General features: G+C 46.8%; 53 protein-coding genes and 1 rRNA gene (1 of these 54 running past the window's edge). 18 read left to right on the forward strand and 36 right to left on the reverse strand.

The annotated features are described in order from the left end of the window. Positions 1 to 101: 101 nt before the first annotated feature. Positions 102 to 218: ribosomal RNA gene (rrf, locus tag AACR11_RS08275) — 5S ribosomal RNA — on the forward strand. A gap of 340 nt (positions 219 to 558) precedes the next feature. Here the strand turns inward: rrf and AACR11_RS08280 are convergent. From AACR11_RS08280 to AACR11_RS08325, 10 genes are all read right to left on the reverse strand, one after another. Next, positions 559 to 1,548 (reverse strand): sensor domain-containing diguanylate cyclase, encoded by a 990-nt coding sequence (locus tag AACR11_RS08280; RefSeq protein ID WP_029789533.1) that lies wholly within the window; start codon positions 1,546 to 1,548, stop codon positions 559 to 561. A gap of 227 nt (positions 1,549 to 1,775) precedes the next feature. Continuing rightward, on the reverse strand, positions 1,776 to 2,072 hold the full coding sequence (gene fis, locus AACR11_RS08285) for a DNA-binding transcriptional regulator Fis (RefSeq protein ID WP_000462885.1): 297 nt from the start codon (positions 2,070 to 2,072) through the stop codon (positions 1,776 to 1,778). Positions 2,073 to 2,095: 23 nt separating this feature from the next. Next, positions 2,096 to 3,064 carry a tRNA dihydrouridine synthase DusB gene (dusB, locus tag AACR11_RS08290; protein WP_005448258.1) on the reverse strand — a complete coding sequence of 323 codons (969 nt, stop codon included), beginning with the start codon at positions 3,062 to 3,064 and terminating at the stop codon, positions 2,096 to 2,098. A gap of 139 nt (positions 3,065 to 3,203) precedes the next feature. Further along, entirely contained in the window at positions 3,204 to 4,091 is an 888-nt protein-coding gene (gene prmA / locus AACR11_RS08295) for a 50S ribosomal protein L11 methyltransferase (RefSeq protein ID WP_029789530.1), read from the reverse strand. Between the two features lie 130 nt (positions 4,092 to 4,221). After that, the gene (gene accC, locus AACR11_RS08300; protein ID WP_005440401.1) at positions 4,222 to 5,565 is read right to left on the reverse strand and encodes an acetyl-CoA carboxylase biotin carboxylase subunit; all 1,344 of its coding nucleotides are present in this window, start codon (positions 5,563 to 5,565) and stop codon (positions 4,222 to 4,224) included. Positions 5,566 to 5,579: 14 nt separating this feature from the next. Beyond that, positions 5,580 to 6,047 (reverse strand): acetyl-CoA carboxylase biotin carboxyl carrier protein, encoded by a 468-nt coding sequence (accB, locus tag AACR11_RS08305; RefSeq protein ID WP_009698908.1) that lies wholly within the window; start codon positions 6,045 to 6,047, stop codon positions 5,580 to 5,582. Positions 6,048 to 6,107: 60 nt separating this feature from the next. Then, positions 6,108 to 6,557 carry a type II 3-dehydroquinate dehydratase gene (gene aroQ / locus AACR11_RS08310; RefSeq protein ID WP_005448261.1) on the reverse strand — a complete coding sequence of 150 codons (450 nt, stop codon included), beginning with the start codon at positions 6,555 to 6,557 and terminating at the stop codon, positions 6,108 to 6,110. Between the two features lie 307 nt (positions 6,558 to 6,864). Continuing rightward, positions 6,865 to 8,817, reverse strand: a complete 1,953-nt coding sequence (acs, locus tag AACR11_RS08315; protein WP_029789529.1) for an acetate--CoA ligase — start codon at positions 8,815 to 8,817, stop codon at positions 6,865 to 6,867. Positions 8,818 to 9,035: 218 nt separating this feature from the next. Next, entirely contained in the window at positions 9,036 to 9,668 is a 633-nt protein-coding gene (locus AACR11_RS08320; RefSeq protein WP_005440406.1) for a 3'-5' exonuclease, read from the reverse strand. 35 nt (positions 9,669 to 9,703) lie between these two features. Continuing rightward, positions 9,704 to 11,530: a DUF294 nucleotidyltransferase-like domain-containing protein gene (locus AACR11_RS08325; RefSeq protein ID WP_029789528.1), complete on the reverse strand. Its 1,827-nt coding sequence runs from the start codon at positions 11,528 to 11,530 to the stop codon at positions 9,704 to 9,706. Positions 11,531 to 11,771: 241 nt separating this feature from the next. On the opposite strand from AACR11_RS08325, the gene AACR11_RS08330 reads away from it, so the two are divergent. After that, entirely contained in the window at positions 11,772 to 12,962 is a 1,191-nt protein-coding gene (locus AACR11_RS08330) for a 3-phenylpropionate MFS transporter (RefSeq protein ID WP_029789527.1), read from the forward strand. Positions 12,963 to 13,106: 144 nt separating this feature from the next. Beyond that, complete coding sequence (locus AACR11_RS08335; RefSeq protein WP_009698905.1) at positions 13,107 to 16,538, forward strand: hybrid sensor histidine kinase/response regulator; 3,432 nt, start codon at positions 13,107 to 13,109, stop codon at positions 16,536 to 16,538. A gap of 56 nt (positions 16,539 to 16,594) precedes the next feature. On the opposite strand, the gene AACR11_RS08340 is transcribed toward AACR11_RS08335, so the two are convergent. From AACR11_RS08340 to aspA, 10 genes are all read right to left on the reverse strand, one after another. Then, on the reverse strand, positions 16,595 to 17,980 hold the full coding sequence (locus AACR11_RS08340) for a class II fumarate hydratase (protein WP_029789526.1): 1,386 nt from the start codon (positions 17,978 to 17,980) through the stop codon (positions 16,595 to 16,597). A 16-nt stretch (positions 17,981 to 17,996) separates the two neighbouring features. Beyond that, entirely contained in the window at positions 17,997 to 18,377 is a 381-nt protein-coding gene (locus tag AACR11_RS08345) for a hypothetical protein (protein WP_029789525.1), read from the reverse strand. Positions 18,378 to 18,592: 215 nt separating this feature from the next. Then, a complete protein-coding gene (locus AACR11_RS08350; protein WP_005448269.1) occupies positions 18,593 to 19,078 on the reverse strand; it encodes a hypothetical protein in 486 nt (161 codons plus the stop codon). Positions 19,079 to 19,177: 99 nt separating this feature from the next. Next, positions 19,178 to 20,905: a sodium:solute symporter family protein gene (locus AACR11_RS08355; protein WP_005448271.1), complete on the reverse strand. Its 1,728-nt coding sequence runs from the start codon at positions 20,903 to 20,905 to the stop codon at positions 19,178 to 19,180. 12 nt (positions 20,906 to 20,917) lie between these two features. Next, positions 20,918 to 21,181, reverse strand: a complete 264-nt coding sequence (locus AACR11_RS08360) for a DUF4212 domain-containing protein (protein ID WP_005448273.1) — start codon at positions 21,179 to 21,181, stop codon at positions 20,918 to 20,920. Between the two features lie 200 nt (positions 21,182 to 21,381). Next, the gene (locus AACR11_RS08365; protein ID WP_005448274.1) at positions 21,382 to 22,008 is read right to left on the reverse strand and encodes a MarC family protein; all 627 of its coding nucleotides are present in this window, start codon (positions 22,006 to 22,008) and stop codon (positions 21,382 to 21,384) included. Between the two features lie 129 nt (positions 22,009 to 22,137). Further along, entirely contained in the window at positions 22,138 to 22,773 is a 636-nt protein-coding gene (locus AACR11_RS08370) for a response regulator (protein ID WP_005448275.1), read from the reverse strand. Between the two features lie 195 nt (positions 22,774 to 22,968). Further along, a complete protein-coding gene (locus AACR11_RS08375; protein WP_029789524.1) occupies positions 22,969 to 24,804 on the reverse strand; it encodes a protein-disulfide reductase DsbD in 1,836 nt (611 codons plus the stop codon). A gap of 161 nt (positions 24,805 to 24,965) precedes the next feature. Beyond that, on the reverse strand, positions 24,966 to 26,273 hold the full coding sequence (locus tag AACR11_RS08380; protein ID WP_017190954.1) for an anaerobic C4-dicarboxylate transporter: 1,308 nt from the start codon (positions 26,271 to 26,273) through the stop codon (positions 24,966 to 24,968). 178 nt (positions 26,274 to 26,451) lie between these two features. Beyond that, positions 26,452 to 27,903: an aspartate ammonia-lyase gene (gene aspA, locus AACR11_RS08385; RefSeq protein WP_005428778.1), complete on the reverse strand. Its 1,452-nt coding sequence runs from the start codon at positions 27,901 to 27,903 to the stop codon at positions 26,452 to 26,454. A gap of 424 nt (positions 27,904 to 28,327) precedes the next feature. Here aspA and AACR11_RS08390 point away from each other — a divergent pair, with 424 nt between their 5' ends. Then, positions 28,328 to 28,846 (forward strand): FxsA family protein, encoded by a 519-nt coding sequence (locus tag AACR11_RS08390; protein WP_029789522.1) that lies wholly within the window; start codon positions 28,328 to 28,330, stop codon positions 28,844 to 28,846. A gap of 70 nt (positions 28,847 to 28,916) precedes the next feature. On the opposite strand, the gene trmL is transcribed toward AACR11_RS08390, so the two are convergent. The 4 genes from trmL to AACR11_RS08410 form a co-directional block, all read right to left on the reverse strand. Then, positions 28,917 to 29,396, reverse strand: a complete 480-nt coding sequence (gene trmL / locus AACR11_RS08395; protein ID WP_029789521.1) for a tRNA (uridine(34)/cytosine(34)/5-carboxymethylaminomethyluridine(34)-2'-O)-methyltransferase TrmL — start codon at positions 29,394 to 29,396, stop codon at positions 28,917 to 28,919. A gap of 130 nt (positions 29,397 to 29,526) precedes the next feature. Then, positions 29,527 to 30,135 (reverse strand): superoxide dismutase, encoded by a 609-nt coding sequence (locus tag AACR11_RS08400; RefSeq protein ID WP_029789520.1) that lies wholly within the window; start codon positions 30,133 to 30,135, stop codon positions 29,527 to 29,529. Between the two features lie 72 nt (positions 30,136 to 30,207). Continuing rightward, positions 30,208 to 31,611, reverse strand: a complete 1,404-nt coding sequence (cpxA, locus tag AACR11_RS08405) for an envelope stress sensor histidine kinase CpxA (RefSeq protein ID WP_029789519.1) — start codon at positions 31,609 to 31,611, stop codon at positions 30,208 to 30,210. Then, complete coding sequence (locus AACR11_RS08410) at positions 31,611 to 32,300, reverse strand: response regulator (RefSeq protein WP_005448283.1); 690 nt, start codon at positions 32,298 to 32,300, stop codon at positions 31,611 to 31,613. The genes cpxA and AACR11_RS08410 overlap by 1 nt, the downstream gene beginning before the upstream one ends. 191 nt (positions 32,301 to 32,491) lie before the next feature. Here AACR11_RS08410 and AACR11_RS08415 point away from each other — a divergent pair, with 191 nt between their 5' ends. The 3 genes from AACR11_RS08415 (at position 32,492) to pfkA (ending at position 35,280) form a co-directional block, all read left to right on the forward strand. After that, a complete protein-coding gene (locus AACR11_RS08415; RefSeq protein WP_005448285.1) occupies positions 32,492 to 33,001 on the forward strand; it encodes a CpxP family protein in 510 nt (169 codons plus the stop codon). 123 nt (positions 33,002 to 33,124) lie between these two features. After that, on the forward strand, positions 33,125 to 34,033 hold the full coding sequence (gene fieF, locus AACR11_RS08420) for a CDF family cation-efflux transporter FieF (RefSeq protein ID WP_009702634.1): 909 nt from the start codon (positions 33,125 to 33,127) through the stop codon (positions 34,031 to 34,033). A 284-nt stretch (positions 34,034 to 34,317) separates the two neighbouring features. Next, positions 34,318 to 35,280 (forward strand): 6-phosphofructokinase, encoded by a 963-nt coding sequence (pfkA, locus tag AACR11_RS08425; RefSeq protein WP_005448288.1) that lies wholly within the window; start codon positions 34,318 to 34,320, stop codon positions 35,278 to 35,280. Between the two features lie 113 nt (positions 35,281 to 35,393). Here pfkA and AACR11_RS08430 read toward each other — a convergent pair whose 3' ends face one another. Next, entirely contained in the window at positions 35,394 to 36,773 is a 1,380-nt protein-coding gene (locus tag AACR11_RS08430; protein ID WP_029789518.1) for an MATE family efflux transporter, read from the reverse strand. A 229-nt stretch (positions 36,774 to 37,002) separates the two neighbouring features. Between AACR11_RS08430 and AACR11_RS08435 the strand changes: the two genes are divergently transcribed. The 3 genes from AACR11_RS08435 (at position 37,003) to AACR11_RS08445 (ending at position 40,051) form a co-directional block, all read left to right on the forward strand. Beyond that, the gene (locus AACR11_RS08435; RefSeq protein ID WP_079324659.1) at positions 37,003 to 37,293 is read left to right on the forward strand and encodes a co-chaperone GroES; all 291 of its coding nucleotides are present in this window, start codon (positions 37,003 to 37,005) and stop codon (positions 37,291 to 37,293) included. Between the two features lie 74 nt (positions 37,294 to 37,367). Further along, a complete protein-coding gene (groL, locus tag AACR11_RS08440) occupies positions 37,368 to 39,014 on the forward strand; it encodes a chaperonin GroEL (RefSeq protein WP_009698895.1) in 1,647 nt (548 codons plus the stop codon). A 473-nt stretch (positions 39,015 to 39,487) separates the two neighbouring features. After that, positions 39,488 to 40,051: a VC2662 family protein gene (locus AACR11_RS08445; RefSeq protein WP_005448292.1), complete on the forward strand. Its 564-nt coding sequence runs from the start codon at positions 39,488 to 39,490 to the stop codon at positions 40,049 to 40,051. A 77-nt stretch (positions 40,052 to 40,128) separates the two neighbouring features. On the opposite strand, the gene AACR11_RS08450 is transcribed toward AACR11_RS08445, so the two are convergent. Both AACR11_RS08450 and epmB read right to left on the reverse strand, forming a co-directional pair. Beyond that, a complete protein-coding gene (locus AACR11_RS08450; RefSeq protein ID WP_005425045.1) occupies positions 40,129 to 40,626 on the reverse strand; it encodes an MgtC/SapB family protein in 498 nt (165 codons plus the stop codon). Positions 40,627 to 40,720: 94 nt separating this feature from the next. Further along, positions 40,721 to 41,743, reverse strand: coding sequence for an EF-P beta-lysylation protein EpmB (epmB, locus tag AACR11_RS08455; RefSeq protein ID WP_009698894.1), 1,023 nt, complete (start codon positions 41,741 to 41,743; stop codon positions 40,721 to 40,723). Between the two features lie 32 nt (positions 41,744 to 41,775). On the opposite strand from epmB, the gene efp reads away from it, so the two are divergent. The 3 genes from efp (at position 41,776) to AACR11_RS08470 (ending at position 44,946) form a co-directional block, all read left to right on the forward strand. Then, positions 41,776 to 42,342 (forward strand): elongation factor P, encoded by a 567-nt coding sequence (gene efp, locus AACR11_RS08460; RefSeq protein WP_005425036.1) that lies wholly within the window; start codon positions 41,776 to 41,778, stop codon positions 42,340 to 42,342. 273 nt (positions 42,343 to 42,615) lie between these two features. Continuing rightward, complete coding sequence (locus AACR11_RS08465; protein WP_005425046.1) at positions 42,616 to 44,019, forward strand: SPFH domain-containing protein; 1,404 nt, start codon at positions 42,616 to 42,618, stop codon at positions 44,017 to 44,019. A gap of 243 nt (positions 44,020 to 44,262) precedes the next feature. Next, entirely contained in the window at positions 44,263 to 44,946 is a 684-nt protein-coding gene (locus AACR11_RS08470; protein ID WP_029789517.1) for a nitroreductase family protein, read from the forward strand. A gap of 91 nt (positions 44,947 to 45,037) precedes the next feature. Here AACR11_RS08470 and frdD read toward each other — a convergent pair whose 3' ends face one another. Genes frdD through frdA form a run of 4 tightly spaced genes read right to left on the reverse strand, consistent with a single transcriptional unit; the run spans position 45,038 to position 48,392 of the window. Then, on the reverse strand, positions 45,038 to 45,415 hold the full coding sequence (gene frdD / locus AACR11_RS08475; protein ID WP_005425034.1) for a fumarate reductase subunit FrdD: 378 nt from the start codon (positions 45,413 to 45,415) through the stop codon (positions 45,038 to 45,040). Between the two features lie 12 nt (positions 45,416 to 45,427). Beyond that, positions 45,428 to 45,811, reverse strand: coding sequence for a fumarate reductase subunit FrdC (frdC, locus tag AACR11_RS08480; protein ID WP_005425044.1), 384 nt, complete (start codon positions 45,809 to 45,811; stop codon positions 45,428 to 45,430). A gap of 2 nt (positions 45,812 to 45,813) precedes the next feature. Beyond that, a complete protein-coding gene (locus tag AACR11_RS08485) occupies positions 45,814 to 46,572 on the reverse strand; it encodes a succinate dehydrogenase/fumarate reductase iron-sulfur subunit (RefSeq protein ID WP_005425032.1) in 759 nt (252 codons plus the stop codon). Beyond that, positions 46,572 to 48,392 carry a fumarate reductase (quinol) flavoprotein subunit gene (gene frdA / locus AACR11_RS08490; protein WP_005448312.1) on the reverse strand — a complete coding sequence of 607 codons (1,821 nt, stop codon included), beginning with the start codon at positions 48,390 to 48,392 and terminating at the stop codon, positions 46,572 to 46,574. Before frdA ends, AACR11_RS08485 begins: the two co-directional genes overlap by 1 nt. Before the next feature lie 449 nt (positions 48,393 to 48,841). Here frdA and epmA point away from each other — a divergent pair, with 449 nt between their 5' ends. The 4 genes from epmA (at position 48,842) to AACR11_RS08510 (ending at position 51,997) form a co-directional block, all read left to right on the forward strand. Then, positions 48,842 to 49,813: an elongation factor P--(R)-beta-lysine ligase gene (gene epmA, locus AACR11_RS08495; RefSeq protein WP_029789516.1), complete on the forward strand. Its 972-nt coding sequence runs from the start codon at positions 48,842 to 48,844 to the stop codon at positions 49,811 to 49,813. 9 nt (positions 49,814 to 49,822) lie between these two features. Beyond that, positions 49,823 to 50,197, forward strand: a complete 375-nt coding sequence (locus AACR11_RS08500; RefSeq protein ID WP_005448316.1) for a VanZ family protein — start codon at positions 49,823 to 49,825, stop codon at positions 50,195 to 50,197. A 21-nt stretch (positions 50,198 to 50,218) separates the two neighbouring features. Next, positions 50,219 to 50,854: a TetR/AcrR family transcriptional regulator gene (locus tag AACR11_RS08505; RefSeq protein ID WP_005448317.1), complete on the forward strand. Its 636-nt coding sequence runs from the start codon at positions 50,219 to 50,221 to the stop codon at positions 50,852 to 50,854. Positions 50,855 to 51,040: 186 nt separating this feature from the next. Further along, positions 51,041 to 51,997: an acetyltransferase gene (locus AACR11_RS08510; protein ID WP_029789515.1), complete on the forward strand. Its 957-nt coding sequence runs from the start codon at positions 51,041 to 51,043 to the stop codon at positions 51,995 to 51,997. Between the two features lie 96 nt (positions 51,998 to 52,093). Here the strand turns inward: AACR11_RS08510 and AACR11_RS08515 are convergent, their stop codons facing one another. The 5 genes from AACR11_RS08515 to AACR11_RS08535 all read right to left on the reverse strand — a co-directional run bounded on the left by AACR11_RS08515 (position 52,094) and on the right by AACR11_RS08535 (position 56,511). Further along, positions 52,094 to 53,242: a murein hydrolase activator EnvC family protein gene (locus tag AACR11_RS08515; protein ID WP_005448319.1), complete on the reverse strand. Its 1,149-nt coding sequence runs from the start codon at positions 53,240 to 53,242 to the stop codon at positions 52,094 to 52,096. A gap of 26 nt (positions 53,243 to 53,268) precedes the next feature. Next, positions 53,269 to 54,090, reverse strand: a complete 822-nt coding sequence (gene cysE, locus AACR11_RS08520; RefSeq protein ID WP_079324661.1) for a serine O-acetyltransferase — start codon at positions 54,088 to 54,090, stop codon at positions 53,269 to 53,271. Positions 54,091 to 54,168: 78 nt separating this feature from the next. Then, positions 54,169 to 55,206: an NAD(P)H-dependent glycerol-3-phosphate dehydrogenase gene (gene gpsA, locus AACR11_RS08525; protein ID WP_005448320.1), complete on the reverse strand. Its 1,038-nt coding sequence runs from the start codon at positions 55,204 to 55,206 to the stop codon at positions 54,169 to 54,171. 204 nt (positions 55,207 to 55,410) lie between these two features. Further along, a complete protein-coding gene (secB, locus tag AACR11_RS08530; protein ID WP_005386410.1) occupies positions 55,411 to 55,875 on the reverse strand; it encodes a protein-export chaperone SecB in 465 nt (154 codons plus the stop codon). A 201-nt stretch (positions 55,876 to 56,076) separates the two neighbouring features. Then, complete coding sequence (locus AACR11_RS08535; RefSeq protein WP_005448321.1) at positions 56,077 to 56,511, reverse strand: rhodanese-like domain-containing protein; 435 nt, start codon at positions 56,509 to 56,511, stop codon at positions 56,077 to 56,079. A gap of 486 nt (positions 56,512 to 56,997) precedes the next feature. Here AACR11_RS08535 and gpmM point away from each other — a divergent pair, with 486 nt between their 5' ends. Then, positions 56,998 to 57,671, forward strand: partial view of a 2,3-bisphosphoglycerate-independent phosphoglycerate mutase gene (gpmM, locus tag AACR11_RS08540; protein ID WP_005448323.1) — the start only. Its footprint extends 859 nt past the window's final position; the window shows 674 of its 1,533 coding nt (coding positions 1–674); it begins with the start codon at positions 56,998 to 57,000; its stop codon lies beyond the right edge, outside the window.

A 57,671-nucleotide genomic window follows, 5' to 3' on the forward strand; every position in this document is an offset into this window, starting at 1 on the left:
AATGTAAGAACATTGAATGTGTGTAAATAGAACTTAAATCAGTTTTCCAAGTTTTTTGCCTTCAGTTTTTAGAAAAAGCTGAAAGTAAAAGCAAGAATTTGCTTGGCGACCATAGCGATTTGGACCCACCTGATTTCCATTCCGAACTCAGAAGTGAAACGAATTAGCGCCGATGGTAGTGTGGGGCTTCCCCATGTGAGAGTAGGACATCGCCAGGCTTGTAAATTTGAAGAAGCCCACTCGAGAGAGTGGGCTTTTTTGCATTTGGAGCAAAGTAAATCTGATCACCAGAGCCCTTCTTATAAAGTCGCACCACTTTCCAATCCCTGTATATCTTTCCTGTGACTAACTTGATCATGAGATAGTGCTAACGCATTACCTAACCTCTCATAATGCCACTACTTCCCATTGTCTTTAGAACAGCCTCAAACTCGCTATTAAAACACATCGAGCTTGTGTTTAGTCCTATGACTCGATTAGGCAAAAGAACTGCGTGTGAGTGTTTTGGAGAGTGCGTGGATAAGTTGATGTAAAGTAAGGGGGATGAAGAGCGAAGGGCTAAGAAACCTTTTGGATATTTAGGTTTAAGGAGTGCTGTATTTTGACATCAGGAATACAGTCGTGATGAAGTGTTACTTGGTTGCGTCCAGAGTGCTTTGAGTAATACATGGCTTTATCAGCGTTAATCATGAGCTCTTTAGCATTAGATACTTGTCCGTCATATTCTGCGACACCAATACTTACGGTTGTGCTGATTTCGATACCATCAACTTGGCATGGGGCGTTTTGAATCGCACCTCTGATCCTTTCTGCTACATCATAGGCTTGAATCGCGCTGGTGTTGACTAAAATCACTGCAAACTCTTCTCCTCCTAAGCGACCAATAAAGTCAGTGCCACGGATTGCTCGTTGGCATATCTTTGCTACATGGTTGATCACCTGATCTCCGAAGAAGTGACCGACTTGGTCATTTATCTCTTTAAAGTGGTCAATATCGATCATGACGCAGGAGAGTGTTTGAGATAGGCGAGAATGCGAGTTCAGAGCTTTATCTAGGCTGGTTAAGAATGCTCGTCGATTCATTACACCAGTTAGCTCATCAGTCTCTGAGAGCTCTTTCAGGCGCTTTTCAAGTAGGTGTGTTTTCGTTACGTCACGAACAGACCAAATTACCCAACTTTCGTCGTCTTGTAAGCTTTCAACAGGTTTGATGATCGCTTCAAACCAGGTTTCCTCTGGGTTGTCTAACGCTTCTAGCTCTTCTATTGGCATTAGTAGGTGGTCTTGTAGTGCGATGCTGTATTTGACGACTTTTGGCTCATTAGAGCGAATTACATCATCAATATAACTTATTAATTCAGAAGCTTTACTTGATGACAAAACATCGTTTAACGAGAGGTTAGTGTAACTTTCGGCATTGAATTTCTTTGAGTGGTAAGTGCCACCAAAGCTTTCAATATAGCGACCGTTTTCATTGAGGATAAAGACATGATCAGGGAGAGTATTCAGAATGGCGTGAAGCCAATCTTCCCTTTCTTGGTAAATCATGAGGTTAGTTCCTTTATCCAATGTAAGTCTTTGATTATATCTGTTTATATTGAGTTCACAATCAATACTGATCACAGTTCAATGTATCAGGCTTGACTAATGTTTGTACAAAGGCTTGGTAAGAGAAGGTAAGGGAGGATGAAATACAGGATTGCGAGGAACAAAAAATAAAAAAGGCTTAATCATTGCTGACCAAGCCTTTTTTACAAAAATACTGTATGAACCTATTAGTTCATGCCGTACTTTTTAAGTTTTTTGCGAAGAGTACCGCGGTTGATACCCATCATAGTTGCTGCGCGAGTTTGGTTACCGCGAGTGTACTGCATGATGGTATCTAATAGTGGCTGTTCAACTTCAGCTAGAACTAATTCGTATAGTTCTGTTACTTCCTGGCCGTTTAGTTGAGCTAGGTAGTTTTTAAGAGACGCTTTAACAGAGTCACGTAAAGGCTTTTGAGTAATCTGGTCTTGTGACGTTACTGTAGTTACTGTTAATGCTTCTGAAGTCAGATTTTGTTCGAACATATTCGGTCTAGCTCTTCTCTTAATTATGATGCAACGTTATCAAAATAACCTTCTAACGCCTCAAGTTGCAGCTCAGCTGCGTCGATAGCGTTGAAGGTACGGCGAAACTCACTTGCTTGTTCATGTTCCTTTAGATACCACCCAACGTGCTTGCGCGCGATACGTGGACCTAAGAACTCTCCATAGAAATCATGCAGAGCGTTAACATGACCAAGCATAATGGCTTTCACTTCCTCACTTGGAAGCTCATCCATTGTGGTGCCGTTTTCCAAATAGTGATGGATTTCCTGGAAAATCCAAGGACGACCTTGGGCAGGGCGTCCAATCATTAAAGCGTCTGCACCGGTGTACTCCAGTACAAACTTCGCTTTCTCCGGGCTATCGATATCACCGTTTGCGATAACCGGAATGGATATAGCGTGTTTAACCGCTTTAATGCTGTCATATTCGGCCTCACCTTTGTACATACACGCTTTTGTTCTGCCATGCAGTGCAAGAGCCTGTATGCCGCAGTCTTCGGCTAATTTAGCGATGTGAACACAGTTTTTATTTTCTGTGTTCCAGCCAGTACGGGTCTTTAACGTTACAGGAACGTCTACCGCGTCCACTACCGCAGTCAAAATCTCTTTGATGATGTCTGGGTATTGAAGCAGTGCAGAACCCGCCAGCTTCTTATTCACTTTCTTTGCTGGGCAGCCCATGTTGATGTCGATGATTTGCGCACCGTTTTCAACACTGAATTGAGCCGCATCGGCCATAAGCTGTGGATCGGAACCGGCAATCTGTACAGAGCGAATGCCCGATTCGCCTTCATGTACCATGCGCTGTTTCGACTTTGACGTTCCCCATAGTTTCGGGTTAGCAGACATCATTTCACTGACGGCCATTCCCGCACCATAGCGAAGACACAACTCGCGAAACGGTCTATCCGTTACACCAGCCATAGGGGCTACGATTAGATTGTTCTTAAGTTGATAGTTTCCGATTTTCAAAACGTCATCACAGTTCTGTACCAGCAAGGGCGCGCATTTTACGCATTTTTTTACTGCGTGAAAAGACTAATATTTGAGCATTTACAAATTGTTTTTGTAATTTGTATGAAATTCAAACAATTAGCCCTGAAAACCTTGTCTAGCCTTGCTTATGACCAGAGATACGACACCATTCACTTTGCTCTACAATTGGGTCAATGTGAAGCTCGTCACGGTAATGGTTTGCTACATCCTCTGCTTGAGTGTCTAAAACACCCGACATCGCAAGGTCACCATTTGGTTTCACCAAACCTTTAATTATTGGTGCTAGTTCACGTAGAGGACCAGCAAGAATGTTCGCAACCACAACGTCTGCAATTAGACCTTCAGGTTGGTTTTGAGGTAGGAACACTTCAAGTTGATCGGCAACGCCATTACGTTCAGCGTTGTCGCGAGATGCTTGTAGTGCTTGAGGATCAATGTCGATCCCGATAACTTTTTCTGCACCTAGTTTGATCGCTGCGATCGCTAGGATGCCTGAGCCACACCCGAAGTCGATAACCGTCTTACCTGATAGATCGAGACCTTCTAGCCACTCAAGACACAATGCCGTAGTTGGGTGAGTACCTGTACCGAATGCAAGACCCGGATCTAGCATTACGTTTACTGCGTCTGGCTCTGGAATTTCACGCCAGCTTGGGCAAATCCATAGGCGTTCGCCGAACTTCATTGGGTGGAAGTTTTCCATCCACTCGCGTTCCCAGTCTTTGTCTTCTAGCTGTTCTACTTTGTAAGCAAAATCGTCAGTAAGCATGCCGCTTGCTTTGATTTGAGTGATGATGAAGTTTGTATCAGCTTCTGCATCGTACAGTGCCAGAATGTCAGTATCGCCCCATAAGCGAGTTTCGCCAGGTAGAGGTTCGAATACAGGCGTATCCTGCGCGTCTAGGAATGTTACAGACAGCGCACCAGTCTCTTCCATTAGCATGTCGCCGATTTGCTCAGCGTTTTCATTGGTCGCGTTGAGTTTGATTTGAATCCAAGGCATTTGTTTTTGCTCTTAAAGTGAATGAAGTGGCGCAGAGTTTACCAGAACTCTACGATTTGTTTGAGTATAGACTTTATACAAAACAAAAATGCCCACAGATGTGGGCATTTATCATGAGGTTAGCGAAGGCTTATTGTAGGCCTAGCTTCTTCTCTAGGTAGTGAATGTTTGCACCGCCGTGCTGGAAGTTCTCATCATTCATGATTGATTCTTGTAGAGTAACGTTAGTCTTGATGCCTTCAATGATCATCTCGCCTAGTGCGTTCTTCATACGTGCAATCGCTACATCACGGTTCTCACCGTAAGTGATCAGTTTACCAATCATTGAATCGTAATGAGGTGGTACTGTGTAGCCTGTGTAAATGTGAGATTCCCAACGAACACCCATACCGCCTGGTGCGTGGAAGCGTTCAATCTTACCTGGTGAAGGTAGGAAGCGCTCAGGGTCTTCTGCGTTGATACGACACTCAATCGCATGGCCGCGGATCTTGATGTCATCCTGAGTGAATGACAGTGGTTGACCTGCTGCTACGCGTAGCTGTTCTTTAATTAGGTCAACACCGGTAACCATTTCTGTTACTGGGTGCTCAACCTGAATACGAGTGTTCATTTCGATGAAGTAGAACTCACCGTTCTCGTATAGGAATTCGAACGTACCTGCGCCGCGGTAACCGATTTCTAGACATGCACGTGTACAACGTTCACCGATGTATTTACGCATCTCTTCAGTGATACCTGGTGCTGGAGCTTCTTCAACAACCTTCTGGTGACGACGCTGCATAGAACAGTCACGTTCACCTAGGTGGATAGCACCGCCTTGACCATCAGCAATCACTTGTACTTCAACGTGACGAGGGTTTTCTAGGAATTTCTCCATGTAAACCATGTCGTTGTTGAACGCCGCTTTTGCTTCTGCACGCGTCATAGCGATAGCTTGAACAAGTTCCGCTTCAGAACGTACAACACGCATACCACGACCACCGCCGCCACCAGAGGCTTTGATGATTACTGGGTAGCCGATACGCTTAGCGTGAGCTTTGTTTTTGTCTTCGTCGTTATCTAGTGGACCGTCAGAGCCTGGTACACAAGGAACGCCTGCTTTTTTCATTGCGTTGATTGCGGACACTTTGTCACCCATCATACGGATGGTGTCTGCTTTAGGACCAACGAAGATGAAACCGCTACGCTCTACTTGTTCAGCAAAGTCTGCGTTCTCAGATAGGAAGCCGTAACCCGGGTGAATCGCAATTGCACCCGTCACTTCTGCTGCAGAAATGATACGAGGGATGTTTAGGTAGCTGTCGATACCACGAGCAGGACCGATACATACTGTTTCGTCTGCGAGTAGTACGTGCTTAAGATCGCGGTCAGCTGTTGAGTGAACTGCCACAGTCTTAATGCCTAATTCTTTACAAGCGCGAAGGATACGAAGTGCAATTTCACCTCGGTTCGCGATGACTACTTTATCTAGCATAAGGCAAGCCCCGCTTATTCGATTACAACTAGTGGTTGGTCGAATTCAACTGGTTGGCCGTCTTCAACTAGGATTGCAGTTACAACACCTGATTTGTCCGCTTCGATTTGGTTCATCATTTTCATTGCTTCAACGATACATAGTGTGTCGCCAGCATTTACGCTCTGACCAACTTCAACGAATGATTTCGCGTCTGGACTTGGTGAGCGGTAGAAAGTACCAACCATTGGAGAAAGAACTTGGTGACCTGCAGGAACTGCTGCTGGCGCTTCTGCTGCCATTGCTGGTGCGTCTGCTACTGGAGCTGCTGCCACTGGTGCAGGTGCTGCTACTGGAGCTGCTGCGTAATGAACTGGTGCTGGAGCAGCTGCAGGGCCACTACGACTGATGCGTACTGACTCTTCACCTTCAGAGATTTCTAGCTCAGCAATGCCAGATTCTTCAACTAACTCGATTAGCTTCTTGATTTTACGAATATCCATCTTTTCTTTCTCTTTTATCTTGTGATTAAGACAACCCCAAAGGGCTGCAGAGTGTTTGGTTTACTTTGCCTGCAATTTCGCGATTGCTGCAGACAGAGCGAATTCATAACCTTGTGCACCTAAGCCACAAATCACTCCTTCTGCTTTATCAGACAGATAAGAGTGATGACGGAACGGCTCACGAGCGTGAACGTTCGATAGGTGCACTTCGATAAATGGGATGGCTACGCCAAGTAATGCATCACGCAGCGCGACACTGGTATGAGTGAAAGCCGCTGGGTTGATGATAATGAAGTCCACTTTGTCATATGCAGCGTGGATAGCTTCAATCAGTTCGTACTCACGATTCGATTGCAGGTGTTCAAGTTCCACCCCAGAGTTGTGAGCTTGTTCAGTCAATGCGTCAACAATCTGTGCTAGGGTGTTGTTACCGTAATGTGTCGGTTCACGCAGACCTAATAGATTAAGGTTTGGTCCGTTTAGAACTAGAATCCGTGACTTTGCAGACATTATGTTGCTATCTTCCTTTATCGTGAGTGGAACGTTTATATTCCCAAATATACGATAATTCAGCACGATTTTTTTGTTAAAACCGAGCAAATTTTAAAAAATCGACCAAGATTATAGCTAATTCACAGCAATTAGCAGCAATTTACTGGTCTAATCTCCCAATAACCCCCGCCGTTTCTGTAACCAAGTTAACAAAAACAACATAATTGCCATGTGCTTTCTGTGGTTTATTTTGCGTCCACGCACAAAAAAGCCACCATATGCAATGGTGGCTTTTAGGGCTAGCGTTTAAAACAGGGGCTGGGTGTTATGCCAGTTCTGCTTTCTCTGCAATTAGCTTGTCTACAACACTTGGATCTGCCAGTGTCGAAGTATCACCTAGGTTGCTGGTATCACCCGTTGCAATCTTACGTAGGATGCGGCGCATGATTTTACCGGAGCGAGTTTTTGGTAGAGAGTCTGTCCAGTGCAGCACGTCTGGTGTCGCGATTGGACCAATCTCTTTACGTACCCAGTCTTTCACCTCTTTGTGCAGCTCGGCTGATGGGAATTCACCATCATTAAGCGTGACGTATGCGTAAATTGCCTGACCTTTGATGTCATGAGGGATACCGACAATCGCTGCTTCCGCAATTTTATCGTGTGCAACCAGTGCTGACTCAATCTCTGCGGTACCCATACGGTGACCTGAAACGTTCAGTACGTCATCTACACGACCTGTGATCCAGTAATAGCCGTCTTCGTCACGACGTGCGCCATCACTGGTGAAGTACATGCCTTTGAAGGTAGAGAAGTAGGTTTGCTCAAAGCGCTCATGGTCGCCGTAAACAGTACGCATCTGACCTGGCCATGAATCAAGGATCACTAAGTTACCTTCTGCTGCGGTCTCTTCAATGATGTTACCCATGTTGTCCACTAGCGCTGGTTGTACGCCGAAGAATGGGCGAGTTGCTGAGCCTGGCTTAAGATCGGTTGCACCTGGTAGTGGCGCTATCAAGATACCGCCTGTCTCTGTTTGCCACCAAGTATCAACGATAGGTGAGTTTTCATTACCAATGGTCTTGTAGTACCACTCCCATGCTTCAGGGTTGATAGGTTCACCTACTGAGCCCATTACACGCAGGCTTGAACGAGATGTTCCTGCTACCGCTTCGTTACCTTTTGCCATTAGTGCACGAATCGCTGTTGGTGCAGTGTAGAGAATGTTTACTTGATGCTTATCAACCACTTCACTCATGCGAGCCGTGCTTGGGTAGTTTGGTACACCTTCGAAAAGAATGGTCTTCGCACCGTTCGCCAGTGGACCGTAAATTAAGTAAGTGTGACCTGTAATCCAACCCACATCCGCAGTACACCAGAACGTTTCACCTTCTTGGTAATCGAACACGTATTTGAAGGTCATGGTTGCGTACACTAGGTAACCACCTGTAGTGTGCAGCACGCCTTTTGGCTTACCTGTTGAGCCTGAAGTGTAAAGAATGAATAGAGGGTCTTCCGCTTTCATCTCCTCAGGTGGACATACGTCAGAAACGACAGCCGTTGCTTCGTGCCACCAAACGTCACGGTGCTCGTGCCAATCAATGTTGCCACCCGTGCGTTTTAGAACGACAACTTTGTCGATGGTTTTTACTTCTGGGTTTGTCAGTGCTTCATCAACGTTTTTCTTCAGTGGTACTGCGCGACCACCACGAACGCCTTCGTCAGCGGTGATAACGATTTTCGCATCTGAGTCGATGATACGACCGGACAGTGCTTCTGGTGAGAAACCACCAAATACCACGGTATGAACCGCACCAATACGCGTACATGCCAGCATTGCGATAGCCGCTTCTGGCACCATTGGCATGTAAAGACAAACCACGTCGCCTTTGTGCACACCTTGCTCTTTTAGTGCGTTAGAGAACTTACACACTTCTTTGTGCAGTTCATTGAATGTGAGGGTTTTGTCGTCAGCAGGATCATCGCCTTCCCAGATGATCGCGACTTCATCGCCACGCTCGGTAAGGTGGCGGTCAATACAGTTTGCAGATACGTTCAGCGTACCGTCTTCGAACCAACGAATGTCGACGTGACCAGTATCGAAAGAGGTGTTTTTAACTTGAGTGAATGGCTTAATCCAATCGACAACTTTACCGTGTTCGCTCCAGAAGCCTTCAGGGTCGCTTACCGACTGCTGATACATGGCTAGGTAAGTGTCATTATCCGCATGCGTATGGTTTTTAATATTTTCTTTTACCGGATAAACGTGGGCTTCGCTCATGGCTTCTCTCCTTGTGCCTTTAATTCTCGACCTTCGTCTTTTGTAGGGCTGTTTCCGTTCTTTAGTCTGTGATTCATCAAGAACGTTGCTGTGCATATAACTGTCAGTCACAGCGCGTATTTCCACAATTAGACTTTAGGATGAGAGTGAGGAATGCGCCGCGATATTGCTGAATTTAAAGCGAATGTGGGAGGTGGATCGAAAGCTGCGTATTGAACCTATTGGGTATAAGGCACGCTCAGGTTTGGTAAATCGCCTTTGGTTAGGCGCACATACACCAAAGCAGCGGATTTTGCGTCTTGCAGAGCGTCGTGTTTGTCTTGAATCGGCAGTTCGAGGTGCTTACAAATCGCATCAAGACTTAAGTCGAAATAGGCGTTAGGTAAATGACGTTCTAGCTTGTCGTGATAAATCTGGCTCACTTCGATGAGCGGGTTAGGTAGTGGAAAGCCTAAATGCCTCAGACAAGCGAGGTCGAGGATCTTTTTGTCGTAGCGAATGTGGTAGCCGACTAAAGGACGATTGCCGATAAAGTCGAGTAGCTTGATGAGCGCTTCTTTTTCGCTGATGCCATCCACCAAATCTTGGTGGCGAATATGGTGAATTTTTACTGAGCCTGAATCGAGTGATTGCGGGGCGCGCAGTCGAACTTCGAACGGTTTGCTGGTGATGATGCGATTGTCGATGATTTTGGTCGCAGCGATAGTCACCAGCTCGGCTCTATTTGGGTCCAAGCTGGTGGTTTCGCAATCGAGAGAGACAAACTCGCCTTTTTGTGGCGAACAAAACAGTGGCTGATAAGGTGAGCCCTTCAGCTTGTAATGCCAGTATTTCCTTTGTAGCCAATTCATCCCTGTTACCTCTCGTCTTATTTGCCTAAAAGACTCTAATCACGGATTTGATAATGGAAGCCTAAGAACTGCTTAAACTTCTTCACCACGTGTAAGCTGTGGCGCAACAGATCTCGTTCTGTCCTGTCTAACTGTTTGATGTCGATGTTGTTCAATGCTTCTTGCTTACTCAATTGCTGGTTCAAACGAATCTTAAAGAACAGCTTCAGTGCCTCATTGAGGTTATCTGCGGTTTCTGGTTCTAAGATGCGCTTGTTTCTCAGTGCTTCGATACGTTCGAAGGTGTTCTTCTCTTCAATCGCGTATTCCAATGCCAAGGTGCGAATACCATGCACGATTGGGAAGATGCCGCCGCGCTTTATATCCAGCCCATCTTTAGCACTTTTTACGTTACCAAACAGAGTAAGAGGCACGGAAAATTGCAGAGCAGGGCGAGTGAAATCGGACAGAATCAACATACGATCTTTCATGCTGTCTCTGAGGTGATCTGCGATAGGCGTTAGTAATTCTCGATTGCCTGCGACTGCATGGGCATCACTGAAGATGGCTAAATCCATGATTTGTTCAGGCTGCGCTTTAGCAATCCAACCATCGAGCGTTTTAATCCAGTCGTGCTGCGTTCGAACCCACTTCGGATTATTAACCATGACTTTGCCCGGGCAGAGTGGATAACCCAGTTGCTGCAAGGTGTGGGTGAGGGTTTGCATTACTTCGGCGCAATGTTGCCATTCCAGCCCATCTTGGATGATCAGTGCATTGTCTTGATCGGTTTTGAGGATTTGTTCTCCACGACCTTCCGAGCCAAGTACAATCAGACAGCAGTGATCGTGCAGTGCTGGTGGCACCACAAGCTCAAACGCTTTTTCGATGATTTGCTCGTTCACGGCAGATATCAGCTCCATGATGAAGCGAGTGCGGATGCCGTTGGTTAGCAAGCTATCCACCAACTGACGCTGCCGATTGGAAGCAAGGGCTAACTCTTCCACGCTGGTTGCTCGCGCAATGCTGAGTGTTAGTACGTGTGAGTGAGTGGAAAACGCGCTGAGGATTTGCGTCATATCCAACATACCGACCGCTTGATTGCCTTCGCACACCATTAGACGCTTCATGCGATTACGCGTCATGGTGATCATGGCGTTAAACAAGAAGTCACCATCATCCACGTGATAAACAGGAAAGGTCGCAATCTCACTCACTGGCGTATCGAGTGGGTGGTCGTCAAGCATCACGGCATGGAGCATATTGGTTCGCGTCACTATCGCGTAGGGATGCGCCGATGGATATTGTTCTAGGCGTGGGTCATCTTGGTTAAGCTGAACCAAAGCGGCATCAATGCCATTGTCTTTAAGTGTTTTAGTGACCTGATTAATTGGCATATCAGGTGCCAATAGCATCGGTGGATGATAGATGCTGCTATTGACTTTAGTTAGAATGAATTCCGCGAGGTTTTGTTGCTGTTGAGCCGCTTCAATGAGGGCTTGGCGTTTGGATAGGTTGTTATCGAAGTAGGCAGCGAACTGTCCGTTCTCGTTATACAGCTCAAGAAACACTTCTTTGGGCAGCAAGTACGAGAGGGTATCTTCCAGTGCCACATACTGATGGCGCACGCTTTCTTCAAACAAAGAGCGCACATCAAACATGTCGTCGTTGGCGTAGTGAGCAAACACTTCGTCTTGCTCTTTTGAGCGCTCTTCCACGGCACCTTTAATCAGCACGTGCAGGTGAGGGTTGTCTTGCCCACAAGCTAAGATGACATCTCGCGTTCGGTAATACGCCACATCAAGAGACGAGCGCAGTCGATTTTGCTGTGCGTCAGTCAGGCGGTCGAACGGTGGAGATTGCATATTAAATTTGTCAGGCATGAGAGCACCTAAATTTGGTGGGAACACATTCTAAGTCTGACAAATTTCCCTGTCGAAGCCAGACGACTTTGGTCTAAATCGTCACAATCTAATTTTGCATTTCGAGACCCTGTGCCATTGAGGAAACGGTAAGTTGCCGATTCTTCCCTTTTTCTATTACGCATTGCGATCCATAATTCCGCGTCCCAAACGTTTACGTGGCGGAAGTCGTTAGTTTTTGTCGTTTTTTAGGATGTCAGTGATGTTGAAACCCTCTCCGTATGGCTGGATTTCCCAGTACTTTCTCGGATTCTTTTTTGCGTATGGCGTGTATCTGCCATTTTGGTCGTTGTGGTTTAAAGAGCAGGGCGTTTCTCCAACAGATATTGGTCTGTTAGTGGGTCTAGGTTTAGCGACGCGCTGTGTGGCGAACATGGTACTTACCCCACGTTTGCATAAAGTCGAACACCTTATGCCTGCATTGCGCTGGTTGAGTTTTGCTGCTCTTATATTTGTTGGTTTCCACTTTTTCACTGGCGGCAACTTCTGGTTAATGGCGCTTGCCACCGTCTTGTTCAACTTGTGTTGTGGTCCTGTCGTGCCTCTGTCTGATGCGATGGCGAACTACTACGCTCGTTTGAAAATGCTTGATTACGGTCGTACCCGTTTGTGGGGCTCGGTTGCCTTTATTGCAGGCTCGACTATGGTGGGTTACTTGGTGGCAGAGTTTGGCTCTGACATGATTTTGTACACGGCGATGGTCGGTGTGTTTATCTCGCTCTTGTTTGCAATGCGTAACACCAACCCAATGCCTGTGACGCGTAGCGGTCAACATTCTGAGCGTCCAAAACTCTCAGCGTTACTGACGGATAAACCGGTCGTGAAGTTCCTTGTGCTAGTGGCGTTAATCCAAGGCAGTCATGCGGCGTACTATGGTTTTAGCGCGATTCACTGGAAAGCCGCTGGTCACTCAGAAGATGTGATTGGTTACTTGTGGAGCTTGGGTGTGGCAGCTGAAGTTGCTGTGTTTGCTCTGAGTAAGCGTCTATTCGCTGGTTGGTCTTTGCGTACTCTGTTTGTGGTTGCGGCTGGTGGTGTGATGCTACGTTGGGGCATGACAGCGTCTACGACCTCTATTTTGGCGTTGGTGGTAGTACAAATGCTTCATGGTGTGACGTTTGCCATGGCGCACATTGCTGCGATTCAATACATCCAGAACTCAGCCGAGAACAAGATGGTGGCATTGCAGGCACTATATAACGCAATCCCACTGGGTGCGTTTATCGCGTTGATGACGGTGATCAGTGGTTGGGGCTACGAGCACTGGGGTGCGAATATCTTCTGGTTGATGGCGGCGATGGGCTTTATTGCACTGTTTATAAAAGTTGAGCCTCAAAATGATGAAAGTAATGTGGTTGACCTCTCAGCCAATGCGCCCGAAGCACAGAATTAAGCTTCTGTGACAGAGATTAAAAACTAACCTTTGTCTCTGTTGTGAAAGCAGTGTTAAATGAAACCTCTCCCTTATGGAGAGGTTTTTTTTATTCCTTGCTTTAAAAACAGCAAGAAAGGCAAGAAAAGTAAGAAAGGATATCGGATGCAAGGATGGCTAGTGATTCCCGTTTCTTTGGCGTATTTGGGAATCCTGTTTTTAATCGCTTGGTACGGTGACAAACAAAAGAGATGGTTAGCGCGTTGGCGACCATGGATCTACAGTTTGTCGATTGCGGTGTACTGTACGTCGTGGACCTTCTACGGCACGGTCGGACAGGCGAGCAACAACCCTTGGTCCTTCCTACCCATCTATATCGCGCCGATCATCGTGTTTACCATCGGCTGGCGCGTCCTCGCTCGGCTGATCTTGATTGCCAAGCGCGAGCACATCACCTCCATTGCCGATTTCATTGCCGCCCGCTATGGTAAATCGCAAGGCTTGGCGGTGGTTGTCACCTTAATCGCGGTGGCAGGCATTCTTCCGTATATCGCTTTGCAATTGCGCGGCATCACCATGGGATTGGAGATCATCGCACCGGACTTGGCATCTGATCTCAGTTATCAAAACTACAGCGTATCTTGGTTTGTGGTCGGGGCGATGGCGATCTTCACCATGCTGTTTGGTACGCGTCATATCGATAACACTGAACATCACCGCGGCATGATGATGGCGATTGCGTTTGAATCAGTACTCAAGTTGGTGGCGTTTTTAGTGGTGGGCGTGTTTATTGTTTGGCTCGCGATGGATACCGAGAGCTTCCACCTCGCTGATATCGCCGCTGAAACCTATGAGTCTCCTAACATTCCGACCTTGCTGATTCATACCATTCTGACCATGTTGGCGATTGTTTGTTTGCCACGTCAATTCCATACCATGGTGGTCGAGAATGAACGCGCGCAAGACTTACACGTCGCTCGTTGGTTGTTCCCACTGTATCTGATTCTGATGGGTATTTTCGTTCTGCCAATCGCATGGGTAGGGCAAAGCTTATTGAGTGGCAGCCCTGCCGATACGTACGTGATCAGCGTGCCGATGGCGGTGGGCGCGAATGACATCGCCTTGCTGGCATTTTTGGGCGGTACTTCCGCGGCAAGTGGTATGGTTATCGTCTCGACCATTGCCTTAGCAATCATGGTATCGAACGATTTGGTGATGCCGCTTATTCTGCGTCGGATGAAGTTATCAAAACGCAATCATCATCACTTCTCTACGTTGTTATTACGTATACGTCGCGGGCTTATTCTGCTTCTTTTGATTGGTGCATGGGGCTTTTATCAGGCTTTAGATAGTATCCACTCACTCTCTGCGATAGGTTTTCTCTCGTTTGCAGCGATTACCCAGTTCGCTCCGTCTCTGCTTGGCGGTATGTACTGGCGTCAGGGCAACAAGAAAGGCGTGTATGTTGGTTTGCTGGTGGGTTTCACCATTTGGTTGATTACTTTAATGAGCCAAACCGACATGCTGGCAGGCGACGCAAGCAACAACTTGCTGATTTGGTTGATTACTCCGCCTGATTTATTGGCAGGCTTTGGTATTGCTGTTTCTGACTGGGGCATGATCCTCAGCGTAGTGGCGAATACTGCGTGTTTTGTCGCGGTATCACTAGCTACGCGCCCAAGCATAAGTGAACGCTTACAATCAGCGTCATTCGTTGGTACGCCGTTGCCTGAGAGTGAAAACATCAGCTTGTATCAGAGCCGTGTGACGGTCAGTGAACTGGAGATGTTAGCGTCGCGATTTGTGGGGCGTACGCGAGTGAAATCCGCCTTTCAAACCTATTGGAGTCAGCAACGCGAAGAGCTGCTTCCCAATCAACAAGCCCCCTCTACCTTAATTCGACACACCGAACGTGTACTTGCCGGTGTGTTTGGTGCATCTTCAGCTAAGTTAGTACTTACTTCTGCGTTGCAAGGCAGAAACATGCAGCTTGAGGAAGTGGCGACCATCGTTGATGAAGCCTCAGAGCTGTACGATTTCAGCCGTGGCTTGCTGCAAGGTGCGATTGAACACATTGGGCAAGGTATCGCAGTGGTCGACAAGCAACTAAGGCTGGTAGCGTGGAACCAACGTTATCTGGAGTTATTTGTTTTCCCGCCGGGGTTGATTCAGGTCGGGCGTCCGATTGCGGATGTGATTCGTCATAATGCTGAACAAGGTTTATGTGGTCCGGGTGATCCTGAAGACCACGTTCGTCGCCGCGTTTATCACCTTGAGCAAGGCACGCGACATACTTCTTCCCGTGTGCGTCCAGATGGTCGCGTAATTGAAGTGCAAGGTAACCCAATGCCTGGTGGTGGTTTCGTTATGAGCTTTACCGATATCACCGTGTTCCGCGATGCGGAGCAAGCTCTGAAAGATGCTAATGAGACACTAGAAGAACGCGTTCGTGCTCGGACTCGTGAATTGGAACAACTGAACAAACAGCTGGTGGCAGCGACCCAACGTTCTGAGCATGAGTCACAATCCAAGTCGCGCTTCTTAGCCGCAGTAAGTCATGACTTGATGCAGCCGCTGAACGCCGCACGACTGTTTGCTTCTTCGTTGTCGGAAGTTGCCAAAGACAGTGAAACCCAAAAGCTGTCGACCCACATCGAGAGTGCGTTAGGGGCGGCGGAAGATTTGATTGGTGACTTGCTGGATATTTCACGTTTGGAATCGGGCAAGCTGGACGTCAATGTGCATGGCTTTGCGGTCAATGATGTATTAGCTAACTTGAATGCTGAATTCAGCGCGTTGGCGAAACAACAAGGCATTGAGTTCACCATGATCCCATCGTCTTTGATGGTGAAGTCCGACCCGAAATTGCTGCGCCGCGTAGTACAGAACTTCCTTACCAATGCGTTCCGTTATAGCCCGAATGGTAAAGTGGCGCTCGGTGTGCGTCGCGTACAAGGGCGAGTGCGTATTGATGTATGGGACAACGGCATGGGGATCGAAGAAGAGAAGCAACAAGAGATCTTCGAAGAGTTTAATCGTGGTACTCAAGTTCGTTCTGACCAAGGTTTAGGGTTAGGTTTGGCTATTTCGAAAGGTATTGCTCAAGTGCTGGGGCATGAAATCTCGATGCGTTCTTGGTTTGGTCAAGGCAGCGTGTTCTCGATTACCTTAGATAAGGCAGAAAAGGTGCACATTCCGGCAGTCAAAGCTGTGAAGAGTGCACAATCTGACTTGAGCCATATTCGTGTGCTGTGTGTCGATAATGAGCCGGATATTCTGGTCGGAATGGAAAATCTACTCTCGCGTTGGGGGTGTGATATTCGCATTGCGACCGACATCGTTGAGAGCCTGAAAGCGATCGAAGACGATTGGCTGCCGGATGTGATTTTCTCCGATTATCGTTTAGATAATGGTCGAACGGGATTAGAGGTGTTGCAGCAATGCCGCTTACGTCTGGGTAACCGTTTTGAAGGGGTGATCATCAGTGCCGACCGAACCGATGACATGATGGAAGGCATTAAAGCCAATGGGTTCAGTTTTATCGCCAAACCGGTGAAACCTTTGAAGCTGCGTTCAGTACTCAACCGAGTCGCCTAGAAAAAAAGACCTCCGATTGGAGGTCTTTTGCTTTAAAGGGGTGATCGGTCGGTGGCTTACTCTGCAACGCCGCCTTGAGTCAGTTTGGCTGGGTCGAGCAATCTTTCTAATGTGGCACGATCTAAGTCCGTTTCTTCTTCCGCGACATCAATGATAGCGCGACCTTGTTTGTAGGCTTTCTTCGCTACTTCGGCTGCTTTTAGGTAGCCAATCACAGGGTTAAGTGCGGTGACCAGAATCGGGTTCTTCGCCAGTGCCACATCAAGGTTGTCTTGGCGCACTTCAAACGTCGCGATGGCTTTGTCTGCCAAAGCAATGGTGCTGTTCGACAGCAGTTCAATGCTTTCTAGTACATTGTGAGCAATCACAGGCAGCATCACGTTAAGTTGGAAGTTACCCGATTGACCTGCAACGGTAATTGTCGCGTCGTTACCAATCACTTGTGCCGACGCCATGGCCGCTGCTTCTGGAATCACAGGGTTCACTTTACCCGGCATGATAGAAGAGCCCGGTTGTAAGCCTTGCAGTTCGATTTCACCTAAGCCGGCTAGTGGGCCTGAGTTCATCCAGCGAAGATCGTTTGCGATCTTCATGATCGCAACTGCTGCAGTTTTGAGCTGTCCCGATAGGGCGACGATCGCATCCTGACTGCTGAGATTGAAGAAGAAGTTTTTGCTTGAAGCAAACTCTATGCGCGTTGATTGTGTTAGGTTATCGGCAAAAAGATCGGCGAAGCGTGGATCGGCGTTGATCCCTGTTCCTACCGCTGTTCCGCCTTGGGCTAACGCTTTCACTGCTGGCAGTGTTTGTTCGATGGCTTGTTTAGCGTGTTCGATTTGGAACTGCCAACCACCAAGCTCTTGGGCGAAGGTAATTGGCATCGCATCCATGAGGTGCGTACGACCTGTTTTCACCACATCTTTCAGAGCTCGCTGCTTAGTCTCTAGTGTTTCACTTAGGTGGGACAGTGCTGGTAGTAGCTGTTTTTCAATTGCAATTGCAGAGCTGACTTGAATCGCAGTAGGCACTACGTCGTTACTGCTTTGACCCATATTGACGTGATCGTTTGGATTGACTGTTCCGCCTAGATGCTCAGATGCCAATGTTGCAATCACTTCGTTGGCATTCATGTTTGAGCTCGTGCCCGAGCCAGTTTGGAATACATCGATAGGGAATTGATCGATGTGTTTACCATCAATGATGGCTTGCGCGGCATCAGCGATGGCATTGGCAATATCACCTTCTAGCAAGCCAAGTTGAGCATTGGTAAGCGCTGCGGTTTGTTTGATGTGAGCGAGTGCTTGAATAAACCCTGTCGGCATGGTGTGTTTGCTGAAAGCAAAGTTATCGACAGCGCGTTGAGTTTGGGCTTGATACAAAGCGTTGGCTGGGACTTTGACTTCGCCCATGCTGTCCGCTTCGATACGGAATTCCGTGGTCATGGTAGGTTCCTTTTGTTTAATCGAGTGGCGTCTGTATCAGACGTAATTGTTGTTGTAATGAGAGAAATTTCACATCGCCATCCTCAAATTGGTAGTAGTAACGTTTGAGACAAAGTAGCGGAGTGTGAATAGAATCGAGGCAGACTCGGCGGAAGATGCGGCTGCGCGCAGGGTCCTGAATGGCATCAAGTAGATGGAAGTAGACTTGGCGCAAATACAGCTCGCACAGCAACAGGTTTTCGCGCTCTGCATCGTGATCGTAGATGGACGACAGCACCATACCCCAATGGATGTAATCATGGATCACATCGGGTTCGAAGCCGCTTGGCGCATACACATGAAGGAATCGGTCTTGCGCTTTAAAAAAGGCGTTGTAGATGGCTTGGCTGCTGTCCATAGTTACCTCGATACTTAAGATAATGATAATTATTATCAATTAATTGCCGATTAGCAACCACAGCTTTTTTGAGGAAATAACACAACAAAAAAAGCCGATACTCGGACTCAGTATCGGCTGAAGTGGGAGAGCTCAATCCCTACAATTAAGCTCGGTATTCTTTCGCGAGATAAGGTTGGCTCAAATGCGTCTTCAAGCCTTATGGAGCAAGTAAGTTATTTGTCCGTAAACAGGGTTTCGTATTTCACAAACGCTGTTTGCGTTTCACCATAGTAGAGCGTGCCTTCAGATTGAATCGCAACACGTAGCCAACTCTCGGCTGATGCAGGCTTAGGCAAAGTGATGGTCCAGTTTTGTCCGGCTTGATCCGCTGGCTTCATGTCAATTGGTTGTGCGTTTTGCTCTTGGCTATCCACTACAGAAAGCTTCACTCCTTCCAGTGGATAAGCCGCATGTAAAGACAACTCTAGGCTATCTTGAGTCAGCTTTTCTGAGCGAAACTTCACTTTAAAGTCACCATTCTCCATATCACACAAGCCACTGGTATAACGGCAATTCGACTTGCTGGCGAGTTTGTAGCTTTCCCCTTCTTTAGCGGCATGAGGTTTCTCACTAAGAGCCATGTCTGTACCGAAATAAGCGATTAAAGACAGAATCGGGGCGATCAACAGAGCGATAATAAAGTGCTTGTTTTTGAACATGTTGGCTTCCTTGCTACGGTTCAGGGAATCTCTAATTATTAGAATAAGTTAAGTGAATAAAAAAGCCCCAAGCGGGGCTTTTGTGGTTTGCGTTATATTTTAGTGGTCTACCGCACCGCCAGCGCCTGCTGGTACACGTACGTGCTCGACTAGGTCTTTTACTTCTTGTGGTGTTTCTGCCGTTACTTTCGATACAGCGAATGCCACGATGAAGTTGAACACAGCACCAATTGCACCAAATGCGTTTGGTTCGATGCCTAGGAACCAGTTCTGACCCCAGCTTTGTAGGTAAGTCCAGTCAGCAACAAATAGGATGCCTTTGTGCTGGAATACGTAGAATAGCGTGATACTGATACCCGCAATCATACCTGCGATTGCGCCTTCTTTGTTGATGCTCTTACTGAAGATGCCCATCATCAAAGCAGGGAAGATGGAGGATGCTGCCAGACCGAAGGCGAGCGCTACCGTACCGGCTGCAAACCCAGGCGGATTCAAGCCTAAGTAACCGGCGACCGCGATGGCAACTGCCATGGAGATTCGACTCGCGAGCAGCTCTTTCTTCTCGGATATGTTCGGATTTATCACACCTTTGATTAAGTCATGGGATATCGCGGACGAAATCGCCAGTAGTAGACCTGCAGCCGTCGATAGTGCTGCCGCCAGACCACCTGCTGCGACAAGTGCGATAACCCAGTTAGGTAGCTTAGCAATCTCTGGGTTTGCTAGTACCATGATGTCACGGTCAACTTTCAGCTCATTGGTTGCTGGGTTTGATGTGTACTCAATCAGACCGTCGCCGTTCTTATCATCAAAGCCTAGTAGACCTGTTTTCTCCCAGTTCTTGAACCAGTCAGGACGCTCATCATAAGCAAGGTGCTGACCCGGAGCTGGGTTAACGGTATCCATTAGGTTTAGACGCGCCATAGCAGATACTGCAGGTGCTGTTGTGTAAAGGATAGCGATGAAAACTAGCGCCCAACCTGCTGATGTACGTGCATCACGAACCTTAGGCACGGTAAAGAAACGGATGATTACGTGTGGCAGACCCGCAGTACCGATCATCAATGACATGGTGTACACGAACATGTTTAGCGTGTCGCCACGAACTTGGGTGGTGTATTCACTGAAGCCGAGCTCGGTGACTACTTGGTCGAGCCTATCGAGTAGATAGACATCGGTGCCTTGGATGGTACTGCCTAGACCGATCTGTGGTAGTGGGTTACCCGTAAGTTGCAGAGAGATAAAGATTGCAGGAATAGTGTAAGCAAGAATGAGTACGCAATATTGAGCAATCTGCGTGTAGGTAATGCCTTTCATGCCGCCCATTACGGCGTACATGAATACGATACACATACCGATCAGTAGACCTGTTGAGTAATCCACTTCTAGGAAACGACCGAACGCCACGCCCACACCTTTCATCTGACCGATAACGTAAGTCACTGATGCGATGATAAGACACACAACTGCTACGATACGCGCTGCGTTAGAGTAGAAACGCTCACCTACGAATTCTGGCACAGTAAACTTACCGAACTTACGTAGGTATGGTGCAAGCAGAAGTGCCAGTAGTACGTAACCGCCTGTCCAGCCCATCAGGAATACCGAACCGCCGTAGCCCATGAAGGCAATCAAGCCTGCCATTGAGATGAACGATGCTGCTGACATCCAGTCTGCTGCGGTTGCCATGCCGTTAGCGATAGGGTTTACACCGCCGCCTGCTACATAGAATTCTTTAGTTGAGCCCGCACGAGCCCAAATCGCAATACCGATGTAGAGGACGAACGTTGCGCCAACCACCAGATAGGTAATAGTTTTCAAATCCATCTGAGTTACTCCTTACTCATCTACGCCGAATTCACGGTCGATTTGGCGCATTTTCCACGCGTAGTAGAAAATAATACCTAGGAAGGCATAGATGGAGCCTTGTTGAGCAAACCAGAACCCGAGTTTGTATCCACCTAATTGAAATTGATTAAGTACGTCGACAAATAAAATGCCGCAGCCGAAAGACACTACGAACCAGATGACCATCAGGGTAATCATGAGCTTCACGTTCTTGTCCCAGTAGGCTTTGGCTCTTTCTTCGCTTTCAAATGCCATTGCCGTCTCCTTACGATTGGTATTGTTGTTAAAAAAATGTTTCAACATGTACATTAGCAAGGCACTGGCAAGAACTCTTTTCAACTTTAGTCGGGATGCTAAAAAGCAAAAACGCCCATTTTTAGGGCGTTTGAGAAGAAGTGAGAATAAAAGTGTGATGTTAATTTGATGTTAAATTAGCCAAAGGTCTAAGAGTTTTATCAATTAACATAGAAATCTTTTATACCAAGCAGCAAATTATTCAGTGCAACAGCAGCAAGGATAAGCCCCATTACGCGGCTGATGATGGCTGCGCCTACGTTACCAATCACTTTTTGAATCGTGTTTGCACCCAGTAACAAGAATAGGGTAACCAGAAGTACCGCAATCATGACGCCTGCGGTCATGGCTTGGTCGACGAAAGAGTAGCGGTTGTTATCGGTGAGCATCACGATAGCCATCATTGCACCCGGCGATGCAATCGAAGGGATCGCAAGAGGGTAAACGGCTAAGTCAGCGAGATCGGAGTGGCTGACTTCTTCGCCCAGTTTTTGTTCTTGTTCTGGCTTGCTCTCACCAAAAATCATCGACAATGCAAACAGCAATAACACTAAGCCACCAGCGGCTTGGAACGCGGGCAATGGGATTTGCATTGCTTCCAGCAACAACTGACCGGCAATAAGGAAGAACAGCAACACACCCATTGAAATGGCAATGGCTTTCAACGCTACGAGACGACGCTGTTTTGCCGTGAGGTGTTGAGTTTGTGATAGATAAACGGGTACTGAACCAATCGGGTCAATGACGGCCCAGAGTACGACGAATTGAGTGACGAGAATACTTAGCAAAGTATGACCTCCCAGAGTTAGCGGTTTAACAGAGGGATGAAAAAGGCTGTTTGTGACAGCCTGTTTATTTTAACGTCTGTTGTTCTTTTTGCGTCATATAAATGTGAATTAGATATATTTACTAACACATTACTGCTCGGGTTCCATTTGCTGCAGTAGGATGACGGCTTGAGTTCGGTTTTTCACGCCCAGTTTGCGGAAAATTGCGGTCATGTGGGCTTTGATGGTGGCCTCTGAGACATTGAGCTCGTAAGCGATTTGTTTGTTGAGTAAGCCATCGGAAAGCATGCCCAACACTTTGTATTGCTGAGGGGTAAGTGCGGCAATTTTTTCTGCCAAGTCATTACAAGCTGCGTTATTGGTGATCAAGCCTTCTGGGAAGTATGGGTCGCCATTAAGGACTTGGTTAAGGGCATTGACTAGCTCACGCATGTCGCTCGATTTTGGAATAAAGCCGAACGCACCGTGGCTTTTCACTTGTGTGACCACGCTTGCTTCTTCGCTGGCAGATACCACCACCACTGGGATATCTGGGTATTCAGCACGAAGGTGAATCAACCCCGACATGCCATTTGCGCCTGGCATCTTGAGATCTAACAACACCAAATCTGGCTCTTCTTCTTTTTCCAGCAACGCGAGTAGAGCATCCAGCGTATCCGCTTCGAGAAGGTTAGCACCACTCACAGCCATGTGTACCGATTGGAACAAGGCATTGCGGAACAGCGGGTGATCATCAGCGATGATAATGGTGTAGGTCGAATCCATGACGTTAAACACTTTTGACTATTTCGTTAATGGAATTATTGTCCACCTTTAAGAATGTGGACAATATTTATCCGCTAAAAGTCTGAACTAAATCGACTTTTATTAGAAAAATTGCATATAAACGCAACTTTCTCAGTTTTATTGAGACAACAAAAAACGCCAGTGAATAATCACTGGCGTTTGAATGATTCATCATCAGAATCGGTTGATGTGCTCTAAGAAAGGCTCGGCTTGCATAAAGCCCGTCAAACGAGCGTTTGAAACATGTTCGCCATTGGCATCCCAGAACTCAATCGTTGGTAAACCCAGTACATTCATATGTTTAAGCAGCTCGATGTCCTGAATTTGGTTCTTGGTCACGTCCGCTTGCAGAAGAACGAAGTCTTGTAGTTTGGCTTCGACGCTTGGGTCATGGAAGGTGTACTTCTCGAACTCTTTACATGCTACGCACCAGTCGGCGTAGAAATCCAGCATCACTGGTTTACCTACTTGTTTCGCCTGAGCAAGTGCAGCCTCAAGCTCAGCCACGTTAGCAATACGAGTAAAACTCACGGTTGCTTGCTGAGTTTGTGTAGTGGTGTTGCCGCCAAACCAATAGTTCAATGCTGGTTGAGCAGAAGCAAACAAACCAAGCACAGCAATGATGCCTACTGCGCTTTGCTTCCAACCGCCAAATTCTAGGCTGTTTTTGATGTGGTATAGCCAACCAAAAGCCGCGATACCCAGTGCTGACCACAATGCCGTAGCCCACATTTCTGGCAAGATGCGCTCAAGTAGGAAGATAGGAGCAGCCAGTAGAATGAAGCCGAACAGAGTCTTAACGCGATCCATCCAACCTCCTGCTTTTGGCAGAAGTTTGTTGCCGAATACTGCAACAAGAATGAGTGGAATACCCATACCCATTGCTAGTGCATAGAGCGCGATACCACCTGTCAGTAAGTCACCGCTTTGTGCAACGTAAAGTAGCGCACCAGACAGAGGAGCCGTGGTGCATGGGGAGCACACCAGACCAGAAATCGCACCCATGGCGAATACACCTGCGCTGCTACCACCTTGTTGTTTGTTGCTGAGGTTGTTTAACCAAGTTTGTACCCCACTTGGCAGTTGCAGGTTATAAACGCCAAACATAGACAGGGCGAGCGTCACGAACAGCACACTCAAACCAATCAACACATAAGGGTGTTGCATCGCTGCTTGGAACTGCATGCCCGCAGATGCGACCACAAGACCGAGTAGGGTGTAAGTCAGCGCCATGCCTTGCACGTAGACAAAAGATAAGCCTAGTGCGCGACTTTGGCTTAGTTTGCCGCTGCCAAGCACGATGCTGGTCAGAATTGGGTACATCGGCAGAACACATGGCGTAAATGCTAAGCCCACACCAAGCGCCAAGAACAGAAGTGGCGTCCACCAGTTATCAGCTAGGTTTGCGGCAAGGCTATCTTGCTGTGTTACTGGCGTCGATGGTGTGTCGCTAGAACTAGATGATTGCGCCGCTGGTGGCGTTGCTGTTGGTGCTTGCTCTGCTTTTGGTGTTGTCGTCGCCGCTGTTGAATCTGAGCTCGACGAAGTAAACGCGCTGATAGGAATCACGCGAGTTTCTGGTGGGTAACAGAAGCCTGCTTTCGCACAACCTTGGTATTGCACTACCACGCGTGCACCGTCTTGCCAGTCGTGCATTGGGACGCTAACAAACAGAGGCTGAGTGTAGATATGTACGTCACCAAAGAATTCATCTTTATGCGGCGTTCCGTCTTCCATTTGCAGTTCGCCTAGCGATACTTTCTCACCCGCTACCGATAGGCGTTCTTGATACAGGTAGTAACCATCACGTACCTGCCAATCCAACATTAATTTGCCGTCTTGCTGGTAGTAGTTGAATGGGAAAGCCTGATCGACAGGTACAAAGGTATCGTTGCTGCTGCCAAAAGCATTGCTTTGACTGTTGTTTAACTGATCATTGCCAAACAAAGCAAAAGAAGGCGCAGAGAAGGTAATAAGCCCTAAGAGTAAGACGGAGAGTAATGCACGCATAAAAGGATCAATTCATCTTAGATAGTTGCCGTTAGTGTAACTCAATCAGACCTGCTGGCTAGCCAATAAGTTTCATGGAAGTGAAGATTTGTTAAGCGCTATCCAATGCGACAGGCAATAAAAAAGGGAGCCGAAGCTCCCCGAGTAAGACTCTGTTTCTACTAGATCAGCAGACCACCGAATGCGAAGCCAAGTGCTACCGCAGAAGCGATGGTTACCACACCAGGTACAAAGAATGGGTGGTTGAATACGTATTTACCGATACGAGTTGAACCCGTGTCGTCCATCTCAACTGCCGCAAGCAGCGTTGGATAGGTTGGTAGTACGAATAATGCACTTACTGCTGCGAAAGACGCAACTGCGGTAAGTGGTGCCACACCGATTGCTAGTGCTGCTGGCATAAGCGCAACGGTAGTTGCACCTTGCGAGTAAAGCAGCATTGAAGCAAAGAATAGAACAAGTGCTAGCATCCATGGGTAGTCTGCTAGTAGCGCACCAGCCACTTCTTTGATGCCGTCAACGTGCGCGTTAACGAACGTAGAACCTAGCCATGCTACACCAAGAACACACACACACGCTGTCATACCAGAGCGGAATGTCGCTGCTGCTGGGATTTTGCCAGCATCGATTTTGCAGCTCATTACGATAGCTGCCGCAGCTGCAAGCATTACCGTCATGATAGCTTCGTTACGACCTAGAGCAGGGTTCTCGATAAGGCCAACAGAGCCAGAGATTGCTGCTGCGTAACACACTACGAATGCGATAGCGCCTAGGAAGATGAAAGTTGCTTTCTTCGCTGTTGGCAGGATTTCGCGCTTAGACTCTGTGTTTAGCTTGATCAAGCCTTTTGCTAGACGGTCTTGGTATTCAGGATCGTCTTTAAGCTCGCTACCCATGAAGTTCGCTACGAATGCACCGATCATACAAGCGATGAACGTTGTTGGGATACAGATCGCTAGTAGCGTCAAGTAGTCAACGCCGAATGGGTGAAGCATTGCTGCGAACGCTACAACTGCCGCTGAGATTGGCGATGCTGTGATAGCGATTTGCGATGCAACTACCGCGATAGACAGTGGACGAGAAGGGCGAACGCCTTGACCTTTTGCTACTTCTGCAATTACAGGTAGAGTAGAGAAAGCGGTATGACCTGTACCTGCCATCAGTGTCATTAGGAATGTCACGATAGGCGCGTAAAAAGTGATGCGTTCGGGATGTTTACGCAAAAAGTCTTCTGCAACTTGAACCATCCAGTCCAAACCACCCGCAACTTGCATTGCTGCGATAGCGGTAATTACAGACATGATGATCAGGATTACGTCGACAGGGATGTAAGCTTGGCTTGTCGGTACGCCTAGGATTAAAGACAATGCAATTACCCCAGCACCACCGGCAAAACCAATGCCGATACCACCGATTCTTGCCCCCAAATAGATGAAGAGCAGAACCACGAAGAGTTCGACCATTACCATATTGATACCTCTTTTAGTTTTTTAATGATTCTGATTTTTTGAGCACTCAGGAACAGGAGTAAGTGTTCAGAAAATCAGAACCTGATCGGCTTACGGCAATAAAAAGCGCATAAAAAATGTGGTTAACCGTATCAGAGCCTAAAAAAGGGCCCCGTTAGGGACCCCTTTACATATACGATTACTCGTAGCGTTTCGCTTTATAAGTCGGATGCATGAAGTTTTCAACCGATAAGATGTCATCTAGCTCTTCTGCAGTTAATAAACCGCGTTCTAGAACCACATCACGTACGCTCTTACCTGTTTCAGCACAGATCTTACCCACAATATCGCCCTCGTGGTGACCGATGTATGGGTTTAGGTAAGTTACGATACCGATAGAGTTGTAAACGTAGTTCTCACAAACTTCTTTGTTCACAGTGATGCCATCGATACATTTGTCACGTAGGTTCACACACGCGTTGTGTAGTAGAGAGATAGACTCGAACACGCTTTGTGCGATAACTGGTTCCATTACGTTAAGCTGTAGCTGACCGCCTTCTGCTGCGAAAGAAACCGTGTTGTCGTTACCTAGAACTTTGAAGCAAACTTGGTTTACTACTTCAGGGATAACTGGGTTTACTTTAGCTGGCATGATTGAAGAGCCTGCTTGCATTTCTGGTAGGTTCAGTTCGTTCAGACCTGCACGTGGACCAGAAGAAAGTAGACGAAGGTCGTTACAGATCTTCGATAGTTTCACTGCTAGACGTTTCAGCGCACCGTGCGTCATCACGTAGGCACCACAGTCAGAGGTTGCTTCGATTAGGTCTTCTGCTGCAACCACTTCAACGCCAGTGACTTCCGCTAGGTGTTTCACTGCTAGTGCTTGGTAACCAGTTGGTGCGTTTAGACCAGTACCGATTGCCGTTGCCCCTAGGTTGATTTCTAGTAGTAGTTTAGATGTGTAATCTAGGGCACGAATTTCTTCGTTTAGTGTTACTGCCCATGCGTGGAACTCTTGACCTACAGTCATAGGAACCGCGTCTTGAAGCTGAGTACGACCCATCTTCAACACATCTTTGAATTCTTGTGCTTTAAGCTCGAATGCGCCTTTTAGGTATTCGATCGCTTCCATCAACTGATGAACACTGTTGTAAACCGCGATACGGAAGCCCGTTGGGTACGCACAGTTTGTTGATTGGCTCTTGTTAACGTGATCGTTCGGGTTGATGAACTCATATTGGCCTTTTTCCTTGCCCATCAGTTCAAGTGCAACGTTCGCGATAACTTCGTTTGTGTTCATGTTAACTGACGTGCCTGCGCCACCTTGGAATACGTCTGAAGGGAACTGATCCATGCACTTACCTGTTTCAAGGATCAAATCACACGCTTCTAGAATGTAGTTAGCAACGTCTTTTGGAATCGCACCTAGCTCTTTGTTTGCTAGTGCAGCGGCTTTCTTAGTCATTACCATGCCACGCACAAATTCAGGTACGTCAGAGATGGTAGTGCTTGAAATGTTGAAGTTTTCGATAGCGCGAAGTGTGTGGATGCCGTAGTAAGCATCGGCAGGGACATGACGTTGGCCTAATAGATCTTCTTCAATACGAGTGGCTTGGTTTGCTGTCTTTGGAGCATCAGATAGTGTAGCCATAACAGGATCCTTAGATAATAATTCTGATATTTAAGTTATTTATTAGCCATTTCTGCAATCAAGAATCCATTCATCAGAGTTTTTGGCTGGAAAAACCGTCCTGACTTATGTGGCACATCATACTGCACCTAGCGCATAAAAATAGTAAGTGGATCACCTTTTTCGCTTTTAATGCGTCAATAATTTGCAAAGTATGAACGGGATATTAATAACCCTTTATGGGTAGATGTTTTTCCTCGACAAACATGGATTTTAAGAGTCCGAAAATAGCACTTTTCAACGATCAATTTTTGTATATGCACCTTTGTTCAAAGAGCGCTTTTTGCACAATGCATTCTCCCTAGGGTGAACACGCTTTTTTACAACGATTCGTTTGAGCTTAGTAGGCTTTTGCCATTACACTGAATCCAACAAAGGAGGGCATGTGTTTCCTATCTTATTATTGGCGTTTATTTTCGTCCCGATCATCGAAATCGGCCTATTTATTCAGGTGGGAGGCTTCTTAGGTCTCTGGCCTACGATTGCTTTGGTGTTGATTACTGCATTTGTTGGTGCGTCTTTGGTACGTAGCCAAGGCATCCAGACGCTAATGTCGGTGCAAGGGCGCTTAGAGCAAGGTGAGCTTCCAGCGCAACAGATTTTTGAAGGTGTGATGCTGGCGGTTGCCGGTGTGCTGTTGTTAACCCCTGGTTTCATGACCGATGCATTGGGTATGTTGGTATTATTGCCAGCACCGCGAGCGGCAATTGCCAAATACCTAATGAGTAAGATGGTGGTGAAGACCATGAACGGTGGCGGCTTCCAAGGTGGCTTCTCAAATCAAGGTCCATTTGAGCAAGACCCGTTCCGTCGTGACCCATTCAATTCTCAATCGGATAACGGCAACACCTTCGAAGGTGAATACGAGCGTAAAGACGACAATGATCGTAACAAGCTCAACTGATTCAATCGGTCAGTAAGAAAAGCAAAAGGGCGCATTGAGCGCCCTTTTTAGTATCTGTCATTTGCAGTGCTTACAACGCGCCTTCAAAGCTCATTTGGCGCCATGCTTCAAACGCAATAATCGCAACGGCGTTAGAAAGGTTCAGGCTGCGCGCATCCGGCATCATCGGAATACGAATACGTTGTTCCATTGGTAGGCTATCAATCACGTCTGCTGGCAGGCCACGTGTTTCTGGACCAAACATCAAAACATCGCCTTCTTGGTATTTTGCATCGACGTGATGACCTGTGGTTTTGGTCGTGCATGCAAACAGACGGTAGTTGCCTTGTTTCTCTTTCTCTAAGTATTCCAAGAATGCTTGATAATCTTTATGACGCGTCACGCGAGCCAAATCGTGGTAATCCAAACCTGCGCGGCGGACTTTCTTCTCTTCTAGATCGAAACCCAGCGGCTCAATCAGGTGGAGATTCGCACCACAGTTAGCACACAGGCGAATGATGTTGCCGGTGTTCGGCGCGATTTCTGGTTCGTATAGAGCGATATCAAACATGGTATTGAATTAGATTGGTCAAAACAGGCGAGCAGTATATACCCAAGTCACCATGAGAAGCGAGATTCAACACAATGACGGGTAATAGAAGAGGGCAACCACTTCAGTGTGTTGCCCTCATTTAGATAGATTAACTCAGAGCGCGAGCGTAGTTCTCTTCCACTGCGCGCCAGTTGACCACATTCCACCATGCGTCGATGTATTCAGGACGACGGTTTTGGTAGCTGATGTAGTATGCGTGTTCCCACACATCCAATGCTAGGACTGGTTCACCTTGTACCGCGGCAACGTCCATTAGAGGGTTGTCTTGGTTACTCGTTGACGTAATGTGAATATCGCCATCTTTTACGACCAGCCAAGCAAAGCCAGAGCCGAAAGTATTGATAGCAGCTTGTGCGAACTCATCTTTAAACTTTTCGAAGTCGCCATATTTGTCGTTGATGGCTTGCGCTAGAGCACCTTGAGGTTCACCGCCACCGTTTGGTGACATGCAGTTCCAGTAAATGATGTGATTGTAATAGCCGCCACCGTTGTTGCGGATAGCCGGACTGTGTTGAGAAATGCAAGCGAAGATGTCATCGAGGCTTTGGGTCTCGAGAGCGCTGCCTTTTGCGGCAGCCATGAATTTGTCGTAATAAGTTTTATGGTGTTTGCTGTAGTGAACTTCCATTGTTTTCGCATCGATGTACGGCTCTAACGCATCGTATTCGTATGGAAGCTCTGGGAAAATGTGCGACATTGTAAATCCTCCTTTATGGAGGATTTACTTTAATGTTAATGAAAATCATTATCAACTTTGATCTTTGTAAGGTTATTTGCCTGCGCTGATCAATGGTAGGGTGATGGTGACACGTAAACCGCCGAGTGGGCTACGGCTAGCAACAATCGAACCGCTGTGCTGACGAATCGCACTGTCGGTGATGGTTAATCCTAAGCCAGTACCACCTGAATGGCGATCTCGTGCTGTAGATACACGGTAAAACGGGCGGAAAATTGCTTCCAATTCTTCGTCAGGTACGCCTTCCCCATTGTCGTCAACCACGATGCTGAGGGTATCGAATGAATCCTGAATGTCGATTCTTACTTCATCTTTGCCGTAGTAAATCGCGTTGCGGATGATATTTTCTACCGCGCTCATCAACAATTTAGGATTACCAGAGATACTGCGATCCGGTAAGGTTGAATAGCTAAGGGTTTTACCCATTTGCTCGGCTTCAAACTGCGCGTCTTTGATGATCTCTTCCCATAAGCTGACAATTGGCTGAGTCTCGCGCGTCATGTGACTGTTTACCTGCATGCGCGACAGTTCAAGCAGCTCGGCAATCATCTGCTCTAAGCGCTGCGCTTCGGTATCAATACGAGTTAGCTCTGGGCTTTCACCTTGTTTACGAGTCGCCAACGCACTTGCCATACGCAGGCGAGTGAGTGGGGAACGCAGCTCGTGTGAGATGTCTGAGAGTAAACGCTGCTGACCAGAAATCATTTGATTCACAGCCTCGACCATTTGGTTGAAGCTCGTACCTGCTTGGCGAAACTCGGTGGTGCCTTTCTCTAGATTCGGATCGATGACAAACTCACCTTTAGCAACGCGTTGTGCTGCGGTTTCCAATCGTCGAGCTGGTTGGCTCAATGCCCATGCTAACCATAATAATAGCGGTGTACTCACCAACATAACGGCGAGCAGCAACTGCAATGGGTGGTCAAACAGGCGTAACATGATTGGTGGCGGCTCGTTCCACTTAAAGCCGACGTACATCAGTAGCTCTGAATTAGCGACATTGATTGGCACTGGACCTGCAATCATGTAACGACCGTAGAGTTTTTGTTTCGGCTGTGACTGATCTTCAATACTGGTGACAAAATTTTGCAGTGCACGCAGCTTAAAGTCTTTGTGGCTCGAGGTGCTTAAGACATTCCCTTCGTGATCGGAAAAGAAGATCCTTGGACGTGGGTCATGCTTGCTGCGTCGTTGTCCTTCAAGGCTAAATAAGATTTTGCCGAGGTTATCTTGGTTGCGATACTTCTTCTCAATACCGTCACGTATTTCAAGCATACGTTGATAATGCTCTTTTGGAATGTCGCGCGCTTTCCGTGGATCAAGATGAGGTAGTGACAGCACAGCCATCAGAACCAAAAACATGGTGAACCAGAAGATGGCAAAGATGCGTCCATACAAGCTGTTTATCTTCGGTAGTTTGAAGCGTGGTGCTCGCATTAATCCTCCTCAATCAACATGTAGCCGCGCCCTCGTAGGGTTTTAATGCGTGGCTTACCGTTACTCTGATCTGGCAGTTTCTTCCGTAGGTTGGACACGTGCATATCGATCGCGCGGTCAAAGGCTGCAAGGCGCTTACCAAGCACGTCAAGACTCAGGGTTTCTTTAGTGAGGACTTGCCCCGGATTTTGTACAAAGTGAGTCAACAAGGCGAACTCTGTGGTCGTTAAATCCAGCAGAACCTCTTCACAATAGGCTTCCTGTTTGCCTGGATAGAGTTTGATTTCTTGATACTCAATGCAGTCGCCGTTTTTAGTGCTCTTTTGAGTGCTGCTTGTGCGGCGTAAAATTGCTCGGATACGTGCCAGTAGTTCGCGGTCGCTGAATGGTTTTGGCAGGTAATCATCCGCACCCAGTTCAAGACCGATCACGCGATCGATTTCTTCGCCTTTAGCTGTCAGCATTAGAACAGGCGTTTCCCAGTTTTCACGCAGGCGCTTTAAGGTTTCCATTCCATTGAGTTTTGGCATCATGACATCGAGCAGAATAAGGTCGATTTCGTCAGTGACTGCCGCGAGACCAGCTTCTCCATCGTTGGCTTCGTTGACGTTAAAACCTTCGAAGCTCAGCACTTCCTTAAGTAGGCTGGTTAGCTCGGTATCGTCATCAATCAAAAGAATGTTCGCCATATGAGTACCTATTTATTATTCGTAGTTGTTTTAATATTACATGGTAATGACGGTGAAGAATGAGTGTAAAAATCACTCTTTACGATTCTTTACGGTCTCTATACGTCGCTTTACCTAGTAGGTCGTATTCTACACTCAAGCGCTGTGAGAACAGCTCAGAAGAATCACTAACCTGTGTAAGGAATCGTATTATGAAAACTGCAAAGAAACTGGTACTAGCGGCTGTTGTTCTACCTCTAACTCTAGGTACAGCGAGTGCATTCGCATTTGGCGGTAAAGACCACAAAGGTCATCGCGGTGAGTGTGGTATGGGTATGGACCGCGGTATCATGCGTCAACTAGACCTAACTGATGCACAAAAAGACCAACTAAAAGAAATGCGTGAAGCGAACAAAGCGGAAATGAAAGCAAAATTCGCGGATGGTAAAGAAGCACGTATGGCTGAGCGTCAAGCGCACCACGAAAAGGTTCAAGCACTGCTATTGGCTGATAACTTCGATGCAGCAGCGGCAAACGACCTAGCAAAAGAGATGGTTGAGAAGCAAACTGAGCGTCGCGTTAAGATGATGGAGAAAAAGCACCAAATGCTGAGTGTTCTGACTCCTGAGCAAAAAACAAAATTTGTTGAGCTACAAAAAGAGCGTCAACAAAAGTGTGGCGAAAAAATGCAAAAACGCATGGAAAAGCACCACAACAGCTAATCGCTGAAAGATAACGTAAGAGAGGTAGCCAGAGTGCTGCCTCTTTTTGATCTTGGCGATTTCATACTCATTAAATCATTCTCAAGGTATACTCAAAGCACGGTTTGAGTTAACTATTTGATTATGAAACAGCAATACGCACGTTTAGTGACGATGGCAGCTTGGACGGCAACCATCGTTGCGGCGCTTCTTTTGATTGTCAAAGTCATCACTTGGTGGGTGACGGGGTCAGTCAGCTTACTTGCCTCTTTAATTGACTCCATGCTGGATATTGCCGCTTCGGTGGTGAACCTCATTGTGGTGCGCTATTCCCTACAACCTGCCGACAGAGAACATACTTTTGGTCACGGTAAAGCCGAATCGTTGGCGGCGCTGGCACAAGCGATGTTTATTTCTGGTTCAGCGGTGTTCTTGATCCTGAACGGTGTCGAGCGCTTCTTCCGCCCACATGAATTAAACGCTCCAGAGCTCGGTGTTTACGTTTCTCTATTTGCTATGGTGGTCACTTTTGGACTTGTGATGTTCCAAAAGCATGTCGTGCGTGTGACGGGCAGTCAGGCGATCGCCGCCGACTCACTGCATTACCAAACAGACCTGTATATGAATGGTGCCATTATGGTGGCATTAGGTTTGAGTTACTTTGGTGTCACGCAAGCCGATGCAGTGTTTGCGGTGGGTATTGGTATCTTTATTTTATACAGCGCATTCAAGATGGTCAGCGAAGCGATTCAGACCTTGTTGGATAGAAAGCTGCCAGATGAAGAGTTGGAACAGATTCGCCAAGAGTGCTTAAAAGTGGAAGGGGTATTGGGTGTGCATCAGTTACGTACACGGATGTCTGGTCCAACGCGCTTTATCCAACTGCACTTAGAATTGGATGATAACTTACGTTTGATCGAGGCCCATCACATTGCCGATAAAGTAGAAGATAATCTACTTGAGCTGTTCCCGGAAGCGGATGTGCTGATCCATCAAGATCCATTGTCAGTGGTGTTTGGTCCAGAAAGAGACCAGAAGGCGCAAGATTGGTAACGGTCGAAAAATCGGGCAGTGCCTGACGACAAATAGGCGCTTATTGACTATCTTTCCATCACTACTTATTAAGAATCGTGATCCTGATGTGAATCAACGAAGTTGCAAAGAGAAACTGTAATACTCTTACATAAGTAGAAAAGTTACATAAAAAAGTGTGTTTTCATTGGTATTCCTGTAGAGGAAATGTAACATAACGCACAGTTCTGGATTATGCAGGTTGCTTGGTAACAAGGGGCCTAAAAGAAAATTAAATAATTGATTGCCAAAGATCGAGGGTGAGCATGATTAAGAAGATCGGTGTTTTAACAAGTGGCGGTGACGCACCTGGTATGAACGCTGCAGTACGCGGCGTAGTTCGTACAGCACTATCTGAGGGATTGGAAGTTTACGGTGTTTACGATGGCTACCTAGGTCTTTACGAAGACCGCATCGAAAGGTTAGATCGTTCTAGCGTTTCTGATGTGATCAACAAGGGTGGTACATTCCTAGGTTCTGCACGTTTCCCTGAATTCAAGGAAGTGGCAGTACGCGAACAAGCGATTGAGAACCTTAAAAAGCACGGTATCGATGCACTAGTTGTTATCGGTGGTGACGGTTCTTACATGGGTGCTAAGAAACTGACTGAGATGGGTTACCCATGTATCGGTCTACCAGGCACAATCGATAACGATATCGCAGGTACAGATTACACAATCGGTTACCTAACAGCGCTAAACACAGTTATCGACGCAATCGACCGTCTACGCGACACGTCTTCTTCTCACCAGCGTATTTCTATCGTAGAAATCATGGGTCGTCACTGTGGTGACCTAACTCTGATGTCTGCAATCGCAGGTGGCTGTGAGTACATCATTACTCCAGAAACTGGTCTAGATAAAGAGAAGCTGATTGGTAACATCCAAGACGGTATCTCTAAAGGTAAGAAGCACGCAATCATCGCGCTAACTGAGCTGATGATGGATGCAAACGAACTAGCGAAAGAGATCGAAGCGGCAACAGGTCGTGAGACTCGTGCAACGGTTCTTGGTCACATCCAACGTGGTGGTCGTCCAACTGCATTTGACCGCGTTCTAGCGTCTCGCATGGGTAACTATGCTGTTCACCTACTAATGGAAGGCCACGGCGGTCGTTGTGTTGGTATCGTGAAAGAGCAACTGGTTCACCACGACATCATCGATGCTATCGAGAACATGAAGCGTCCTGTACGCAACGACCTATACCAAGTTGCTGAAGAGCTATTCTAAGCCTGCTTGATAAAGTCAAAATCTAAAAAAACCGCGGTTATCCGCGGTTTTTTATTATCCGAAACTTGTCTAAGCTGAAGTCCGTCTGAGATTGAAACTGGCTTTATGTGGAACTAAGAGCTCGCATGCTCTGCTAATGTGATACGACGCTCGCGCAGGGCAAAGAGATACCCTAACAAACCGCCTAGTGTGTTACCCAGAGCAATACCAATGAACAAACCTTCGATGCTATAAAGCAGACTGCCAATCCATGCCGCTGGCAGCGTAAAGACGAACAAGCGCATAAAGCTCCATTGGAAAGCGCGCAGCGGTTTGTGCATCGCGTTATAGCCACTCACCAGCATCATCACAATCCCTTGGAAGCCGTAGCTAAATGGCACGACTAAGAGGTAATGCCACAGCAAGTCTTTTACCGCTGCTTCTTGGGAGAAAAGCGCAGCAAGAGGAATGCTGAGAGGCACCATCATCAAAAAGATAAAGCCTTGGAAGACCACCGCAAAGCGCATGCTCAGGAACCAGCCAGAGAAGGCACGAGCAGGGTTATTGGCCCCAAAGTTTTGCGCCATAAATGGGGTGAGTGCTGAGGTCAGCGACATCAGCACCAAAATTAATATTGATTCAATACGTTGCGCAGCGCCATAAGCTGCAACCGCTGCGGTGCCATGGTGAGACAAAATCATCATCAGAATCGCACCAGATAGCGGCGTCATCGCATTCGAGAGAGCAGCGGGCGTACCGATCTTGAGCGTTTGTTGCCAATCTTGTTTGATGCACTGCCATTGTGGGACCGCAAGCAGCTTTTCGCGTTTGATCAATACATAGAAAGAACCGCACAAAGCACCAAACCAACTGAATGCACTAGCAATCGCAGCGCCTTGAATGCCGAGCTCAGGAAAAGGACCGTAGCCAAAGATGAGTAATGGATCGAGTATGCCGTTAATCAATCCAGCGAGCATCATTATCTTCGCCGGAGTCTTGGTATCACCAGTCGCCCGAATAGCGCTATTGCCTGCCATTGGGATCACCAGCAGGGGAATTGTCAGATACCAGACTTGCATGTACTGCTTGATCAGTGGAATGGAATCTTCTTTTGCGCCAAGGAAGCTGAATAATGGCTCGATGGTAAACAAACCTAGCGTTGAAGCAATCGTAACTAGAGCAACTGCCAGTAATAAACCATGGCTAGTAAAACGTGCTGCTTGAGAAGACTCTCCTTGACCCAATAGGCGACCGATATTGGTCGACAGACCCATACCAATGCCCATAGTGATGCAGTTCACAGCAAAGGTTACTGGGAAGGTATAACTGATTGCCGCGAGCGCTTCGGTACCCAATAGCGAGATGAAAAAGGTATCGACCAAGTTAAACATCAAAATCGCGATCATGCCCATGGTCATGGGGACGGTCATTTTGCGTAAGGTGTCAGGAATGGGCGCGGTCAACAAACCATGCTTGTCTTGAGTCTGATTGTCCGGCTTATTCTTTTCCAGCATTTTTGACATCTATCTGGTGAGGGAAGGGCAAGGATACAAGAAAGCCGTTGCCTCGGCGAGTGAGCATTTCGCGCGCAAACCGTTGCTTAGCTGCCGGTTATTTTAACTAAGTCACAAAAAATTCACGTCTACCCCTTGGGATCCTTAGCTTTGCCCCTTATATAGTGATCACGTGCCCCTGCGCGGGCAATTATCAAATAAACATGGAAATTTTCAGGAGAGACGACCGATGAACATTCGTCCATTACATGACCGAGTTATCGTTGAACGTAAAGAAGTTGAATCAAAGTCAGCTGGTGGCATCGTTTTAACTGGTTCTGCTGCGGAAAAATCGACTCGCGGTGTTGTTCTAGCTGTGGGTAAAGGCCGCATCCTAGAGAACGGCACAGTGCTACCGCTGGACGTTAAAGTTGGTGATACTGTTATCTTCGCTGAAGGTTACGGTACTAAAACTGAAAAAATCGACGGTAAAGAAGTGCTAGTAATGTCTGAAAACGACATCATGGCTATTTTCGACTAATAGCAATCGTTGAGTAATTTTTTGCTCTGATTCAAAAACGAAATCGAAAACAGAATTTAGAAAGGAAATCAAAGATGGCTGCTAAAGACGTTAAATTTGGTAATGACGCACGAGTTAAAATGCTAGAAGGCGTAAACGTTCTAGCGGACGCAGTAAAAGTAACACTGGGTCCTAAAGGTCGTAACGTAGTTCTAGACAAATCTTTTGGTGCACCAACTATCACTAAAGATGGTGTATCAGTAGCGCGTGAAATTGAACTGGAAGATAAATTCCAGAACATGGGCGCACAAATGGTTAAAGAAGTTGCGTCTAAAGCAAACGACGCAGCGGGTGACGGTACAACAACAGCAACCGTACTAGCGCAAGCAATCGTAAATGAAGGTCTAAAAGCAGTTGCAGCGGGTATGAACCCAATGGACCTTAAGCGCGGTATCGACAAAGCAGTTATTGCAGCAGTTGAGCAACTAAAAGAGCTATCTGTTGAGTGTAACGACACCAAAGCAATCGCACAGGTTGGTACCATCTCTGCGAACTCTGACTCAAGCGTAGGTAACATCATTGCTGAAGCAATGGAAAAAGTTGGTCGCGACGGTGTTATCACTGTTGAAGAAGGTCAAGCACTACAAGATGAGCTAGATGTAGTTGAAGGTATGCAGTTCGACCGCGGTTACCTATCTCCTTACTTCATCAACAACCAAGAAGCAGGTTCTGTTGATCTAGAAAACCCATTCATCCTTCTGATCGATAAGAAAGTATCGAACATCCGTGAACTTCTTCCAGCACTAGAAGCAGTAGCAAAAGCATCTCGCCCACTACTTATCATCGCTGAAGACGTAGAAGGTGAAGCACTAGCAACACTTGTTGTGAACAACATGCGTGGCATCGTGAAAGTAGCAGCAGTGAAAGCGCCTGGTTTCGGTGACCGTCGTAAAGCAATGCTACAAGACATCGCTATCCTAACTGGCGGTATCGTGATTTCTGAAGAAGTTGGTCTAGAGCTAGAAAAAGTAGCACTAGAAGACCTAGGTCAGGCGAAGCGCGTTGCAATCACAAAAGAAAACACAACCATCATCGATGGCGTGGGTGAAGAAGCAATGATCCAAGGTCGTGTTGCTCAAATCCGTCAGCAAATCGAAGATGCAACTTCAGACTACGACAAAGAGAAACTACAAGAGCGCGTTGCTAAGCTAGCAGGCGGTGTTGCAGTAATCAAAGTTGGTGCAGCAACTGAAGTTGAGATGAAAGAGAAGAAAGACCGCGTAGAAGATGCACTGCATGCAACTCGCGCAGCGGTTGAAGAAGGCGTTGTTGCTGGTGGTGGTGTAGCACTCATCCGTGCAGCATCTAAGATTGTTGACCTAGAAGGCGACAATGAAGAGCAAAACGTTGGTATCCGCGTTGCACTACGTGCAATGGAAGCGCCAATCCGTCAAATCACGAAGAACGCGGGTGATGAAGAGTCAGTAGTAGCGAACAACGTGAAAGCAGGTGAAGGTTCTTACGGCTACAACGCAGCAACAGGCGAGTACGGCGACATGCTAGAGATGGGTATCCTAGACCCAACTAAAGTAACGCGTTCTGCTCTACAATTTGCAGCATCAGTTGCAGGTCTAATGATCACAACTGAAGCGATGGTTACTGACCTACCACAAAAAGAAGGCGCAGGTATGCCTGACATGGGTGGTATGGGCGGTATGGGTGGTATGGGCGGCATGATGTAATTTGCTGCTGGTCTTGTCGCTCTAACGCCTTATAGCTGCATCGAAAGTGCTCATTTACGTGCGTAAACTCCGCGCTTTCTCTTTGCTCTAAGACGTTATAGCTTAAAGATAACCGACCAAACCAAACTAGGAAGCCGAGGTGAATGCCTCGGCTTTTTTATGTCTGTGAATTGGGACTGTTTGTTGGTGAGATTGAGTTGTAGGGAAATTCTGATTCTTCTTCGTTAGACATAGCAGAGCAAGGTGTTATTGGGTTGAGCTGAGTGCTGAGAACATTGACGGAAACACTCGAAATTGAGTGGTTACTAATCATCAGAGTTTAGGAAAAAAGCGGATAAATAATGTGTGTGAATTATTGGGTTAAATATTCACTCAGTTAAATATGACTTAGCGCTAACATTCATCAACTAAAAATAGCGCAAACTCTGAACACTACACTATGTTGTAAAAGACAAATCCCCATGGAGATGAAAATGAAAAAGCTAATGACGTCACTGGCTGTTGCAGCCGTTATCGCTTCACCTGTTGCTCTTGCTGATAGCTCACCAGTTATGTTCTCTACAATCGACAACACGAACGCGCCTTCTAACTCCTCTGTTGGTGGTGTGCGTCTTGCTGTTCTTCACGGTCAGGTGAACGAAGTGAAAGGTGTCGATTTCTCTCTACTTGGTATGTCTGAAACAGATCGTACAACCGGTGTGAACTTCGGTCTTTTCTTTGGTGCATCAAAAGTAAATCAAGAAATGACAGGTGCTTCTCTGGGTCTATTTAACTGGAACCAAGGTCAGACGAATGGTGTTAACTTGGGTGCAGTGAACGTAACAAACAATGTGAAAGGTTTGAACTGGAGTGCGGTGAACTACTCTGAAGGTTACACAATGGCAGACATTGGTCTGGCAAGTATCTCTAAAAAATCTAACTTCCAGCTTGGTGTCTTCAACATGACTGACCAAATCGATGGTGTTCAAATTGGTCTTCTAAACTGTGCGGACAACGGTTTCTTCAAGTGTTTCCCTATCGTGAACTTTGCGAAATAAGTTCCGCGACCTTCCACGATAAATGCCAGATACAAAAAGACCCCGGCGAGACGTCGGGGTCTTTTTTATTGAATGGATTATTTGATCAAACGTGTAGATGTTTTTCGCTGCTGCATTTTCTGGTGCACACCGCGGCGCAAAGCTTTGACGCGGTTTTCTGCCCGGTCTACACCGAGCAAAACGGTCAGTGCCAACACGGTAATAATGATCGACTGCGATAAGTAACCTAAGCCAATCATCAAGCCCAAGCCTGCCAATACCCAAATTACTGCTGCTGAAGTCACACCATGGATTTTGCCGTCTTGAGTCATCATCACACCTGCACCTAAAAAACCAACACCAGTAATGATCTGCCCAAGAACACGAGCTTGGTCTAATGTGTTCGGTGAGAGCGAAACCGCCATTGACATAAATAGGTAAGTACCTGATATGACGAGAATTGCAGTACGAATACCAACGGGTTTACCTCGAGTTTGACGCTCAATGCCAATCATCAAACCATTGATTGCGCAGCAAAGTAATGCCGCCCAACTGAATGGGCCAAGATCGAAATAGTGTTCAAAAGTTGCTTGCATCTTAACCTCCAAATTTGCGGAGTATGCATAGATAAGACCGCCTGAGCGAACAAAAGCTTTTACTCGTAACGACAATCTTTATACGGCAAGCAACTTACTCTAGATGCAGATCCAGTGGTGTTTTACTTGGTCGACCACCAATTTCACGGGTCAATTTAGGCACTAAATATCCAGACACTCGCGTGATTACGCCACGCATGAGCTCTTTCGCTTCTTCATCGGAAACAAAGTAGTGTGCCGCGCCTTGGACTTTATCTAAAACGTGCAAGTAGTAAGGCAAAATGCCAGCATCAAATAACGCTTCGTTCAGTGCAACTTGTGCTTCAACGCTGTTGTTAACGTCTTTCAGCAGTACCCCCTGGTTTAGCAAGGTAACGCCAGCCTGCTTCAACTTCGCCATTTGAGCGGCAAACTCAGCGTTGATTTCGTTGGCGTGGTTGATATGAGTCACCAAGATGATTTGCAGACGAGAAGCGCGAAGTAGGTGACATAGCTCATCAGTAATACGAGCAGGAATCACGACAGGCAAACGGCTGTGAATACGCAGGCGTTTGATATGTGGAATTTGTGCGATGTGCTCCAATAGCCAGTGGATCTCATCGTCTTTTGCCATCAAAGGATCGCCACCAGAGAAGATCACTTCGTTTAGCTCAGGTTGTTGTGCCATGTACTCAAGGCACTTAGTCCATGCTTGCTTACCGCTTTTGTTTTCTTGATAAGGGAAGTGGCGGCGGAAGCAGTAACGGCAATTCACCGCACAGCCGCCTTTCACAATCATCAAGGCGCGGTTGCGATACTTGTGCAGCAATCCCGGAATGTCATTGTCTTGCTCTTCTAGCGGATCATTGGAATAGCCTTCATGGACCTCAAATTCTTCGCTCAAAGGTAATACTTGGCGTAAAAGTGGATCGTAAGGATTGCCTTTTTCCATCCTATCGACAAAACTTTGCGGTACACGCTGTGCAAACAGCTTGCGCGCAGCAAACCCGTCCAGCCATGGCGATGGATCAATTTCCAACATTTCCAGCAATTTTGCAGGATCAGAGATCCCATTCGCTAACTGTTTGAGCCAGTTTTGCTCAACAGATTCGACTTTTCGGGTTATTATGTGCGGCATTGAATTTAGCTCTAAGAATGTAAGAGGAAAAAATGGCTACAGTTAGCACCAATGAATTTAAAGGCGGCCTTAAGTTAATGCTTGATAACGAGCCTTGTGTAATTCTGGAAAACGAATACGTTAAACCAGGTAAAGGCCAAGCGTTCAACCGCGTTAAAATTCGTAAACTTCTTTCTGGTAAAGTGCTAGAGAAAACATTCAAGTCTGGTGACACTTGTGAAGTGGCAGACGTAATGGATATCGACCTAGATTATCTATATTCAGACGGCGAATTCTACCACTTTATGAACAACGAAACTTTCGAGCAGATCGCTGCAGACGCGAAAGCAGTTGGCGACAACGCTAAGTGGTTGGTAGAAAACAACACTTGTATGATCACGCTTTGGAACGGTAACCCAATTACTGTTACTCCACCAAACTTCGTTGAGCTAGAAGTTACAGATACAGATCCAGGTCTGAAAGGTGATACTCAAGGCACAGGTGGTAAACCAGCTACGCTATCAACTGGCGCTGTTGTACGTGTTCCACTATTCATCGCAATCGGTGAAGTGATCAAAGTTGACACTCGTACTGCTGAATACGTAGGTCGTGTGAAGTAATTCACTCAAACGTATTTGATGAAAAAGGTCGCTTCGGCGGCCTTTTTTATTGTCTGCAATTCCCCTCCCTTTAATGCTTCTGTGCAAAACATCGATATCCTCCGCAAATTTTTAATGATTTTGTATTATTCGTAAAAATCTTATTTATTTCATGAATCTTTCGATTATTTCTTAATGTCACAATTTGATACATTAGTCCTCGTTGTCAGCGAGTTGTATAGCAATTTGATTTTTATCGATTTAACTCAATGACAACCTAAAAAGGAGAACAAAATGGAAAGCAGAGGCTTAGGACGAGGTTTAAAAGTGGAAGAGAGACGTCAGTTACTACATAAAGGATTGAAAGCAGCCGTATTTGGTATCCCGCTGCTGGCCATAGGCTTAACGATTAACAGCTCAGTGCTAATGACCGATGCGGGTTACAGCTATGTGCATCAGAACAACATCACCGGTGAATTGGATGTATTCACGGAGCCGGGCATTCATTTTCGTATGCCGTTCCTGTCTAAGATCACCAAGTATGACCAAGTGATCACCGTGTCATTTGGTAACAGCAAGGGCGAGGATTTTTATCAACGCCTTGATGCGGTGCAGGTTCGCTTTGCCGATACCTACATTGGTCAAATTCCGGTGACATTCCGCTTTAAGCTCAGCAATGATCCTGAAGCGGTTAAGAAGATGCACAAAGAGTTCCGCAACAACAGCAACCTTATCGATGCTCTGTTGGTGAAGAACGCACGTAACGTGACAGTGATTACCGCGACCCAGTACACGGGGGAAGAGTTCTTCCAAGGTGGTTTGAACCAGTTCAAATCCAAATTGGGTGATCAATTGCGTGAAGGCATTTATCTGACTGAGCGTCGTCAGGTAGAAGTGGAAGAGCTAGACCTAGCTCCGGTGGGTGCGAATCAGTCGAACGCGAACCAACTGCAACGTACTAACCAATTGGTGTGGAAAACGGTTCCGGTTGTGGATGGAACGGGGCAACCAATCCGACAGGATAACCCGCTACAGCAATACGGTATTCAAGTGACGCAGGTGACCATCGGTGACCCGCAGCCAGAGAAGCAGCTTGATCAGTTGTTGGCAGATAAGAAGCGTCTAGTTGCCGATCGTATTCGTGCGATTCAGGAGCAAGAGACGTCGAAAGCACAAGCAGAGACTGAGCAGCTACGTAAAGAGATTCAACGTACCCGTGAAGTACAAGATGCTCAGCGCAGTAAAGAGCTCGCGATCATCGCACAGCAAAAAGAAGTCGAAGTTGCGCGTCAAATTGCGGAGCGTGAAATTGTTGAAGTAGAGAAAACTAAGCGACTGGCTGAGGTGGAAAAAGAGAAAGAGCTAGCAGTAGCGGAAGCTAACCTAGCGATTCAAAAAGCCAATGCTTTGTCTGCGGAATTTGAAGCAAAAGCGATTCTTGAAAAAGGTCGTGCAGAAGCGGAAGTCTTGAAAGCGAAGTATGCGGCACTGGGTGCAAACCGAGAAGTGTACTTGGCCGAGTTGAATCGAGACGTGGCGAACTCGCTGTACAACAACCTGCAAAACTTCCAAGTGCAGATGCCACAAAACTACATTGGTGGTGGTGAAGAAACAGGTCTGAAAACCAACCTTGATGTGATTACTGGCTTTGGCGCGTTGGGCTTAATGGACCAAACTAAGAAGGTCACACAGCAATAAGATCATGGGTGGTCAAAAGCTCAAAAAGCAAAAAGATCATAGGTGACTAAAAGCTCTGATAACTGTACAAATCAGAGTAACGCAGAGGCTGATACGAGTTATCAGCCTCTCTTTTTTGTTGGTGAAATACGGCTGAATATTTGCGCTTTATCTCAATATCACATTGATTTTATGAAGATAAAAAGGCGAGGGTGAAATTTGTGACTATAGTGAATCAACACCCAACAAGCGCAAGGAAGCACTATGTCGAACCAAGAGCAACACCATCCACTCAATGATTATGTGGAATACCCTCCGCAGGAAATGGCAGCAAGAGCTGTACATAATCTTGAGCAACTTCAGCGCCGTCATTCCATTCGAAGTTTCTCTGATCGCCCAGTGGCGAAAGAAGTGATTGAGCACTGTATTCGAGCGGCAGGTACGGCACCTAGTGGGGCAAACCATCAACCTTGGCATTTCGTTGCGATTAACAGTGCGGAAGTGAAAGGGCAGATCCGCCAAGCCGCTGAAGAATTAGAACGTTCTTTCTATGAAGGTCGAGCTGGGCAAGAATGGTTAGATGCACTGAAACCACTCGGCACGAATGCCAGTAAGCCGTATTTGGAAAAAGCGCCGTGGCTGATCGCTGTGTTTTCGCAAAAGAAAGGTGGCATGAGCAATGATGGGGAACAAACCAATTATTACGTACACGAGTCAGTAGGGATTGCCACAGGCTTTTTGCTTCAAGCATTGCATAACGCCGGTTTGGGTATGTTGACTCACACGCCAAAGCCGATGAGTTTCTTGAGTAAGATTTGTGGGCGAGACAACGATCTTGACCGTCCGTATATGTTAATTGTGACCGGTTATCCGGAAGAAGATGCGACTATTCCGGAGCATGCAATGCACAAAAAGTCACTGGATGAAATCGCGACCTTTATTGAATAGTGTCTGAAACGAATAGCGCTGACGATAAACCAAATAACAGGCAATAAAAAAGCTGGCGAGGTGCCAGCTTTTTTCATTTTCCGTCAGCGTCTTAAATCATGAAGATAAAGACAACAGCCAGTGCAGAGATAAGACCTGCAAATGCGTAACATGCGATCTTACCTACCACCCCTGTGTGGAATTTAAGGTCGTGCATGCCGTGGTGTACACGGTGCATTGCATGCCACATTGGCAGTGCTAGCGTACCGATGATGAACAGTGCACCAATGATGCTGGTTGCGAATTCAGATACGCGCTCGTAGCTCATTGCTTCTGCATCAATCACACCTAGTGGAACTAGGATGCCGAGTACGAGTACCGTGATTGGCGTGATCATTGCGAACCAAGTACCACCGGCACCAAATAGACCCCACCAGATTGGCTCATCAGAACGTTTCGGTGCTGTATTAACACTATAATTTGGTTTCATTACTCAAGCTCCTTACATCACGATGAGAACGATCAGTGAGATGAACGCAACTGCTGCCCACTGAGTCAGAACGATGATTTTCTTATCCACTGGTTTGCCTTTCAGACGAATTGGCATAACCTGTGGCATCATGCTGAAGAAAGTTTGTGCGTGGAACAGGCTACCTAGTAGTGCAACGATGTTGATCGCTACCACGATAGGGTTTGCCATGAACTCCAACCAACCTTGCCAAGCTTCAGGACCTTTCACTAGAGAACCTAGACCGAAAGTCAGGAAGATAGTGAACAGGATTAGAGGAAGCACAGTTGCTTCACGTAGCATGTAGAAGCGGTAGAAAGGATGGTTCTTCCACCAAGTGCGTTTTACTTCACGAACGTAAGGTTTACGGTTGCTCATCCTTATGCCTCCACTTTTTTCGGTGAACCATCAGGTTTCAACATAGCAATTACGAAGTCCATAGAAGACTCTACTTTGCCTTGGTTTACTGCCGCTGCAGGATCTACGCTCTTCGGACAAACTTCAGAACAGTAACCTACGAACGTACAACCCCAAGCGCCGTTTTCACCGTTGATCAGCTTCATGCGCTCATCTTTACCGTTGTCACGGCTGTCTAGGTTGTAACGGTGTGCCAGAGTTAGAGCAGCAGGACCGATGAACTCAGGGTTCAAACCAAACTGAGGACATGCTGCGTAGCACAGACCACAGTTGATACAGCCAGCAAACTGCTTGTATTTCGCCATTTGCTCAGGCGTTTGCAGGTTTGTGCCGTCTTCTGGTTTGCGGTCGTTACCAATGATGTAAGGTTTGATAGCTTCTAAGCGCTCGATGAACGGCGTCATGTCCACGATCAAGTCTTTCTCGATTGGGAAGTTTGCTAGTGGCTCGATAGTCACGCCATTCGGGTAATCACGTAGGAAGCTCTTACAAGCTAGCTTAGGCACGTTGTTTACCATAATGCCGCAAGAACCACAGATCGCCATACGACAAGACCAGCGGTAAGACAGATCTTTGTCTAGGTGATCTTTGATGTAACCAAGCGCATCAAGCACAGACATGGTTTCATCAAAAGGTACTTCGAACGTTTGAGTATATGGTTCTGCGTCCTTCTCTGGGTCGTAACGCAGAATGTCGACTTTTTGAATGCGGTTTGATGACATTATGCTTGCTCCTCTGCCTTCTTCGCTTCTGCTTCAGCGGCTTTTTCAGCTGCTGCTGCTTTCTCTGCTGCTTCACCGTATAGACGTGCTTTAGGCTGTGACTTAGTAATCGTCACGTTGCTGTAGTCGATACTTGGTGCTGCATCTTCTTTGAAGAAAGCAAGCGAGTGTTTCAGGAAGTTCACGTCATCACGCTCTGTACAACCATCGTCTAGACGTTGGTGCGCACCACGAGATTCTTTACGCAGGATTGCAGAGTGAACCATCGCTTCTGCGACTTCTAGACCGTAGCCCACTTCAATAGCGTAAAGAAGGTCAGTGTTGAACACTTTGCCTTTGTCTTTGATGCTGATTTTCTTGTAACGCTCTTTCAGCTCAGTGATTTTCTCGATGGTTGCTTGCATCAAGTCTTCTTGGCGGTAGATACCACAACCTGCTTCCATGGTGTGACCCATTTCAGTACGGATATCTGCCCAGTTTTCATCACCTTCTTGGTTCATTAGAGCGGCAATGCGGTCTTCAACTGCTTTCACCTGAGTCGCGATAGACTCTTCGTTCCAGCCTTTGAATTCTGCAGCACGTTTCACCGCTTGTTCACCCGCAACGCGACCAAATACCACGAACTCAGCTAGCGAGTTAGAACCTAGACGGTTTGCGCCGTGAAGACCAACAGACGCACATTCGCCAACCGCGAATAGACCTTTAATGCGAGTTTCACATTCGCCGTTGGTTTCAATACCACCCATGGTGTAGTGAACCGTTGGACGAATTGGAATTGGCTCTTTTGCTGGGTCAACGTTCACGTAAGCTTTCGCTAGCTCACAAATGAATGGTAGACGCTCTTGTAGATACTCTTCACCTAGGTGGCGAAGGTCTAGGTGCACCACATCACCAAGAGGGTGTTTGATGGTGTTGCCTTTCTGTTGTTCGTGCCAGAAAGCTTGAGAAACTTTGTCACGAGGACCCAGTTCCATGTATTTGTTCTTAGGTTGACCCACTGGAGTCTCAGGACCCATACCGTAGTCTTGTAGGTAACGGTAGCCGTCTTTGTTGACGATGATACCGCCTTCACCACGACAACCTTCAGTCATCAGGATACCAGTGCCAGGAAGACCTGTTGGGTGGTACTGAACGAATTCCATATCACGTAGAGGAACGCCGTGACGGTAAGCCATCGCCATGCCATCGCCCGTTACGATACCGCCGTTGGTGTTACAGTGGTAAACGCGACCTGCGCCACCCGTTGCTAGTACGACAGACTTCGCCTTAATCGTAACCAGTTCACCTTCAGACATGTGGATTGCAATCAGACCTTGTACTTCACCTTCATCAACAAGCAAGTCGACAACAAAGTACTCATCAAAGCGCTTGATGTTGTCGTACTTCATCGACGTCTGGAATAGCGTGTGAAGCATGTGGAAGCCAGTTTTATCTGCAGCGAACCAAGTACGTTCAACCTTCATACCACCAAAGCGGCGTACGTTGACTTCACCGTTCTCTTTACGACTCCATGGGCAACCCCATTGCTCCATTTGGATCATTTCGCGAGTCGCGTTCTCTACAAAGTATTCAACAACGTCCTGTTCACATAGCCAGTCACCACCGCCAACAGTGTCGTTGAAGTGGTTGTCTAAGCTATCTTCATCCTTGATAACTGCTGCTGAGCCACCTTCTGCAGCAACCGTGTGGGAGCGCATTGGGTAAACTTTAGAAATAAGTGCTACTTCTAAGTCCGGGTTTGCTTCAGCCGCTGCAATAGCAGTACGAAGACCAGCGCCGCCTGCGCCGATGACTGCGATATCTGTGGTGATAATTTGCACAGTTATCCTCCAGTGTGTGATTGCGGAAATCCGCTTGTTATTGTGAGTGTGAGGGAAGGGTTTTAAGGCAATCCCTCAAAAGTAGTAGGGTTAGTGTAGGGGAGCCTTATGGCAGAAAAATTGATGTATTTGGGTTTTTTCTCCGGTAATGCACACAAGAGCATAGAAATTCTAGGTTATGTGACTGCTATCACGGCACGAAACGGTTGAGGGATAAACGTAAACTCGGTCAATGTTACATAGGTGTTGCACGACATTACCCTCATTGATAATAGGATTAATTGTGAGTGTTTTTTGTACTGTGGAACGTGAAATGCTTGCTTCAGTTTTAATCGAGTTTTATTCGTATTTAGACGGATGAAATTAAGAGGAATCCCCTATCGATGAACTAGGCAAAGCGTGCCAAAATTGCTATTTTCCTCGCTCACCAATGTATTGAGACTCTTGTTATGCAAACGACCTGGCAACCTACCGCTTCTATGGAACAACTTCGTCAACGTGCCGCGTTGATCACCGCTATTCGTCAATTCTTTGCCGAGCGACAGGTGATGGAAGTTGACACGCCAGCCATGAGCCACGCCACGGTGACCGACATTCATTTGCATACCTTCCAAACAGAGTTTGTTGGACCGGGTTATGCCGACGGCAGCAAACTGTTCTTTATGACCAGCCCTGAATTCCATATGAAGCGCTTGTTGGCGGCGGGCAGCGGTTGTATCTACCAAATTAACAAAGCGTTTCGTAACGAAGAGAATGGTCGTCATCACAACCCCGAGTTCACCATGCTGGAGTGGTACCGGATTGGTTTTGATCACCATAAGTTGATGGATGAGATGGATGACCTACTTCAACTGGTGCTGAAGTGTGGTGCGGCAGAACGTATGACTTACCAGCAAGCTTTTATTGATGTGCTAGGCGTGTGCCCTTTAGAAGGCTCTATGCAAGAGCTAAAAGTGGTCGCGGCTAAGCTAGGGCTAAGTGATATTGCTGAGCCAGAGGAGGATCGCGATACCTTGCTGCAACTACTTTTCAGTATTGGTGTCGAAGCTAAGATTGGTCAACAAGCGCCTGCATTTGTGTATGACTTCCCTGCATCGCAAGCGGCGCTGGCAAAGATCAATCCGCAAGACAACCGAGTGGCGGATCGTTTTGAGGTGTACTTCAAAGGCATTGAGCTGGCGAACGGTTTCCACGAGCTGGATAACCCGAAAGAGCAATTGGCGCGTTTTGAACAAGATAATGCTAAGCGTCTGGAAATGGGTTTGAAACCACAGCCGATTGATTACCATTTGATTGGCGCATTAGAAGCAGGTTTGCCGGATTGCGCAGGTGTGGCGTTAGGCGTTGATCGCCTGATCATGTTGGCGCTGGGTTGTGACCATATCGACCAAGTGACCGCTTTTCCATTCCCTATTGCTTAAGGATAAATAATGAACCTGACTGCTGGACGTTTGGTGCTGCTTAGTTATGCGACTTTGATTGCGTACTTGTCTCTGAGCTCGGGAGAGTTGCAAGATTGGGGCAACATTGCATATTTGGATAAGATGCAGCATGCGATGGCGTACAGTGGTTTTGGCTTTTTGGGCTGCTTCTGTGTAGCAAGTTGGCGTCAGCGTTGGATTGTGGCACTGAGTATTCTTTTATTCAGCGCTGTGATTGAAGTTTTACAAGGTTATGTGGGGCGCCAAACCTCTTGGCTCGACTTGATTGCGAACTCGATTGGTATTCTAACTGGTCTGCTATGTTACCGTATTTGGAGCCTCTATCGACCTAGGTTGGTGAAGTCGCTATACTCGATTCGTTAATGAAGAGGGAATACGATAACCATGAAAACGCGCGACAAAATAGTCTATGCCGCACTGGAGTTGTTCAACCAACATGGTGAGCGCAATATCACAACCAATCACATTGCTGACCATATTGAAATTAGCCCAGGCAACCTTTACTACCACTTCCGTAATAAGCAGGAAATTGTGCGTGAGATCTTCGCGCTATACTCTGCGGAACTGCTAGAACGCTTTACCCCTATTCAAGGTTCTCAAGAGAGCCTGACCATGCTGAAAAGCTACCTCGACTCGATCTTCACTTTGATGTGGAAGTACCGTTTTTTCTACGCGAATCTTCCCGAAATCCTTTCTCGAGACGAACAACTGCATGATGAATACATTGATGTTCAAGAGAAGCTGCAAGCCAACCTGATCGCGATCATGCAAGAGTTTGTGTCTTTGAAACTATTGAATGTTGATCAAGAGCAGTTGAAATCATTGGTTTGTACACTGCACCTTATCGCGTGTAGTTGGTTAGCTTACCAGTCAGCGATGTCACCAAAGACCGAAATTACCGAGCAAATGGTAAAACAAGGTATGCTGCAAATGCTCAATGTCGTTAAACCAGTGGCAACCGAGCAAGGTATGGAGCAATTGCTACTGCTTGAAGAAGCGGTGAGCCGACTGCACAGTTAATACTATTTTCCCTCCTTATTAAATCTAGAAAATGAGAGTATGGTTCTACGCTTAAAGTTTAGAGCGCAGCTCTCATTTTCAACTCCCTCCTTGAGTTGACTTGCTGTGCTCATTTCGCACAATAGGATTCATGCACCCTAAAAGCATCCGTTGGGGTATGACTCTCGATAAAGGAACTATCGTTCAATGAATTTCGACATTTTTAATGGCGATGCCGACGGCATCATCGCATTGCTGCAATTGCGTTTAGCGGATCCTATCAACGCTGAGTTGGTGACGGGCGTAAAGCGCGACATCAAGCTGGTGGAGAAAGTGGATGTGCAAGCGGGTGATGAACTGACGGTGTTGGACATTTCAATGGAAAAGAACATGGTAGGTTTAGAGCAAGCTTTAGCTCAAGGCGCGCATGTTTTCTACGCCGATCACCACAAAGCGGGTGAGATCCCTCAGCATGGTAATTTGGACGCGCACATCGACCTCGATGCTAATATGTGTACTGCTTTGATTGTCGATAAGTTGTTGGAAGGACGTTTCCATACTTGGGCAATCACTGCTGCTTATGGCGATAACTTGATTGCTAAGGCGGATGTGTTGGCGGATAAAGCCGGACTCAATGAAACGCAAAAAGCGCAGTTAAAAGAGCTCGGGACGTTGATTAATTACAACGGTTATGGCTCGAAAGTAGACGACCTTCATTTCCATCCTGCGGACTTGTATCAAGCATTAAAGCAATACGCTTCACCATTCGATGCGATAGCAGATAAAGCGTCACCTTACTATCAATTACAATCGGCTTATCAGCAAGATATGGACGCAGCACTCGCCGTCCCTGCGACTCACGAAAGCACTAAGCTCAAGCTGTTTGAACTGCCAGACAATGCGGCATCACGCCGAATCAGTGGTGTTTATGGCAACTGGCTTGCAAACCAAACTCCAGACTCTGCGCATGCGGTGTTAACGGAAAACGCTGACGGCACTTACACTGTTTCTCTTCGTGCGCCACTGAATAACAAACAAGGTGCGGTGGCAGTGTGTGGGCAGTTCCCAACAGGTGGGGGGCGAGAAGCCGCAGCAGGCATTAATGCATTAAGCAAAGACGATGTCAGTGCTTTCATCGACGCAGTAGAGACTTACTACGCCTAGCATTTTTCTGAATGCGAATACGACAAAGGAGCCGAGTGGCTCCTTTGTTTTTTGTGTCGCGATAGTGCAGTTTAAAACTGCGATGATAAACGGCAGTTATAAACGCTTTAACCAAGATTTCGGGTTTTGCGCTTCACTGTTACGGCGAATTTCGAAGTACAGTGAAGGTCTGTCTTGACCACCAGTATCACCTGCAAGTGCAATCACTTCACCTGCGGTCACCTTATCACCTTCTTTCTTGGTCAAAGCTTGGTTGTAACCGTAAAGCGTCATGTCGCCTTTCCCGTGATCAAGCAGCACGACTAAGCCGTAGCCTCGCAGGTATTCCGCAAATACCACGGTGCCTGGGTAAACGGCTTTGACTTGCTGACCGTATCTGGCAGACAACACCATACCTTTCCAGTTTACCTGCCCTGTTTGTTTGGTACCGAAGCTGTGCAGTACGCGACCTTTCAACGGCCACGGTAGTTTTCCACGTTGTTTTGCAATACCGTCCATCGGTACTGCATTACGTTTTGCTGCTTTCGCTATCTCGGCCTTTAGACGGGTTTCGTTACGTTGCAGTTCTGCTAAGTAACGTTTGTCATCTTTGATGCTCTTTTGAATCTTGCTCAGCGTACCTTTACGTTTCGACTGCGTGCTTGCTAAAGACGAACGTTTTTCTGATTGCTGTTTGAGCAAGGTTTCAATTTGGTCTTTTTCCAGTTCGAGTTGGTTCTTGTTGTGCGCCAACTCTTGGGTGGTTTTGGTGATCGCATCAATGACTTCCGCGCGTGCTTTGGCAAGATGTTGAAAGTATTGGCTGATGCGATCTTCTTCTACGCCTTCGTTAAGGAGATGCCCATTGGCTTTCGCACGCTCCGTGACGTAGTAGGTTTGAATCAGTTGTTTGAGCTCTTCTTCTTGTGCTTGGCGTTGAGCTTCTTGCAGCGCAATCTTCTCTTCCAACTTACTGATGTTTTGATCCGCTTGTGCCAAGTCTGCTTTGGTTTGTTTGATCTCGCGTTCTAACTTGGAGATACCGAGTTCTTGGCTTTTCAGCGATTTTTGCAGATCGTTGAGCTGTTTTTCTTGAGAAGTTAGCGATTTTTTCTGGCGATTGATTTCGCTAGATACGCCTTTGAGCTCTTGTTGGCTTGCGGCGAAAGAGGTGAGGGGATATGTGGCAGATAAAGCACAAGTTAATAAAATAGCCGAGCGTAGCACTGGGTGATTTTGTTTTCGCACTTGAGAGTTACCTACCACATTCTTGTCAAAGGATCAGATGACGATTAAATACCATCCCCATAGATAAAGCTTTGCGATTTACCGTTAAAGCCTTGATCCATATCGAGAGAAGGTTTGTCCGTTTTCGGACGACCAACAATTTTTGCAGGCACACCAGCCACGGTTGTGTGTGGCGGCACTGCTTGCAATACCACAGAGCAAGAGCCAATTTTTGCGCCTTCGCCCACTTCGATATTGCCAAGAATTTTAGCACCAGCTCCGATCATTACACCTTCGCGAATTTTCGGGTGACGGTCACCGCATTCTTTACCGGTACCACCTAGAGTGACATCTTGCAGAATAGATACGTCGTTTTCGACAACGGCGGTTTCACCAATCACGATGCCAGTTGCATGGTCTAGCATGATACCACTACCAATACGCGCTGCAGGGTGAATATCGACCTGACATGCTACAGAAATCTGATTTTGCAGGTAAGTCGCAAGAGCGTGACGACCTTGCTTCCATAACCAGTTTGCCACTCGGTACCCTTGCAGAGCATGGTAGCCTTTCAGGTACAACAATGGCATTGAGTACATTGAAACAGCAGGGTCGCGATTAACCGTGGCACAAATGTCACAAGCCGCGCCGTCGGTGATGGTTGGATCGGCGGCAAAGGCTTCTTCAACCACTTCACGCACTGCCATTGCTGGCATGGAAGCGGTGTTCAATTTGTTGGCCAGAATGTAGCTCAATGCGGCACATAGACTTTCATGCTTGATGATGGTCGCATGATAAAAGCTCGCCAGCATAGGCTCTTGCTCTGACATCTCACGGGCTTCTGAAACAATTTTGTTCCAGACTTTTTGTTTTTCGCAGTGTTTCATTCTCAATATCCTGAGTGGTTCTTCCGTGACCCGACAACTTCTATTCTTCTCAGATGAGGTGCAAAAGGCGGTAGATTGCTACTTTCCTTCGGCTTTTTTGTCACGAGCAAGTAAATCTTGCGCTGCCAGGCGTGCATCCTTTCCTTGATACAATACTTGATAAATTTGGTCAACAATTGGCATCTCTACGCCCATGCGCTGAGAGAGCATCCAAACTTCTTTGGTGTTGCGGTAGCCTTCAACGACTTGACCGATTTCTTCTTGCGCAGTGTCGACGTCTTTACCTTGACCTAATGCCAAACCAAAACGGCGGTTACGTGATTGGTTATCGGTACAAGTTAAGACGAGGTCGCCCAAGCCAGCCATACCCATAAAGGTTTCTGGTTGTGCGCCTAGTGCGGCACCAAGACGGCTCATTTCTGCCAAACCACGTGTAATCAGTGCTGTACGGGCATTGGCACCAAAACCGATACCATCAGACATACCTGCACCAATGGCAATAACGTTCTTCACCGCACCGCCCAATTGCATGCCGATAAAGTCGTTGTTTGCGTAGACACGGAAGGTTTTGCTGCAGTGGATTTTCTCTTGCAGATCAGCAACAAAGTTCGCGTCTGGAGAAGCTACAGAAATTGCTGTTGGCATTCCCATCGCAAGCTCTTTAGCAAATGTAGGACCGGATAGAACTGCCAACGAGTAGCTGTCACCGATGATATCGAATGCTACTTCTTTTAGTAGACGACCCGTTTCTGGCTCAAGACCTTTGGTTGCCCAACAAATACGAGAATCTTCACGTAAGAAAGGCTTACAGCTGTTTAGTACGATGCCAAAAACGTGGCTAGGAACCACAACTAGCAAGTCACGGCTTGCTTGAACGGCTTTTTCTAAATCCGATTCAATAATCAAGCTCTCTGGGAAATCAATACCAGGTAGGAATTCGTGGTTGGCACGGTCTGCTTCAAGGCGTGCCATATGCTCTGGCTCGTGACCCCATAGGATGACGTTTGCGCCGTTACGAGCAAGGGAGATTGCCAAAGAAGTGCCGTATGAGCCTGCTCCAATCACAGTCATTGCGATGTCTTTACCGTAAGCATTGTTTGTATTTGCTTGTGTCATGCTACCGCCTAATTGCCTTTCTACTAGTAGAATCTAGTTCATAATCGCCAGAGTTTACGCTCTCTAGGGGTTAGGAACTAGGAACTTTTATCAGAAATAAAAAATGCACATTGCATCGCAGAGAGGACGCTTTGTGCATTTTCTTCAGGTATATGACGTGAGCTCGTTCTTAGGAAGGGCAACACGTCACTTACAAAACGTGAATTACGCTTCAGCTTCGCCTTGTTGAGCTTGCTGTTGTAGGTAGTTCATGAATAGCGCGTCGAAGTTAACTGGTGCTAGGTTCAGTTGAGGGAACGTACCTTTAACTACTAGGCTAGAGATAGTTTCACGAGCGTATGGGAATAGGATGTTCGGGCAGAATGCGCCTAGGCAATGTGCAAGTTGACCTGCTTCCATTTGCTCAGCTGTGAAGATACCACCTTGTTGAACTTCACATAGGAACGCTGTTTCTTCTTCGTTCTTAACAGTAACTGTTAGACGTAGAACAACTTCGTAAACACCTTCACCAAGCTCACGGCTTTGAGTGTCTAGGTCTAGTTTAACGTCTGGGTTCCATTCTTTTTGGAAGATTACCGGAGAGTTAGGCGCTTCGAAAGAAACGTCTTTTAGGAAGATGCGTTGAATTGCAAAGTTTTGTTGTGCGTCTTGTGGTGCTGCTTCAGCCATTTTTAAATCCTTAATAAACATTTGTTGGGTCTAGGATTTTCTAAACCCAGAAATATGGTTTGTCCTGAGACTAACTGAGCAAATCTACCTTGACTAGATGAAGCGCGTATTACGTGCAAAGCATCACAACTTAGTGCTTCAACTGCTTTCTATTTGCTCAGTTTATATAAACGAGGCTGGCAAAATTGTTTTACCGCGACCTTATTTCTTACCACGTACTAGTGGAAGGTTCGCTTCGTTCCATGCAATCAAACCGTTCTTCAGTAGGCTTACGTTTTCGAAGCCTGCTTTCGCTAGTAGGTTTGCACTTTCTTGAGCGGTTTGACCCGTTTTGCATACCACAATGATTGGGTCTGATTTACGGTTTTCAAGGCTGCCAAAGTTACCTGCTTTGATATCAGACGGCAAAATGTGAAGTGCGTCGGTGATGTGACCTTGTTTGAACTCATCTTTAGAGCGGATATCCACCACAACGCCGTTTTCACGGTTCATAAGGTGAGTCAATTGGTTCACGTTAATCTCTTTGTATGCTGCCGTCGCAGATTTCACGATGTTCATGATGAATGCGACAAGAAGACCTACCCAAACCAAAGATAGAATCATGTTCTGTTGGAAAAAATCAATGTACTCTTGCATGTCCTGAGCTCTTACACTGTTGGCGGAAAAATAAAGCAGGAGTATAGCGGGGATAGCCGCCTTAGGCGAGAGGGTTAAAATTTTCTAACGAATAATTGAGATCTAAGCGCTCCCAGCAAACTGGTTGAAGCTAGTCATTCATGCAATCTTATTATCACTTCCTCCTATCAATTCAATCGGCGTAATTGACTTCACTTCTGGTCGAAAAAGCGCACAATGGGTTACAACAAAAAGTTTTTCACCAAAGTATTTCGGTGGTCGTACAAAGCATCTTGAAAGTGACTATGCTTGTGGAACACGTTTGCTGACTAGGTCGGATTGCTTGCTAACTTGTAAGATAGCAACAATAAATCGCAAACATTATTTGATCTTAACCTACAGTTTTGGTTAAAAAGTGTAGTAAAATTACGCTAGTTTTGTTTCAAGGTTAGATGGAGCAGCGAAGCTCTACACCGAAAGTTACTTAAATTTGATGAGGTCATCACTATGTCTGCTAAGAAGCCATTGGCTCTAGTTATCCTTGACGGTTACGGTTACCGTGAAGACACAGCAAGTAACGCAATTGCAAATGCTAAAACACCAGTAATGGATGCACTGATTGCGAATAACCCACACACTCTTATCTCTGCTTCAGGCATGGACGTTGGTCTACCTGATGGTCAAATGGGTAACTCAGAAGTTGGTCACACCAACATCGGTGCAGGTCGCGTTGTATACCAAGATCTAACTCGCATCACTAAGTCTATCGCTGATGGTGAATTTGCTGAGACAGCGGCACTAGTAGAAGCTATCGATTCTGCAGTAAAAGCTGAAAAAGCAGTACACATCATGGGTCTTATGTCTCCAGGTGGTGTTCACTCTCACGAAGACCACATCTACGCAGCCGTTGAAATGGCAGCAGCTCGTGGCGCTGAAAAGATCTACCTACACTGCTTCCTAGACGGTCGTGATACGCCACCGCGTAGTGCCGAAAACTCACTACAGCGTTTCCAAGATCTATTTGCGAAACTAGGTAAAGGTCGTGTTGCTTCTCTAGTAGGTCGTTACTACGCAATGGACCGTGACAACAACTGGGATCGTGTTCAAGTTGCTTACGATCTTCTAACTCAAGCGAAAGCTGAGTTCACTGCAGAAACAGCGGTTGCTGGTCTAGAAGCTGC

It is taken from the genome of Vibrio sp. L85, from assembly GCF_963871815.1.
Classification (GTDB): Bacteria; Pseudomonadota; Gammaproteobacteria; order Enterobacterales; family Vibrionaceae; genus Vibrio; species Vibrio harveyi.

Bases quoted from the DNA above. Each gene is read 5' to 3' on its own strand.
- AACR11_RS08280 (WP_029789533.1), bottom strand. From the start codon at position 1,548: ATGATTTACCAAGAAAGGGAAGATTGGCTTCACGCCATTCTGAATACT.
- fis (WP_000462885.1), bottom strand. From the start codon at position 2,072: ATGTTCGAACAAAATCTGACTTCAGAAGCATTAACAGTAACTACAGTA.
- prmA (WP_029789530.1), bottom strand. From the start codon at position 4,091: ATGCCTTGGATTCAAATCAAACTCAACGCGACCAATGAAAACGCTGAG.
- accC (WP_005440401.1), bottom strand. From the start codon at position 5,565: ATGCTAGATAAAGTAGTCATCGCGAACCGAGGTGAAATTGCACTTCGT.
- accB (WP_009698908.1), bottom strand. From the start codon at position 6,047: ATGGATATTCGTAAAATCAAGAAGCTAATCGAGTTAGTTGAAGAATCT.
- aroQ (WP_005448261.1), bottom strand. From the start codon at position 6,557: ATGTCTGCAAAGTCACGGATTCTAGTTCTAAACGGACCAAACCTTAAT.
- acs (WP_029789529.1), bottom strand. From the start codon at position 8,817: ATGAGCGAAGCCCACGTTTATCCGGTAAAAGAAAATATTAAAAACCAT.
- AACR11_RS08320 (WP_005440406.1), bottom strand. From the start codon at position 9,668: ATGAATTGGCTACAAAGGAAATACTGGCATTACAAGCTGAAGGGCTCA.
- AACR11_RS08325 (WP_029789528.1), bottom strand. From the start codon at position 11,530: ATGCCTGACAAATTTAATATGCAATCTCCACCGTTCGACCGCCTGACT.
- AACR11_RS08330 (WP_029789527.1), top strand. From the start codon at position 11,772: ATGTTGAAACCCTCTCCGTATGGCTGGATTTCCCAGTACTTTCTCGGA.
- AACR11_RS08335 (WP_009698905.1), top strand. From the start codon at position 13,107: ATGCAAGGATGGCTAGTGATTCCCGTTTCTTTGGCGTATTTGGGAATC.
- AACR11_RS08340 (WP_029789526.1), bottom strand. From the start codon at position 17,980: ATGACCACGGAATTCCGTATCGAAGCGGACAGCATGGGCGAAGTCAAA.
- AACR11_RS08345 (WP_029789525.1), bottom strand. From the start codon at position 18,377: ATGGACAGCAGCCAAGCCATCTACAACGCCTTTTTTAAAGCGCAAGAC.
- AACR11_RS08350 (WP_005448269.1), bottom strand. From the start codon at position 19,078: ATGTTCAAAAACAAGCACTTTATTATCGCTCTGTTGATCGCCCCGATT.
- AACR11_RS08355 (WP_005448271.1), bottom strand. From the start codon at position 20,905: ATGGATTTGAAAACTATTACCTATCTGGTGGTTGGCGCAACGTTCGTC.
- AACR11_RS08360 (WP_005448273.1), bottom strand. From the start codon at position 21,181: ATGGCATTTGAAAGCGAAGAAAGAGCCAAAGCCTACTGGGACAAGAAC.
- AACR11_RS08370 (WP_005448275.1), bottom strand. From the start codon at position 22,773: ATGGATTCGACCTACACCATTATCATCGCTGATGATCACCCGCTGTTC.
- AACR11_RS08375 (WP_029789524.1), bottom strand. From the start codon at position 24,804: ATGCGTGCATTACTCTCCGTCTTACTCTTAGGGCTTATTACCTTCTCT.
- AACR11_RS08380 (WP_017190954.1), bottom strand. From the start codon at position 26,273: ATGGTAATGGTCGAACTCTTCGTGGTTCTGCTCTTCATCTATTTGGGG.
- aspA (WP_005428778.1), bottom strand. From the start codon at position 27,903: ATGGCTACACTATCTGATGCTCCAAAGACAGCAAACCAAGCCACTCGT.
- trmL (WP_029789521.1), bottom strand. From the start codon at position 29,396: ATGTTTGATATCGCTCTATACGAACCAGAAATCGCGCCGAACACCGGC.
- AACR11_RS08400 (WP_029789520.1), bottom strand. From the start codon at position 30,135: ATGTCGCACATTTTCCCAGAGCTTCCATACGAATACGATGCGTTAGAG.
- cpxA (WP_029789519.1), bottom strand. From the start codon at position 31,611: ATGCGAGCACCACGCTTCAAACTACCGAAGATAAACAGCTTGTATGGA.
- AACR11_RS08410 (WP_005448283.1), bottom strand. From the start codon at position 32,300: ATGGCGAACATTCTTTTGATTGATGACGATACCGAGCTAACCAGCCTA.
- AACR11_RS08415 (WP_005448285.1), top strand. From the start codon at position 32,492: ATGAAAACTGCAAAGAAACTGGTACTAGCGGCTGTTGTTCTACCTCTA.
- fieF (WP_009702634.1), top strand. From the start codon at position 33,125: ATGAAACAGCAATACGCACGTTTAGTGACGATGGCAGCTTGGACGGCA.
- pfkA (WP_005448288.1), top strand. From the start codon at position 34,318: ATGATTAAGAAGATCGGTGTTTTAACAAGTGGCGGTGACGCACCTGGT.
- AACR11_RS08430 (WP_029789518.1), bottom strand. From the start codon at position 36,773: ATGCTGGAAAAGAATAAGCCGGACAATCAGACTCAAGACAAGCATGGT.
- AACR11_RS08435 (WP_079324659.1), top strand. From the start codon at position 37,003: ATGAACATTCGTCCATTACATGACCGAGTTATCGTTGAACGTAAAGAA.
- groL (WP_009698895.1), top strand. From the start codon at position 37,368: ATGGCTGCTAAAGACGTTAAATTTGGTAATGACGCACGAGTTAAAATG.
- AACR11_RS08445 (WP_005448292.1), top strand. From the start codon at position 39,488: ATGAAAAAGCTAATGACGTCACTGGCTGTTGCAGCCGTTATCGCTTCA.
- AACR11_RS08450 (WP_005425045.1), bottom strand. From the start codon at position 40,626: ATGCAAGCAACTTTTGAACACTATTTCGATCTTGGCCCATTCAGTTGG.
- epmB (WP_009698894.1), bottom strand. From the start codon at position 41,743: ATGCCGCACATAATAACCCGAAAAGTCGAATCTGTTGAGCAAAACTGG.
- efp (WP_005425036.1), top strand. From the start codon at position 41,776: ATGGCTACAGTTAGCACCAATGAATTTAAAGGCGGCCTTAAGTTAATG.
- AACR11_RS08465 (WP_005425046.1), top strand. From the start codon at position 42,616: ATGGAAAGCAGAGGCTTAGGACGAGGTTTAAAAGTGGAAGAGAGACGT.
- AACR11_RS08470 (WP_029789517.1), top strand. From the start codon at position 44,263: ATGTCGAACCAAGAGCAACACCATCCACTCAATGATTATGTGGAATAC.
- frdD (WP_005425034.1), bottom strand. From the start codon at position 45,415: ATGAAACCAAATTATAGTGTTAATACAGCACCGAAACGTTCTGATGAG.
- frdC (WP_005425044.1), bottom strand. From the start codon at position 45,811: ATGAGCAACCGTAAACCTTACGTTCGTGAAGTAAAACGCACTTGGTGG.
- AACR11_RS08485 (WP_005425032.1), bottom strand. From the start codon at position 46,572: ATGTCATCAAACCGCATTCAAAAAGTCGACATTCTGCGTTACGACCCA.
- epmA (WP_029789516.1), top strand. From the start codon at position 48,842: ATGCAAACGACCTGGCAACCTACCGCTTCTATGGAACAACTTCGTCAA.
- AACR11_RS08500 (WP_005448316.1), top strand. From the start codon at position 49,823: ATGAACCTGACTGCTGGACGTTTGGTGCTGCTTAGTTATGCGACTTTG.
- AACR11_RS08505 (WP_005448317.1), top strand. From the start codon at position 50,219: ATGAAAACGCGCGACAAAATAGTCTATGCCGCACTGGAGTTGTTCAAC.
- AACR11_RS08510 (WP_029789515.1), top strand. From the start codon at position 51,041: ATGAATTTCGACATTTTTAATGGCGATGCCGACGGCATCATCGCATTG.
- cysE (WP_079324661.1), bottom strand. From the start codon at position 54,090: ATGAAACACTGCGAAAAACAAAAAGTCTGGAACAAAATTGTTTCAGAA.
- gpsA (WP_005448320.1), bottom strand. From the start codon at position 55,206: ATGACACAAGCAAATACAAACAATGCTTACGGTAAAGACATCGCAATG.
- secB (WP_005386410.1), bottom strand. From the start codon at position 55,875: ATGGCTGAAGCAGCACCACAAGACGCACAACAAAACTTTGCAATTCAA.
- AACR11_RS08535 (WP_005448321.1), bottom strand. From the start codon at position 56,511: ATGCAAGAGTACATTGATTTTTTCCAACAGAACATGATTCTATCTTTG.